Origin of the sequence: Streptomyces platensis (assembly GCF_008704855.1) — a bacterium.
Taxonomy (GTDB): Bacteria; Actinomycetota; Actinomycetes; order Streptomycetales; family Streptomycetaceae; genus Streptomyces; species Streptomyces platensis.
The window spans coordinates 7,154,766-7,210,836 of sequence record NZ_CP023691.1 but is presented as its reverse complement, the minus strand read 5'-3'; the positions used below and the strand labels follow the sequence as shown (position 1 = coordinate 7,210,836).

52 protein-coding genes (1 of these 52 running past the window's edge) are annotated in these 56,071 nt (G+C 72.0%); 25 read left to right on the top strand and 27 right to left on the bottom strand.

What is annotated here, in order from left to right; translation table 11 throughout:
- The first annotated feature begins 184 nt into the window (after window positions 1–184).
- The gene (locus tag CP981_RS31885) at window positions 185–1,000 is read left to right on the top strand and encodes a helix-turn-helix domain-containing protein (protein WP_085922631.1); all 816 of its coding nucleotides are present in this window, start codon (window positions 185–187) and stop codon (window positions 998–1,000) included.
- A 21-nt stretch (window positions 1,001–1,021) separates the two neighbouring features.
- On the opposite strand, the gene CP981_RS31880 is transcribed toward CP981_RS31885, so the two are convergent.
- The 3 genes from CP981_RS31880 to CP981_RS31870 all read right to left on the bottom strand — a co-directional run bounded on the left by CP981_RS31880 (window position 1,022) and on the right by CP981_RS31870 (window position 2,673).
- Window positions 1,022–1,435, bottom strand: a complete 414-nt coding sequence (locus CP981_RS31880) for a nuclear transport factor 2 family protein (RefSeq protein ID WP_085922632.1) — start codon at window positions 1,433–1,435, stop codon at window positions 1,022–1,024.
- Between the two features lie 160 nt (window positions 1,436–1,595).
- Entirely contained in the window at window positions 1,596–2,090 is a 495-nt protein-coding gene (locus CP981_RS31875) for a lamin tail domain-containing protein (protein WP_085922633.1), read from the bottom strand.
- Window positions 2,091–2,250: 160 nt separating this feature from the next.
- Window positions 2,251–2,673 (bottom strand): hypothetical protein, encoded by a 423-nt coding sequence (locus CP981_RS31870; protein ID WP_244329876.1) that lies wholly within the window; start codon window positions 2,671–2,673, stop codon window positions 2,251–2,253.
- A 570-nt stretch (window positions 2,674–3,243) separates the two neighbouring features.
- Here CP981_RS31870 and CP981_RS31865 point away from each other — a divergent pair.
- Both CP981_RS31865 and CP981_RS31860 read left to right on the top strand, forming a co-directional pair.
- Entirely contained in the window at window positions 3,244–3,708 is a 465-nt protein-coding gene (locus tag CP981_RS31865; protein WP_085922634.1) for an SseB family protein, read from the top strand.
- Between the two features lie 176 nt (window positions 3,709–3,884).
- Window positions 3,885–4,934: a fatty acid desaturase family protein gene (locus CP981_RS31860; RefSeq protein ID WP_085922635.1), complete on the top strand. Its 1,050-nt coding sequence runs from the start codon at window positions 3,885–3,887 to the stop codon at window positions 4,932–4,934.
- On the opposite strand, the gene CP981_RS31855 is transcribed toward CP981_RS31860, so the two are convergent.
- The gene (locus CP981_RS31855; protein WP_085922636.1) at window positions 4,864–6,276 is read right to left on the bottom strand and encodes an amino acid permease; all 1,413 of its coding nucleotides are present in this window, start codon (window positions 6,274–6,276) and stop codon (window positions 4,864–4,866) included. The genes CP981_RS31860 and CP981_RS31855 overlap by 71 nt on opposite strands.
- An 85-nt stretch (window positions 6,277–6,361) precedes the next feature.
- Window positions 6,362–8,494 carry a phage holin family protein gene (locus CP981_RS31850; protein ID WP_085922637.1) on the bottom strand — a complete coding sequence of 711 codons (2,133 nt, stop codon included), beginning with the start codon at window positions 8,492–8,494 and terminating at the stop codon, window positions 6,362–6,364.
- Between the two features lie 267 nt (window positions 8,495–8,761).
- Here CP981_RS31850 and CP981_RS31845 point away from each other — a divergent pair, with 267 nt between their 5' ends.
- Together CP981_RS31845 and CP981_RS31840 are read left to right on the top strand one after the other, a co-directional pair.
- Window positions 8,762–9,541 carry an MBL fold metallo-hydrolase gene (locus CP981_RS31845; RefSeq protein WP_085922638.1) on the top strand — a complete coding sequence of 260 codons (780 nt, stop codon included), beginning with the start codon at window positions 8,762–8,764 and terminating at the stop codon, window positions 9,539–9,541.
- Complete coding sequence (locus tag CP981_RS31840; RefSeq protein ID WP_085922639.1) at window positions 9,541–10,176, top strand: DedA family protein; 636 nt, start codon at window positions 9,541–9,543, stop codon at window positions 10,174–10,176. The genes CP981_RS31845 and CP981_RS31840 overlap by 1 nt, the downstream gene beginning before the upstream one ends.
- Before the next feature lie 55 nt (window positions 10,177–10,231).
- On the opposite strand, the gene CP981_RS31835 is transcribed toward CP981_RS31840, so the two are convergent.
- From CP981_RS31835 to CP981_RS31825, 3 genes are all read right to left on the bottom strand, one after another.
- Complete coding sequence (locus tag CP981_RS31835) at window positions 10,232–11,455, bottom strand: MBL fold metallo-hydrolase (protein ID WP_085922640.1); 1,224 nt, start codon at window positions 11,453–11,455, stop codon at window positions 10,232–10,234.
- 82 nt (window positions 11,456–11,537) lie between these two features.
- Complete coding sequence (locus tag CP981_RS31830) at window positions 11,538–12,752, bottom strand: aminotransferase class I/II-fold pyridoxal phosphate-dependent enzyme (RefSeq protein ID WP_085922777.1); 1,215 nt, start codon at window positions 12,750–12,752, stop codon at window positions 11,538–11,540.
- 127 nt (window positions 12,753–12,879) lie between these two features.
- Window positions 12,880–13,329, bottom strand: coding sequence for a GNAT family N-acetyltransferase (locus CP981_RS31825; protein WP_085922641.1), 450 nt, complete (start codon window positions 13,327–13,329; stop codon window positions 12,880–12,882).
- Between the two features lie 135 nt (window positions 13,330–13,464).
- Here CP981_RS31825 and CP981_RS31820 point away from each other — a divergent pair, with 135 nt between their 5' ends.
- From CP981_RS31820 to CP981_RS31810, 3 genes are all read left to right on the top strand, one after another.
- Entirely contained in the window at window positions 13,465–14,946 is a 1,482-nt protein-coding gene (locus CP981_RS31820) for a phosphatase PAP2 family protein (protein WP_085922642.1), read from the top strand.
- A 226-nt stretch (window positions 14,947–15,172) separates the two neighbouring features.
- A complete protein-coding gene (locus CP981_RS31815) occupies window positions 15,173–16,351 on the top strand; it encodes a CapA family protein (RefSeq protein ID WP_085922643.1) in 1,179 nt (392 codons plus the stop codon).
- Window positions 16,352–16,388: 37 nt separating this feature from the next.
- Window positions 16,389–16,748, top strand: coding sequence for a VOC family protein (locus CP981_RS31810; protein ID WP_085922644.1), 360 nt, complete (start codon window positions 16,389–16,391; stop codon window positions 16,746–16,748).
- Between the two features lie 211 nt (window positions 16,749–16,959).
- Here the strand turns inward: CP981_RS31810 and CP981_RS31805 are convergent, their stop codons facing one another.
- The 3 genes from CP981_RS31805 to CP981_RS31795 all read right to left on the bottom strand — a co-directional run bounded on the left by CP981_RS31805 (window position 16,960) and on the right by CP981_RS31795 (window position 21,108).
- Window positions 16,960–17,883, bottom strand: coding sequence for an NADP-dependent oxidoreductase (locus CP981_RS31805; RefSeq protein WP_085922645.1), 924 nt, complete (start codon window positions 17,881–17,883; stop codon window positions 16,960–16,962).
- Window positions 17,884–18,066: 183 nt separating this feature from the next.
- The gene (locus tag CP981_RS31800; protein WP_085922646.1) at window positions 18,067–20,094 is read right to left on the bottom strand and encodes a DUF5107 domain-containing protein; all 2,028 of its coding nucleotides are present in this window, start codon (window positions 20,092–20,094) and stop codon (window positions 18,067–18,069) included.
- A gap of 108 nt (window positions 20,095–20,202) precedes the next feature.
- Window positions 20,203–21,108 (bottom strand): arginase family protein, encoded by a 906-nt coding sequence (locus tag CP981_RS31795; RefSeq protein ID WP_085922647.1) that lies wholly within the window; start codon window positions 21,106–21,108, stop codon window positions 20,203–20,205.
- 109 nt (window positions 21,109–21,217) lie between these two features.
- Between CP981_RS31795 and CP981_RS31790 the strand changes: the two genes are divergently transcribed.
- Entirely contained in the window at window positions 21,218–21,553 is a 336-nt protein-coding gene (locus CP981_RS31790; protein WP_085922648.1) for a DUF6204 family protein, read from the top strand.
- Here CP981_RS31790 and CP981_RS31785 read toward each other — a convergent pair.
- From CP981_RS31785 to CP981_RS39610, 3 genes are all read right to left on the bottom strand, one after another.
- The gene (locus CP981_RS31785; protein ID WP_085922778.1) at window positions 21,550–21,969 is read right to left on the bottom strand and encodes a glyoxalase superfamily protein; all 420 of its coding nucleotides are present in this window, start codon (window positions 21,967–21,969) and stop codon (window positions 21,550–21,552) included. The genes CP981_RS31790 and CP981_RS31785 overlap by 4 nt on opposite strands.
- Window positions 21,970–21,982: 13 nt before the next feature.
- Window positions 21,983–22,555 carry a GNAT family N-acetyltransferase gene (locus CP981_RS37935; protein ID WP_085922779.1) on the bottom strand — a complete coding sequence of 191 codons (573 nt, stop codon included), beginning with the start codon at window positions 22,553–22,555 and terminating at the stop codon, window positions 21,983–21,985.
- Between the two features lie 176 nt (window positions 22,556–22,731).
- Window positions 22,732–22,962: a hypothetical protein gene (locus CP981_RS39610; protein ID WP_158092610.1), complete on the bottom strand. Its 231-nt coding sequence runs from the start codon at window positions 22,960–22,962 to the stop codon at window positions 22,732–22,734.
- A 155-nt stretch (window positions 22,963–23,117) separates the two neighbouring features.
- On the opposite strand from CP981_RS39610, the gene CP981_RS31775 reads away from it, so the two are divergent.
- Together CP981_RS31775 and CP981_RS31770 are read left to right on the top strand one after the other, a co-directional pair.
- Window positions 23,118–24,305, top strand: coding sequence for a cytochrome P450 (locus tag CP981_RS31775; RefSeq protein WP_085922649.1), 1,188 nt, complete (start codon window positions 23,118–23,120; stop codon window positions 24,303–24,305).
- Window positions 24,306–24,340: 35 nt separating this feature from the next.
- Window positions 24,341–24,535, top strand: coding sequence for a ferredoxin (locus CP981_RS31770; protein ID WP_085922650.1), 195 nt, complete (start codon window positions 24,341–24,343; stop codon window positions 24,533–24,535).
- A 115-nt stretch (window positions 24,536–24,650) separates the two neighbouring features.
- Here the strand turns inward: CP981_RS31770 and CP981_RS31765 are convergent, their stop codons facing one another.
- The 5 genes from CP981_RS31765 to CP981_RS31745 all read right to left on the bottom strand — a co-directional run bounded on the left by CP981_RS31765 (window position 24,651) and on the right by CP981_RS31745 (window position 31,852).
- Entirely contained in the window at window positions 24,651–26,465 is a 1,815-nt protein-coding gene (locus tag CP981_RS31765; RefSeq protein ID WP_085922780.1) for a CocE/NonD family hydrolase, read from the bottom strand.
- 208 nt (window positions 26,466–26,673) lie between these two features.
- Window positions 26,674–27,606 carry a S66 peptidase family protein gene (locus CP981_RS31760; RefSeq protein ID WP_085922651.1) on the bottom strand — a complete coding sequence of 311 codons (933 nt, stop codon included), beginning with the start codon at window positions 27,604–27,606 and terminating at the stop codon, window positions 26,674–26,676.
- Window positions 27,603–29,618 carry a dipeptidyl-peptidase 5 gene (locus CP981_RS31755; protein ID WP_085922652.1) on the bottom strand — a complete coding sequence of 672 codons (2,016 nt, stop codon included), beginning with the start codon at window positions 29,616–29,618 and terminating at the stop codon, window positions 27,603–27,605. Before CP981_RS31755 ends, CP981_RS31760 begins: the two co-directional genes overlap by 4 nt.
- Window positions 29,619–29,661: 43 nt before the next feature.
- A complete protein-coding gene (locus CP981_RS31750; RefSeq protein ID WP_085922653.1) occupies window positions 29,662–31,026 on the bottom strand; it encodes a M20/M25/M40 family metallo-hydrolase in 1,365 nt (454 codons plus the stop codon).
- Window positions 31,019–31,852: a M55 family metallopeptidase gene (locus CP981_RS31745; protein WP_085922654.1), complete on the bottom strand. Its 834-nt coding sequence runs from the start codon at window positions 31,850–31,852 to the stop codon at window positions 31,019–31,021. The genes CP981_RS31750 and CP981_RS31745 overlap by 8 nt, the downstream gene beginning before the upstream one ends.
- A gap of 460 nt (window positions 31,853–32,312) precedes the next feature.
- On the opposite strand from CP981_RS31745, the gene CP981_RS31740 reads away from it, so the two are divergent.
- The 3 genes from CP981_RS31740 (at window position 32,313) to CP981_RS31730 (ending at window position 35,563) form a co-directional block, all read left to right on the top strand.
- On the top strand, window positions 32,313–33,116 hold the full coding sequence (locus CP981_RS31740; protein ID WP_244329875.1) for a PucR family transcriptional regulator: 804 nt from the start codon (window positions 32,313–32,315) through the stop codon (window positions 33,114–33,116).
- A 242-nt stretch (window positions 33,117–33,358) separates the two neighbouring features.
- Window positions 33,359–34,234, top strand: a complete 876-nt coding sequence (locus CP981_RS31735; RefSeq protein WP_085922656.1) for a serine hydrolase — start codon at window positions 33,359–33,361, stop codon at window positions 34,232–34,234.
- A 399-nt stretch (window positions 34,235–34,633) separates the two neighbouring features.
- A complete protein-coding gene (locus CP981_RS31730; protein ID WP_085922657.1) occupies window positions 34,634–35,563 on the top strand; it encodes a class I SAM-dependent methyltransferase in 930 nt (309 codons plus the stop codon).
- Here CP981_RS31730 and CP981_RS31725 read toward each other — a convergent pair.
- The 3 genes from CP981_RS31725 to CP981_RS31715 all read right to left on the bottom strand — a co-directional run bounded on the left by CP981_RS31725 (window position 35,554) and on the right by CP981_RS31715 (window position 39,254).
- Window positions 35,554–35,781, bottom strand: a complete 228-nt coding sequence (locus CP981_RS31725; RefSeq protein WP_208853011.1) for a hypothetical protein — start codon at window positions 35,779–35,781, stop codon at window positions 35,554–35,556. The genes CP981_RS31730 and CP981_RS31725 overlap by 10 nt on opposite strands.
- A 50-nt stretch (window positions 35,782–35,831) precedes the next feature.
- On the bottom strand, window positions 35,832–38,558 hold the full coding sequence (locus CP981_RS31720) for an MFS transporter (protein ID WP_425282178.1): 2,727 nt from the start codon (window positions 38,556–38,558) through the stop codon (window positions 35,832–35,834).
- Window positions 38,559–38,810: 252 nt separating this feature from the next.
- Complete coding sequence (locus CP981_RS31715; RefSeq protein WP_085922658.1) at window positions 38,811–39,254, bottom strand: SRPBCC family protein; 444 nt, start codon at window positions 39,252–39,254, stop codon at window positions 38,811–38,813.
- Between the two features lie 157 nt (window positions 39,255–39,411).
- On the opposite strand from CP981_RS31715, the gene CP981_RS31710 reads away from it, so the two are divergent.
- Window positions 39,412–40,458 carry an Rv2578c family radical SAM protein gene (locus CP981_RS31710; RefSeq protein WP_085922659.1) on the top strand — a complete coding sequence of 349 codons (1,047 nt, stop codon included), beginning with the start codon at window positions 39,412–39,414 and terminating at the stop codon, window positions 40,456–40,458.
- A gap of 14 nt (window positions 40,459–40,472) precedes the next feature.
- Here the strand turns inward: CP981_RS31710 and CP981_RS31705 are convergent, their stop codons facing one another.
- Entirely contained in the window at window positions 40,473–40,832 is a 360-nt protein-coding gene (locus CP981_RS31705) for a MerR family transcriptional regulator (protein ID WP_085922660.1), read from the bottom strand.
- 95 nt (window positions 40,833–40,927) lie between these two features.
- Window positions 40,928–41,719, bottom strand: a complete 792-nt coding sequence (locus tag CP981_RS31700) for an SDR family NAD(P)-dependent oxidoreductase (protein WP_085922661.1) — start codon at window positions 41,717–41,719, stop codon at window positions 40,928–40,930.
- A 179-nt stretch (window positions 41,720–41,898) separates the two neighbouring features.
- Between CP981_RS31700 and CP981_RS31695 the strand changes: the two genes are divergently transcribed.
- Complete coding sequence (locus CP981_RS31695; protein WP_085922662.1) at window positions 41,899–42,447, top strand: GNAT family N-acetyltransferase; 549 nt, start codon at window positions 41,899–41,901, stop codon at window positions 42,445–42,447.
- On the opposite strand, the gene CP981_RS31690 is transcribed toward CP981_RS31695, so the two are convergent.
- Both CP981_RS31690 and CP981_RS31685 read right to left on the bottom strand, forming a co-directional pair.
- Window positions 42,444–42,908, bottom strand: coding sequence for a VOC family protein (locus CP981_RS31690; RefSeq protein ID WP_085922663.1), 465 nt, complete (start codon window positions 42,906–42,908; stop codon window positions 42,444–42,446). The genes CP981_RS31695 and CP981_RS31690 overlap by 4 nt on opposite strands.
- A 137-nt stretch (window positions 42,909–43,045) precedes the next feature.
- Window positions 43,046–43,732, bottom strand: a complete 687-nt coding sequence (locus CP981_RS31685; RefSeq protein ID WP_085922664.1) for a HEAT repeat domain-containing protein — start codon at window positions 43,730–43,732, stop codon at window positions 43,046–43,048.
- A gap of 387 nt (window positions 43,733–44,119) precedes the next feature.
- Between CP981_RS31685 and CP981_RS31680 the strand changes: the two genes are divergently transcribed.
- The 9 genes from CP981_RS31680 (at window position 44,120) to pssA (ending at window position 55,198) form a co-directional block, all read left to right on the top strand.
- The gene (locus CP981_RS31680) at window positions 44,120–45,943 is read left to right on the top strand and encodes a 3-hydroxyacyl-CoA dehydrogenase family protein (RefSeq protein ID WP_085922665.1); all 1,824 of its coding nucleotides are present in this window, start codon (window positions 44,120–44,122) and stop codon (window positions 45,941–45,943) included.
- Between the two features lie 139 nt (window positions 45,944–46,082).
- Window positions 46,083–46,883: a TetR family transcriptional regulator gene (locus CP981_RS31675; protein WP_190838242.1), complete on the top strand. Its 801-nt coding sequence runs from the start codon at window positions 46,083–46,085 to the stop codon at window positions 46,881–46,883.
- A gap of 554 nt (window positions 46,884–47,437) precedes the next feature.
- Window positions 47,438–48,775: a crotonyl-CoA carboxylase/reductase gene (gene ccrA / locus CP981_RS31670; protein ID WP_085922667.1), complete on the top strand. Its 1,338-nt coding sequence runs from the start codon at window positions 47,438–47,440 to the stop codon at window positions 48,773–48,775.
- Window positions 48,776–48,814: 39 nt separating this feature from the next.
- Entirely contained in the window at window positions 48,815–50,827 is a 2,013-nt protein-coding gene (locus CP981_RS31665; protein WP_085922668.1) for a protein meaA, read from the top strand.
- A complete protein-coding gene (locus CP981_RS31660) occupies window positions 50,824–51,795 on the top strand; it encodes an HpcH/HpaI aldolase/citrate lyase family protein (RefSeq protein ID WP_085922669.1) in 972 nt (323 codons plus the stop codon). Before CP981_RS31665 ends, CP981_RS31660 begins: the two co-directional genes overlap by 4 nt.
- A 5-nt stretch (window positions 51,796–51,800) precedes the next feature.
- A complete protein-coding gene (locus CP981_RS31655; RefSeq protein WP_085922670.1) occupies window positions 51,801–52,325 on the top strand; it encodes a MaoC family dehydratase in 525 nt (174 codons plus the stop codon).
- A gap of 2 nt (window positions 52,326–52,327) precedes the next feature.
- The gene (locus tag CP981_RS31650) at window positions 52,328–53,533 is read left to right on the top strand and encodes an acyl-CoA dehydrogenase family protein (protein ID WP_042161274.1); all 1,206 of its coding nucleotides are present in this window, start codon (window positions 52,328–52,330) and stop codon (window positions 53,531–53,533) included.
- Between the two features lie 170 nt (window positions 53,534–53,703).
- Window positions 53,704–54,351: a phosphatidylserine decarboxylase gene (locus CP981_RS31645; RefSeq protein ID WP_042161276.1), complete on the top strand. Its 648-nt coding sequence runs from the start codon at window positions 53,704–53,706 to the stop codon at window positions 54,349–54,351.
- A complete protein-coding gene (pssA, locus tag CP981_RS31640; protein WP_190145146.1) occupies window positions 54,338–55,198 on the top strand; it encodes a CDP-diacylglycerol--serine O-phosphatidyltransferase in 861 nt (286 codons plus the stop codon). Before CP981_RS31645 ends, pssA begins: the two co-directional genes overlap by 14 nt.
- Before the next feature lie 96 nt (window positions 55,199–55,294).
- On the opposite strand, the gene CP981_RS31635 is transcribed toward pssA, so the two are convergent.
- Window positions 55,295–56,071: the 3' portion of a glycerate kinase gene (locus tag CP981_RS31635; protein WP_085922672.1), read on the bottom strand. The gene runs 348 nt beyond the window's last position; 777 of the gene's 1,125 nt are visible here — the last part of the coding sequence; its start codon lies beyond the right edge, outside the window; the stop codon is at window positions 55,295–55,297.

The window sequence follows — 56,071 nt, the reverse complement described above, 5'->3', positions numbered from 1 at the left end:
ACCGCGCCGCTCCCAGCGTGTCACGCCGGGGCTTCTTTCGCCCGTATCGGCGGCGCGGCAGGCACCTCTCCCGTAGGGGTGGGGCCCGCCGCCATAAGGATGGTGTCCGCCGCCCTTGGATCCCCACCCTCCCGTAGGGGGCAGCCGCCGCACCGCCTCCCACCCCTCGGCTACCGTCCCTCCCATGACAACTGCTGCGGCGTCGTCGCCGGAGACGACCACGGGTGTGGGCGCGCTGTTGCGCGAATGGCGCGACCGGCGCCGGATCAGCCAGCTGGAACTGGCGCTGCGCGCCGACTCCTCCGCCCGCCACATCAGCTTCATCGAGACCGGCCGCTCCCGCCCCAGCCAGGAGATGGTGCTCCGGCTCGCCGAACATCTCGACGTCCCCGTACGGGAGCGCAACGCCCTGCTGATCGCGGCGGGCTACGCCCCGACCTTCCCGGAGACCCCGCTGGACGACCCGTCGATGACCGCCCTGCGCGCCGGCATGGAACGGCTGCTGACCGGCTACGAGCCGTTTCCCGCGCTGGTCGTCGACGGGACCTACCAGGTCCAGGCGGCGAACCGCGGGATCACCATGCTGCTGGCGGGCATCGCTCCGGCGCTGCTGGAGCCGCCGCTGAACGCCATGCGGATCACCCTGCACCCCGAGGGCCTGGCCCCGCGCATCCGCAACTTCCGGGAGTGGCGCGGCCATCTGCTCTCCCAGATGGAGCGGCAGTTGGCCCTGCTGCGCTCCGCTCCCCTGCGTGCGCTCTACGACGAGGTGAGCGCCTACCCCCTGCCACCCGGCGGCCGCGAATCGGCCACCGTCGGCGCACACGCCCCCTTCGCCCTCCCCATGCTGATCGAGCACGAGCACACCGTGCTGTCCTTCGTCTCCACCATCGCCACCTTCAACACCCCCATGGATGTGACGGTCTCCGAACTGGCCGTGGAAACCCTCCTGCCGGCCGATCCGGAGACAGCGGCCTTTCTGCGGGAAGCGGAGCTATAGGGGCCGGCGCCACCAACAGACTCACACGGCCGGCACCCGGTCCAGGAACCCGAGGACGGACCGGATCCGCCCGTCCTCCCCCAGCCGCACCACATCGAACCCGGCCACCGGCGCCGCCCCGTCCGCCACGCTGACCAGCTCCCACCCGAACCGCGCGATGTCGTGGTGCCCGTCCACCTCGCCCACCTGCCGGAACTCATAACCGGGGAACTGCGCATGGGCCCCGCCGATCACGGCCGCCAGCCCGTCCTGCCCCGCAACATCGGCCAGCGGATCGGTATACGTCACCTCCGCACCGAACGCCGCCTCGACGGCCTTGCCCAGCGCCCCCTCCTCCCGCGCATTCCACGCCTCGAAGTACCGCACAACAGCCGCCGCATACTGGTCCCCCACAACGGACGCCTGCTGCACAACCCGCTCCTGATGCTGCGTCATACCGAACTCCCCACTCCTCGCAGTACATACCGCCTGCTGCCTGAACGGCATCGTGGCCTGACACCGCTTCACGGGCCGGAGTGCGCCGGCCCGTGAACCGATGCCTTCACCTTGCCGGGTGGCGGGGGTGAGGGTCGATTACCTGCGAGGTAATGAGCGCTCAGCGGTGATAGCGGATGTAGCCGTCGCCGTCGGAGTCGGATCCGCTCTTCGTGTAGGAGTGGACATCCGAGCGGCTGCCGGAGGGCTTGTACAGGTAGATCGTGTCGCGGTCGTTGTTCCACAGGAAGTTGCAGTTGTCGCGGTAGACCACGTTGTACCGGTCGGAATCGGTGCCGTGGCCGCCCCGGAGCTTCACGTAGTCCCCGGGCTGAAGGTAGTGGCCGGCGGTGAAGGTGAAGCGGTTTCCGGTGGCGTCCTTGACGACGTACCCCTTGAGGTTGATGGTCGCCGACGAGTAGTTCTTGATCGTCAGGTACTCCTGGTGCGTGTTGCCCGAGGAGCATCTGTTGGAGTCCCGACCGGGCGCGTCGTACTGGACCCCCCGGATCTTCAACGCCGAGTGGTACTCAGCGGCTTGAGCCGGCGCGGCGGCAAGAAAGGACAGCGCGCCGGCCAGGGCGGCGGCAGCGGCGACAGCAGGACGCTTACGCAAGAGAGATCCCTCCACAGTCTGATGAACTCGTGTTGCATGTGGAGGACTTGCGAAGGGATGCGATGGTTGCACGCTGAACAACATCGATCGAACGCGACCGGAAGCGATCATTCAGGCCCCGCCCCGACCTGGACGGCGGGGCCCGAACCGACAGGAAGCGTCAGCCCTCAACACCGGGAAACGGGCGCGCAGGCCGGGGCCGAAGGGCGGACGTCAGCCCGACATACCCGGCCAGGGCCACTGCGGCGCGCGCCATGTAGTCGAGCCACAAGGCGGTGAGTTCGGCGGCGTCGGCCACTCCCACGACTCCCCACAAGAAGACGAGCGTGAGTGCGGCGGCCGCCGCCACTGCGACCGCATAGCTCACAAGCACTCCGCCTCTCCTCCCGAGCCAACTCCCCAGCAGCCCTGCCGGGATCTGCACCACCACATGGAAGGTCACACACCCGAACAGGGCACCCAGCAGAATCATGACCGGCGGCAGATCCGCCGTGGGATCGTCGGCCGGCGCCGCCCCGTAGGCATCCACCCACCCCGGCGTCACCAGGAAGGTGAGCACCAACAGGGCGCCGCTCAGATGCATCGCACCAAGGTGCACCGCCACTCGACGAAGCCACACCGTCGCACGTCTCGCCGTCATTAAGGCTGGGTAGTCGGACCCGGTACTCATGCAACCCCCATCTGCGCTTGGTCAGATCTCCTCATGCATCAGGGGTCAGTATGGGCGGGTCGTCTTTGATGAGGTCGTGCGGGATCCAGTGCGCACGCTGCCGACTGCGGGCGCCAGCGGTGTTGGGCGCGGCCGGACCGGCCGGTATCCGTGCAGGTCAGAGTGCATAGCTGCGGTAGCCGCAGGATCCGGTCCGAGGTCGAGGGGCCGCCGTTCCGGGGACCGTCGGGGGCGGGGTCGGGGAGGCCCGTCAGGCGGTCGGTGAGGGCGCTGTCTCTCCCTGTTACCGCTGCTCGCCTGCCGTCCCGTCGCCTCGCTGGTGGTGGACGTTGCGCAGAATGGGGGGCGGCATAGCCTGGGGGGTATTGCCGCGCTTGTCCCGGTCCCGTGCCGATGGGCGGCATCCGGCGGCGACTGCGGCAAATCCGGGTCCGCCCGTGCCGAGCGGGTGGTCGGTGAGCAACGCCGACGAGAGGACACGCCATGAGTACCCCGACACCCGACGAAAACGCGCCCCCGAGCGAGGCATCGTCCGCCGAGGGAGCGCGGTCCGCGACGGAGCCCGATACCCAGGCCGCCCTGGTCGAGCTCGCGAACAGTATGGCCCTGCTGCCGCAGGCGCCGCCGGTCGAGGGCGAGGAACCGCGTCCGGAGGGCGCTGTCTCGCTGCCGGTCATCGAGCAGGACGGCAATCGCTACATCCCCGTCTTCACCACCGAGGACGCGCTGGTGGCGGCCGGGGGAGATCCCGGCGCTGCGCTCAGCATCCCCGTCGTCGAGCTGGCCGCGAACTGGCCGGCGGACGATCTGTGGCTGGCGGTCAACCCGTCCACCGAGGAGGGCCTCGCCCTTCCCCCCGACCTGGTCCGGGCACTGCCCGTCTTCAGCCAGGCCGGTGCGGAGGGCGGTGGCACGGCCGGGGAGCCCGGTGGGGCCCCTGGCGGATAGCGCCGGCTCCAGGTGACACCCGCGCCACAACCAGCCAGGTGACACCCGCGCCACGCCCCGCCGGGTAACACCCCCGCCAAAGGCCAGCCACACCCCCTCAGGTGGCGCTAGCCCCCCGGCCGGGGCGGGGGTGGACCGGCTGTCGGGGTGGGGGCCGGGTCGGAAGACTCGGCGGTATGACGACGAGTGTGGAAATCGAGGGTGCCGCGGCCGGTCCGGCGGGGGGCTCGGGCAGTGACTTCGCGCGGCTGTCGCGGCGCATCGTGGCGGCGGGGCTGTTGGAGCGCCGGCCCGGTTACTACGTGGTGCGGCTCACGCTGGTGACGGCGGCGTTCGCCGGTGGGTGGGGGGCGTTCTTCGCGCTGGGGGACAGCTGGTGGCAGCTGGTGGTGGCCGCGTTCCTGGCTGTGGTGTTCGCGCAGGTCGCGCTGGTCACCCATGATGTGGCGCACCGGCAGGTGTTCCGGCGGCGCCGGCCGAGTGAGATCGGCGGTCTGCTGTTCGGCAACCTCGGGGTGGGGATGTCGTACGGCTGGTGGATGAACAAGCACACCCGGCATCACGCCAACCCCAATCACGAGGAGCTGGATCCGGATGTCGCGCCGGACATCCTGGTGTGGTCACGGGAGCAGGCGCGGGTCGCCAAGGGGCTGCCCCGTTTCATCGGGCGCTATCAGGCGCAGCTGTTCTTTCCCCTGCTGACGCTGGAGGGGTTCAACCTCCGGGTGTCGAGCATCCGGGCCCTGCGGTCACCGACCATGAAGCACTGGGGCAGCGAGGCGGGGCTGCTGCTGGCGCACATCGTGCTGTATCTCGGCGCGCTGTTCCTGGTGTTGGCACCCGGTAAGGCGCTCGCCTTTCTGCTCGTCCACCAGGCGCTGTTCGGCGTCTATCTGGGGTGCACCTTCGCGCCGAATCACAAGGGGATGCCGACGCTGACGGGCGGCGCCCGGCCGGACTTTCTGCGCCGTCAGGTGCTGACGTCGCGGAACATCCGGGGCGGGGCGCTGATCGACTTCCTGCTCGGTGGGCTCAACTACCAGATCGAGCATCATCTCTTCCCGAGCATGCCGACGCCGCATCTGCGTCGCGCACAGGTCATCGTGCGGGCGTACTGCGCCGAGATCGGTGTCCCGTACCACGAGACGGGGCTGGTCAGGTCGTATGCGGAGGCGCTGCGGCACTTGCGGCGGGTCGGGGAACCGCTTCGTGGTCCACGGGCGTAGGCGTCGCCGCCGCGGCCGTCGCCTCCTCCTGGCGGGCGGTACGGCGGGCCGCCATCCAGGCGTAGACGAGGATGCCGGCGAACAGGAAGAGCACGCCCTGGTAGATCGCGGCGTAGCCGGCGCCGGCGACGAGCCAGAAGGTGAAGCCGAAGGCGGTCAGGGCGAGGGTCAGATCGCGGGCGAAGCGGGCCGGACGGACCTTGTCGCGGCGGCCGCTGAGCAGGAAGTAGACCTGGGCGCCGGCGGCGAGGAGGTACGGGACGGTCGCCGAGAAGGTCGTGATCAGTACCAGGATCTCGAAGACGCCGCCGGAGCCGAGCAGGTAGTTGATCACCGTGAGGGCGCTGGCCAGCACCCCGGCCGCGACGACGCCGAAGGTCGGCACCCCGCGCCGCTTGGTCAGGAAGGGTGCGGGGAACAGCCCGTCCTTGGCCGCGGCGTACGGGGACTGGGCGCTCATCAGCGTCCAGCCGTTGAGCGCGCCGATGATCGAGACGACGGCGGCGATGGCGACGACCGTGCCGCCCCAGTGGCCGCCGAACATCGCGTTCACCGCGTCGGAGAACGGTGCCTGGGACTTCACCAGCTTGTCGTGGGCGACGGTGCCGAAGACGGCGACGGTGCCCAGGAGGTAGACCACGGCGGAGCCGATGGTGCCGAGGACGGTGGCCCGGCCGACGTTCCGCTCCGGGTCGCGGACCTCGCCCGCGCTCATCGCGGCGGACTCCACACCGACGTAGGAGTAGAGCAGGATCGCGGCGGCCGCGGACATCCCGCCGAGCGCGCTGCCGCTGCCCTCATGGAACGAGCCGAGGTTGGCCGGGTCGAAGAAGAACAGCCCGACGACGGCGATGAAGAGCAGCGGGATGAACTTCAGGACGGTGGAGACCGTCTGGACCAGGCCGACGTAGCGGGTGCCGGCGAAGTTGGCGACGGCCGGCAGCCAGAGCGCGCCGAGGGCGATCAGGAGGTCGGTGGTGTCGGAAGGGCGGCCCGGCAGGAGCACATGGACGTAGCCGACGATGGCGACCGCGAGCGCCGCGTTGCTGACCCAGGTCATGGTCCAGTACGACCAGGCGGAGAGGAATCCGGCGAAGTCGCCGAAGGCCTCGCGCGCGTAGACGTAGGGGCCGCCGGTGTCCGGGTGGCGCTCGGCGAGCCGGCCGAAGACCAGGGCGAGGGCGACGGCACCGATGGTCAGTACGCCGAAGGCGACGAGGCTGACGGTGCCGAACGGGGCCACCGATGCCGGCAGCAGAAAGATGCCGCCACCGATGATGTTGCCCATCACTAGGCAGGTGGCGGTTCCCAGACCGAAGCGGCGGGTGTGCCGGTCGTTCATGGCGTGGAGGGCCTCTCGTCGTGCGCTGTGCACCCGGGGTTACCGAGCGGAGTTCATCGTCGGCGATCGGTGGCGTCCGCCAAAATCAACGGGATTTGTCCTGTGCGGCGGGGTCCTGGGGTGAAAAACCTTCGGGGCGACGCGCCCCGTGCCGGAGTTCGTCCGCGGCGGGCCCGAGGGGCAGTTGGGGCCCCTCGGCCTCCCCCAGCCAGCGGCGCAGCACCCGGTGCACCTGTTCGGCGCCGGTCAGCGGCTCACCGTCCGGGGCCGGCGGGGTCAGCTCGGCGGGCCACAGCAGGAAGGGGTGGCTCTGGGCGCCGCCCAGCCCGCCGTGCGAGCCGATCTGCTCCTCGAAGGCGTGTACCGCGCCGGTCGCCGGGTCGCAGGCGGAGTTGACCATGAGGTCGGCGACATGCGGGAAGCGGTCGGTACGGCGTACCGCGTCGGCCGCGCCGTCGCCGAACGGTGCCAGCGGGTCGGCGCCGATGAGGTGTCCGGTGTCGAGATGGTGCTCGGCACCGGCCGGGCCGAGCACCACCGGGCCGTGCACCGCGGAGCGGACCAGCAGAAAGCCGATGCCGGGGTGGTTGGCGAGGGTGGCGAGCAGGGCGGGGTGCCGGCGGTCCAGTTCCTCGCGGGTGATCCGGCCGGGCACGTCGGGGAACGACACCAGACCGAGGTTTCCGGAGGCCAGCACGAGGGGGTGGGAGGAGCCCGGCCCGGCCGTCCGCGCCGGGCGCTGCCCCGCCGTCTCCTCGGGCCGGTGCAGTGCGGCCCGCGCCGCCGCCCTGGCCTCGGCTCCGCTCGGCGTACGTCCCGCGCGGCGCGGCACCGGCAGCCCGCATCCGGCGCGGACGAGATCGCCCAGGCTCAGCCCGTAGCGCTCCAGGAACGTCGGCCCGTGGCTCTGGCCGTGGTCGGAGAGCACCACGACGCGGTACGGGCGCGGTGCGTGCCGGGCGGCCCTGGCGATCAGGGCGAGGGCCCGGTCGAGGCTGCGCAGGACCTGGAGCGCGTCCCGGTGGGCGGGGCCGGAGTGGTGGGCCACCTCGTCGTAGGCGACGAGGTCGGCGTAGATGGCGGTGCGGCCGGCGAGCAGGTCGCCGATGACCGCGGCGACCACCACATCGCGCTCGACGACCGTGGCGAAGGCCCGGATGACGGGGTAGAGGCCGCCGCGCTTGACGCGCGGCCGTTCGCGGCGGAAGCGGGTGCGCAGCGACTGGACGATCTCGCGGACGACCTCGGCGGCGAAGGAGACGGCGGTACGGGTCGCGTTGGCCGGGTCGGAGAAGTAGGCGAAGTAGCCGGCCCGGGAGCGGTTGTCCTTGCCGCGCCGGGCCGCCACCGACATCACCAGGGCGACCTGGTCGGCGCCGCCGCTGAAGAGGTTGCCGCGGCTGGCGCCGTCGTAGGAGAGCAGCCCGCCGTCGCCGGTGCGCGCGATGGCACGGCGCTGGAGTGCGGCGGCGCTGCTGGGCCGGTTGCTGACGATGACGGTGCGGGTGTCCTTCTCGTACCAGCGGAAGGCGGGCAGATCCTCGTTGCTGCCGTGCAGGAGGGCGAGCTGGCTGGCGCCGGTCTGGCTGGACCAGTCGGTGCGCCAGGGGGTGAGGCGGTGGCTGTCGCCGGTCCAGCGGGCGAGAGTCGGCATCAGCGGCCGCTCGCCCCGGACGGCGTCGCGCAGCAGGTCGTGGCCGACGCCGTCGAGCTGGAGGAAGACCGTGCCGGGGGTGGCCGGGCCGGCGGCGGGGCGGGCCCGGCGGCCGCGGCGGCCGGCCAGCCGGACCAGCCGTCGGTGGTAGGCCTCGTCGTTGCGTACCGCGAGGAAGGCGGAGGTGGCCGAGGAGGCGGCGGACATCGCGGCCGCGACGATCACCGCGGTCTCCGGCGCCGCCTGGCCGCGCCCCTCCGGGATCAGATCGAGGGCGAGCAGCAGCAGGGAGCCGTTCAGGAAGAAGACCAGCAGTCCCAGAACGAGCGCCGGTACCAGCAGCAGGGCACGGACGAGAAGCGGCCACACCAGGGCGCTGAGCAGGCCGAACGCGCCGGCGCCCAGTGCGGCGGTGACGGCGGTGCGGGTGAGGCTGTCACCGCCCGGCGACTGGAGCCGGAAGTCGGGCAGCAGCCCGGCGAGCACGAGCAGGGTGAGGCTGGACACGAGCCAGACCGCGAGCACCCGGAACAGGGCACCGCTGAGCGCCTTCCACCCCGGCATCCGCACGCCGTGCCACCTCACCCTCCGGCCCGCCCCAGCACTACGGGCCTGCCGCCAGCATGGCACCAGGTGCGGGGGAGGGTCAGGGCCAGGGGTGCGCCCGGTCGGCCGCTCCCCTGTCGGCCGCATTCCGGGCCGGAGGGTGGAGGATCGAGAGGACTGCACACGGGAAGCAGTCGGGAACAGACGAGAAGCAGGGGAACCGCACACGGGAAGCGAGACGACCGCCCGCGGGACGGGCCGGTGCGTCGGGACGGGAGGTGCTCGGTGTCGGTGGAGGTCACCTGGTGGGGGCATGCCACTGTGACGGTCGAGGACTCCGGGGTGCGGGTGCTGACGGATCCGCTGTTCGTGCGGCGGCTGGCCCACCTGCGGCGCCGGCGGGGCGCGCTGCCGCCGGCCGAGGCCGCGCGGGCCGATGTCGTCCTGGTCTCGCATCTGCACGCCGACCATCTGCACCCCGCCTCGCTGGCCCGGCTCGCGCCGGGGACCCGGCTGGTGGTGCCGCGCGGGGCGACCGCCGCGGTGCCGGGGCTGCGGAGGGTGGCCGCGGCCCGGGCGCTGCGGGTCACCGAGCTGCGGGCGGGCGAGGAGTGCGCGGCCGGTGCGGTGACGGTCCGTGCGGTGTCCGCCGCGCACGACGGGCGGCGGCTGCCTTACGGACCGCGCCGGGTGCCGGCGCTCGGCTATGTCGTGCGGGGCGCGGCCCGGACGTACTTCGCGGGCGACACCGGGCTGTTCGAGGAGATGGCGGCGGAGGTCGGGCCGTGCGAGGTGGCGCTGCTGCCGGTGGGCGGCTGGGGCCCGTTCCTCGGGCACGGCCATCTCGACGCGCGGCGGGCGGCGCAGGCGGCGGCGCGGCTGGCACCGCGCTGCGCGGTCCCGGTGCACTACGGCACGTACTGGCCGATCGGGCTGGACGCCGTCCGGCCGCATGAATTCCATGCCCCGGGCCAGGAGTTCGAGCGGCAGCTGGCGCGGCTGGCGCCCGAGGTGACGGTGCACCGGCTCGGGCACGGCGAGTCGGTCCGGCCGAAGGTCGTGTGATGACGCTCGTCGGTGAGCTGGTGCGGAGCGTGCCGCCGGAGTCGACACAGCAGGTGGTCGGCTATCCGTCGCTGTTCCTGCTGGTGGTGCTCGGGTCGCTGGTGCCCGTGGTGCCGACGGGGGCGTTGGTCAGCTCGGCGGCGGTGGTCGCCTTCCATCACACGGCGCCGTTCGCGCTGCTGATGGTGTTCGCGGTGGCGTCGTGCGCGGCGTTCCTCGGCGATGTGGGGCTGTACGCGCTCGGGCGGCGCGGCAGCCACTCCCCGCTCGGTTCGCGCTGGCTGGCCCGGCTGCGCGGCCGCGCCTCGCCGGAGCGGCTGGCCCGGGCGCAGCACCGGCTGCGGGAGCACGGGGTGCTGGTGCTGGTGCTGTCCCGTCTGGTGCCCGCCGGGCGGATCCCGGTCATGCTGGCGTGTCTGCTCGCGGCGATGCCGCTGCGGAGGTTCATCCGTGGCGACCTTCCGGCGTGTCTGGCATGGGCGGCGACGTACCAGCTCATCGGGCTGCTGAGCGGTTCGCTGTTCCGCAGTGCGTGGCAGGGCGTGGCCATGGCGATCGCGCTGACCATGGTGCTCGGTGCGGCGCCGGCCGTCTGGCGGCGCATCCGGCCGCTCCGCGGCGAGGGCGGGTCGTAGGTCCCGTCGTCCACGGACCCGTCCGCGGCCCGCCCGTTCCGCTCGGCGGCGGCGCTCAGGGTGCGGCCAGCACCCGGGAGGCGCCGACGGGCAGGTCCCAGAGGTCCTCGCGGGGGCGGCCGGTGGCGGCCCAGGCGGCGCGGACGCGGTGCAGCGGTTCCAGGGGCGGCTCGCCGGAGAGCAGAAAGGTCGACCAGTGCATCGGGGCCAGCGCGCGGGCGCCCAGGTCATGACATGCCTTGACCGCCTCCTCCGGATCGGTGTGCACCGGCCGCAGCATCCAGCGCGGGTCGTAGGCGCCGATGGGCAGCAGCGCCAGATCGATGCCGGGGTAGCGGCGGCCGATCTCCTCGAACCAGTGGCCGTAGCCGGTGTCCCCCGCGAAGTGGATCCGCCGCCCGTCGGGCGCGGTCAGCAGCCAGCCGCCCCACAGGGAGCGGCAGGTGTCGGTCAGTGTCCGCTTGCTCCAGTGGTGGGCGGGGACGAAGTCGAAGCGTACGGGGCCGCCGGGGGCGGGCAGCTCGACCGCCTCCCACCAGTCGAGGTCGGTGACCTGGGTGAAGCCGCGCCGGCGGGCCCAGGGCGCCAGTCCGGCGGGCAGCAGCAGCGGGGTGTCCCGGGGCAGCCGCTTGAGGGTCGGGGCGTCGAGGTGGTCGTAGTGGTTGTGGCTGATGACGACGGCGTCGACCGGCGGCAGGTCCTCCCAGCGGACGCCCACGGGGGTGACCCGGGCGGGCGTGCCGAGGATCTTCCGGGACCAGACCGGGTCGGTCAGTACGGTCAGCCCGCCGGCGCGGATGATCCAGCTGGCGTGCCCGACCCAGGTGAGGGCGAGGGTGCTGGGGCCGGCGGCCGGCATCGGGCCCGGTGCGAAGGGGAGTTGCTGGATCTCGGGGAGTGTCTCGGGGGGCGGGCGGAGTTTGCCCTCCCGGGCGATCCGGGCCAGGGCACGGACGCCGGGCAGCGGCGCGGTCAGCCGGTCGGTGAAGTCGCGTGGCCAGGTGCGGGGTTCGCCCAGCGGGCGGGGTGGGGCGAGCGGGGGCGGGGTGGCGTGCGGGAGGACCGGCGCGTCCGCGGTGGCATGCCGGGGGACCGGCCCGTCCGCGGTGGTCTGACCGGTGGCCGGGCCCGCGGGGCGGGCCGCTCCCCCGGCCGCTCCTCGGGCGGCTCCCCCGGCCCCTCCCCCGCCCGTTCCGCCGCCGTCGCCGGGCGCGGCGGGCGGGAGTCGCTCGGTGTCGGAGGGCTGCTCGGCGAGGGAGCGCTCGGTCTGTTCGGTCATCGAGGGGCTCCTTTCGGTGGACGGAACCGGGGCGGAGTGGGGGCGAGGTGGCGGCGTGGGCGGGCGCCGGGCAGCGGTGCGGTCAGCCGTCCGCGGACGTCGTGAGTCCGGCCAGGGCGCGGGACAGCGCGGTCAACGCCTCGGTGATGTGCGGGAGTTCCAGCGGATCGGGGGCCGCCAGGGCACGCCGTCGCTGCTCACGGTCGGCGCCCAGCAGCGCCTCGGCACCGAGCCGTACCCGCAGGGCGCCCGGCGCGTCGCCGAAACGGTGTCCGCCGCGCGCCGCCCAGGGTGCCAACTTCCGCTCCAGCGCGTGCGATTCCACGATCCCGCGGGCCCCGAGGGGGCGGCGCAGTGGTTCGAAGTCGGCGTACAGATGGCTGCCGGAGTGCGGCGGACGGCAGACCGCGCCGGCCTCGGTGACGACGTGGTGGAGCGCCGCGGCGAGCGTGCCGTACACCCGGGCGACGGTGGCCGTCCGGGCGCGCACCTCCTCGGGCTCGCCGAGCGCATGGGTGACGGCGCCGGCCAGCGGCCCCGGCAGCGGTGTACGGGACGCGGCGAGCGCGTCCAGCACCGCGGCCCGGAGAGCTGCGCCCCGGTCGGTGCCGGGGAAGCGGGCCAGCGCGGCGGGCCAGGCGGCGGGCACCAGCGTGGCCCGCAGGTCGGTGAGCACCACGACCCCGTCGGGCAGCATCTCGGCGGGGCTGAGCAGCACGGTGTCATGCGGATCGTGCAGCAGATCGCGGCGGGTCTCATCGCTGATGACCCAGAGCCCTTCGTCCGCCGCCGCTTCACAGACCTCGTGGAGCTGTTCCGGCGCGGGGCAGGTGCCGGTCGGGTCGTCGGCGACCGACAGGACCAGTACGCGGGGTGTGTCGCCATCCATCCGGGCCCGGCGGACGGTCTCCAGCAGTGCGAACGGGTCGGGCACGCCGCCCGATTCCGCCGGTACGGGGGCATGGTGCACCGGCCGGCCGAGCAGCCGGGCGGGGGGTGCGTACGACGCGGAGCAGGGCCGCGGCAGCACCACCGCCCCGCCGGCCGCCGCGTACAGCGCGAGGAGCAGCGCCGGCGCGCCGGGGGCGGCGAGCACCCGGTCGGGGGTGGTGGCCAGGCCGCGGCGTTCCCAGTAGCCGCAGGCGGCGGTGCGCAGCGGGGCGGCGCCGCCCAGGGGTTCGGCTTCGGTGCGGTCGGCGGCCGCGGAGAGGTGTGCGGCGAGTTCCGGGAGGACCGGCAGGCCCACCGGCGGATCCGGGTCCGGCTCGTGCCGCGGATCCCGGGCGGTCCGCTGCATCCGTACCTCCACTCCACGACGGCGGGTCGATCATGGGCCCATCACATGAAGGGCGGCACCGTCCACCTTGGCAGATCACGGGGGTGGCGACGGGGGGCGACACGTCAGCGGAGGGTGGGACCGGTGCTCAATCCGCCGGGCGCAGCGGCGGCGCCGCGTAGCGATACACCGTCACCATCTCGCCGCCGCCCCAGTCCTGCCGTTCGGTGGCGCGGCGCCGCCAGCCCAGCCGCTCGTAGAGGGCGACGGCCGCGGTGTCGGTGGCCTTCACCTCCAGTACGGGCCGCAGGCCGCGGGCCGCCGCCTCCGCCCCGACGGCGCGCAGCAGCCGGCCGCCGAGGCCCGCACCGCGTGCGGCGGGTGCGACATAGAGCCGGCTGACCTCGGCGCCGCACAGCGCCGCATGACCGGCGATCGTGCCGTCCGTCTCGGCGACCCAGGCGGCGGTCAGCCCGTCGGGGGTCAGCCAGCGCACCGGGTCGTCCGGCCAGTGGTGCGGATAGCCGCTGTGGGTGTGCACCTCGGCCAGGACGGCCGCACAGGCGTCGAGGTCGCTGTCCTGGCGTCTCCTGATCATCCGGGCATGGAAGCACAGCCCGCCGGGGCCCGGCAGCCCGTGGGCCGCCCGGGTCGGACGCTCCGCGGCGCCGCGCGCGGGGCCCGCGCGGCGGGATCCTGCCTGTTCCAGGCGGTCTGGGGTACAAGGTGGCGCATGCGATCGCTACTGACCCATCTCGACCGGCGGACCTTCGACCTGATTGCGGCGCGCGAATGGCCGGGCGCGCAGCGGGTGCTGCCCCGGCTGACCCGGAGCGCCAATCACGGGCTGCTGTGGTTCGGCCTCGCGGCCGGTGCGGCCGCACTGGGAGGCCGGCCGATGCGCCGTGCCGCGCTGCGCGGAGTGGCCTCGCTGGCCGTGGCATCGGCCACGGTGAACACCCTCGGCAAGCGTTCCGTACGGCGGCAGCGCCCGCTGCTGGAAACGGTGCCGGTGATACGGCAGCTGCACCGCCAGCCCCTCACCTCCTCCTTCCCTTCCGGGCACGCGGCCTCCGCGGTGGCCTTCGCGACCGGAGTGGCCATGGAGAACAAGTGGTGGGGGCTGGCGCTGGCGCCGGTCGCCGCCTCGGTGGCGTTCTCCCGCGTCTATACGGGCGTGCACTATCCGGGTGATGTGCTGGCGGGGGCCGCGCTGGGGGCCGGTGCGGCGTTCGCGGTGCGCGGTTTCGCACCGACCCGCGCCCAGCTGGCGCCGCCCGCCCGGCCGCGCGCGGAGGCGCCCGCGCTGCCGGGCGGCCGCGGTCTGGTCGTGGTGGCGAACCAGGCCTCGGGACAGCGTTCCGGCCCCCGCCCGGACCGGGCCGAGGAGGTACACGGGGTGCTGCCGCAGGCCGAGGTGACGGTGTGCGGCGACCCGGACGGGCCGTCGCTGGACAAGGCCCTCGAAGATGCCGCGGAACGGGCCAGATCGCTGGGTGGTGCGCTGGGCGTGCTCGGCGGGGACGGCACCGTCAACGCCGCGGCAGCGGTCGCGGTACGGCACGGGCTGCCGCTCGCGGTGCTGCCCGGCGGCACGCTGAACCACTTCGCGTATGACCTGGGGATCGAGACCTATGCGGAGGCGGCCCGCGCCGTGGAGACCGGGGAGGCCGTCGCGGTGGACGCGGCGCGCTTCCGGGCCGGGCCGCATCTGGAGGGGCGGCAGTTCCTCAACACCTTCTCGATCGGCGCGTATCCGGAGCTGGTGCGGATCCGCGAGCGGTGGGCGGGCCGGATCGGCGCCTGGCCGGCCGGGGTGCTGGCGGCCTGGGAGGTACTGCGCACCGCCGAGCCGCTGACCCTGCGGATCAATGGCGAGCGGCGCGCCGTATGGCTGCTGTTCGTCGGCAACTGCCAGTACCGGGGGCTGGGATTCGCGCCGGTGCGGCGGCACGATCTGGCGGACGGGGTGCTCGATGTACGGGTGGTGCACGGCGGCCGGCTGGCCCGCACCCGACTGCTCCTCGCGGCCCTGTCGGGCACCCCGCGCAGCACCCCGGTGCTCGGTGAGGCGCGGCTGTCCCGGCTGCGGGTCAGCGATCTCCCGGAGGGCACCACGCTGGCCTTCGACGGTGAAGTGGCCCACGCACCGGGCGAGTTGACGCTGGACAAGCACAAGGAGGCGCTGACGGTCTATCGCCTGCTGCCCGAATGATGGGACCTCGCTCTCACTGATCGGGATGACGAGGCGCGGCCTGATCAGCGCGCCGGGGGGCGGCCGCAGGACGGTGCGGGCGGCCGCCGGGCGGCGACCGGGAGCACCGCCGGGCGCTGCCCGCTCAGCCCGACCGCAGGGACCACCGTCTCCCCCATCCCTCCGACGGCCCAGTCACACCCCCTCCCCGGCAGATAAATCCCATTAATCCCGATATGCATGGGGCGTGACCCCTCAACGACGCCTGACCGCGATAGCGGCGCTGACCCTCCTGGCGGTGGGCTGCGGAACCCAGCAGGCCACCGGCCCCGCCCGCTCCGCGCCGTCCGCCTCACCCGGCGGCGCCCGAGCCTCCGCCCCGGCCGGCTTCACCCTCCTGGCCACCGGCGATGTACTGCCGCACGGCGAGATAATCCGGCGGTCCGGCGACGACGCACACGGCGGCGGCCATGACTTCCGTGCCATGTTCGCCGGGGTGAAGCCGGTGGTCTCCGGCGCCGACCTGGCGATCTGCCATATGGAGACGATCTACGGCAGGGACGGCGGGCCGTTCACCGGCTACCCCAGCTTCAAGTCCCCGCCCCAGGTCGCCGCCGCCCTCAAGGACGCCGGTTACGACTCCTGCTCCACCGCCTCCAACCACACCCTCGATGACGGCGCGGACGGGGTGCACCGCACCCTCGGCGCCATGGACGCGGTCGGTCTGCGCCACGCCGGCTCGGCCCGCTCCGCCGCCGAGGCCTCCCGGGTCACGCTGCTGCGGGCCGGCCCCGCGAAGGTCGCCCAGCTCTCGTACACGTACGGCACCAACGGCATCCCCCTGCCCGGCAAGGCGCCCTGGACGGTCAATCTGATCGACCGCGAGAAGATCCTCACCGATGCCCGCGCCGCCCGCCGGGCCGGTGCGGACGTGGTGGTCGTCAGCATCCACTGGGGCACGGAGTGGCAGCAGCCGCCGGACGAGCAACAGCTCACCCTGGCCCGCGCGCTGACCGCCGCCCGCACCGGCGGACGGCCCGACATCGATCTGATCCTGGGCACCCACGCCCATGTCCCGCAGCCCTACGAGAAGGTCAATGGCACCTGGGTCGTCTACGGGATGGGCGACCAGCTCGCGGGCCATATGTTCAACCACAGCGACCAGCCGGACGGCCGCGGCAACCAGAGCTCGATGGCCCGCTTCACCTTCGCCGGTCCGACCACTCCCGGCGGGCGCTGGACGGTCCGCAAGGCGGAATTCCTCCCCCAACTCACCGATGTGAACGACGGCTTCCACGTCGTGAACCTCAACGCGGCGCTGGCCGACCGGCCCGGCCGCAGCGACTATGCACGGGCCCGGGACAGCATCCGGGAGATCGTGTTGTCGCGGGGCGCGGCGAAGAGCGGTCTGATGATGGCCAAGTGATCGCGTCCCGGCAGGTCCCCCAACTAGGGTGGCCCGTATGGACATTCTGGGGACCTCATTGCGGGTGTGCGTCGGTGATCTCGATTCCGCGATCGGCGTCTATGAACGCCTGACCGGCGCCGAGGCGATCCGCTTCCAGCGCGGCGGGGTGGCCGTCGCGGCCGTCGGATGCTTCTTCCTGATGAGCGGCCCCGAGGCGGAGTTGTCGGTGCTGCGGAAGATCACGGCAACCCTCGCCGTCAAGGACGTCGATGAAGCGGTGGCCGCCCTGAAGGCGGTCGGCGCCGACATCATCGCCGGCCCCCTGCCCACCCCGATCGGCCGCAACCTGGTCGCCCGCCACCCGGACGGTTCGGTCTTCGAGTACGTGGACCGGAGGCAGGACGGGGAAGGGTAGAGCGGGTCCGGCGTATCAGGCCGGACCGGCCTGAGGACCAAGCATCCCAGCCGTCCCGGAACGGGTCACTCGACGGTCACCGTGCAGCTCGGCGTTGATCACCGCACTTCGCCGTCGCCCCCACACCGCCAGGCGTGCCCCGCCGATCCGCCTCGATCCGCAGGACACGCCCCAGCGGCGCCGCACCACTCCGGCGGGGGCGGACCGGACTTCAGGACACGTCCAGCACGATCTTGCCGCGGGTGCGGCCCGTCATGCTCTCGCGGAAGGCCTCGGCCGCCTCGGACAGCGGGAAAGCGGACGCGACCGGCACGGTCAGCTTGCCGGCGTCCGCGAGGGTGCCGAGGGCGGTCAGGTCGGCGGTGTCCGGTCGGACCCACACCATGTGGCCGCCCTTCGCCTTGACCTCGCCGTCGGCGATCGAGGCCACCCGGCCACGGTCCTTGAGGAGCTCCTGCGAGACGTCCACGACGCCACCGCCGACGAAGTCCACGGCCGCGTCGATGCCTTCGGGGGCGAGCTCCCGGACCCGGGCGGCGAGGCCGTCACCGTATGTGACCGGCTCGGCGCCCAGGGACCGCAGGAACTCGTGGTTGCGCTCGCTGGCCGTGCCGATGACGCGGGCTCCCCGGGCGACCGCGATCTGGACGGCGAGCGAGCCGACACCACCCGCGGCCGCGTGCACCAGAACGGTCTCGCCGAACGTCACCCCGACCCGGTCGAGTGCCTGATAGGCCGTCAGTCCGGCGAGCGGGAGCCCGGCGGCCTGCCGCCAGTTGAGCGACGCCGGCTTGGGTGCCAGGGTCCGGACCGGTGCGGCGACCAGTTCGGCGAAGGTGCCGTGCTGCACCTCGTCCTTGCGGACATAGCCGATGACCTCGTCACCGACCGCGTACTCGGTGGCGTCCGCGCCGACCGCCTCGACCACGCCCGCCACGTCCCAGCCCGGGATGAGCGGGAAGTGCCCGTACATCATCGGGTCCAGATAACCGGCGAGGATCTTCCAGTCCACCGGATTGACCCCGGCCGCCTTCACCCGGATCAGGAAGGAGTCCGGGCCCACCTTCGGATCGGGCTGGTCGGTGTAGGTGAGGACTTCGGGGCCGCCGTAGCTGTTCGCGATGATTGCCTTCATGATTCGTGACAACGCGTGACGACCGGGGTTCATTCCGGGTCGCGTGGCCGGTCACCGAAATGGCGTACGAGGCGTGCGGGGCCGGGGCGGACCGGCTCGGCCCATGTGACGCAGCTGGGTGCGCAGCAGGAACGGGACACGTTCGCCGATCGCGCGCTTGCCGTACACGGGGCCGTTCATCCACTACACCGGCCGCATCCGGTACTCGTAGCGCTCCGGGAGCGGATGCGCGGACCGGGCCGCGGCGCGGACCTCCTCGGTGACCGGGCCGCCGCCCGCGACCAGTTGCTCGGCGATGGCGTACCAGGTGTCGCCGAGCACCTCGTCGCCCTCCCGCAGGCCGGCGATCTCGAAGCCGGCCTCGAAGACCTCCCGGGCCGCGGCCGGCTGCCCCTGGGCGAGCAGCACCTGTGCGGTCAGCAGCCGGTAGCGGCCGTCGGACGGGTCGGCCGGGCGCAGGCCCGCGAGCAGCTGCGCGGCCTCCTCGGTACGGCCGGCCACGAGCAGCGCCGGTACCGCCTCCCGGGCGAGCGCCGGCAGCACCACCCGCCAGGCCCGTGCGGCCGGGTCCGGTGCCGAGGCCGCCCGCGCCGCTTCGGCACAGGCCTGCGCATACCGGTCGGCGGCGCGGGCCGGCTCGCCCGCCGCGGACTCGGCGACCGCCAGGCAGTACAGCGGCAGACAGCCGGCGCCGTGTCCGAGGGCCCGCTCCCAGCTGCGGACGGCCTGGGCGCGGTCGCCGGCCTGCCACTGGGCGAGCCCCAGGTGGTAGTCGATGGACGGGCCGGGCGGTGCGGACTCCAGCAGATCGCGCCAGGCCGGCGCGGTCAGCACCGGTCCGGGTACCGGGCCGCCGGCCGGCAGGTCCCCGGTTCTCAGCAGCGTCAGCCATGGCTCCTGCTCGGCGCCCAGGGTGGCCGGACCGAAGGGCGTACCGGGCAGGTCCAGGCCCGTGCGGGCCACCTCCAGTGCGCCCCAGCCGGAGCCGGTGGCCAGCGACTCCTTCGGTTCCTGGTCGGCGTACGGCAGCCAGGCGGCGTAGGCGGCCTCGACATCCGCCCGGGGCAGGGCGGCCTCCAGCCGGGCGGCGACCTCGTCGCGGGCCACGCCCCAGTCCGGGCCGTGCACCGCCGCGGGGTCGGTGGCGAGCGGCCCGTACGCCTCCAGCCAGCTGAACTCGCCGCCGGCGTCCAGCGGCACATGCTCCAGCTGGGTACGGGCCAGCCCCGCCTGGATCTCGGCATAGCCGCCGCTGCCCGGTTCGGTGAGCCACTGCTGCCAGCGCCGCCCGGCCCGGCCGGCGCCCCACAGGAAGAGCTTGCGGCCGCGCAGGGTGTCGGTGGAGGTCTGCACCAGACCGCGGCCGTCGGCGTGGAGGGAGGTGACCCAGCGGCGGGTGCCGTCGGGCACGTCGTAGAAGTAGTCGGCGGGGTAGGTGCTGCGCAGCGGGTAACTGCGGTCGGTGCCGTCGGTGTCGGGGACCGGGACGCGGCGCAGGGTCCGTTCGTAGCCGAAGTGCCAGGCCGCGTCGGCGGGGGCCAGGACGCGGGTGCGTTCCCCTTCGGGCACCGCGGTGTTGGACCACCAGTAGACCGGCACGGTGTGGTGGTGCGGATTACGGATGCGCACGCCCACATGGAGGAAGTCGGAGTCCTCGGGCAGCCACAGGTCCACCTGGAAGGGCAGATCGCGCAGCCGCTCCCACTCCCACAGCCGCAGCATTTCCCCGCCGTCCGGCGCCGGGACCCGGGCGGCGTGCAGCGGGGCGCAGGACAGCGTGGTGTGTCCGGTGGCGCCGATGTTCCACTCGATACCGCCGGAGAACCAGGCGCCGTTGAGGGCGAAGGCCGCGGGCTGCAACACCGGGTTGCGGTAGAGGAGTTCCCGGTCGGTGGGCTTGTGGTGCAGGGAGTGGACCCGGCCGCCGAAGCCGGGCAGGACGGTGGCGCGCAGCCGGTCGTTCTCCAGGACCAGTGCGTCGAGGTCGGTGGGGCGGCGGGACCGGCCGTAGCCGTCGCGCATTGGGGCGGGCAGGATCGAGCGCAGCGGTGCACAGCCGATCTGCCGCGCCATGTCGGCGGGCAGTCCGGCGTCCTGGGGGACCTCGATGTGGTGCGCGTCCTGACCGGGCCGCAGCGCGGGGAGCGGGCTGTCCGGGCCGAGGGGGGCGGCGGGGAGGGTCAGGGTGGTGCGTCGCACACTCGTGGCCACGGCTGCCTCGCAATGCTGGACCGGGCCACCTCGGCTGCGGCGGCCTCCTGTTGACCATGGAACCGCGCGAGCGCCGCCCTGCACAGGGTCTCTTGGGGCCGGGCGAGGTCAGGGTTGCGCAAAGACACCCTCAAGGAGATCGGCGAGCAGCGCCGCGCCGGTCCCTTCCGGGTCGAGGTCCGGGTCGTAGATGGTGACGTCGATGCCGATGCAGCGCGGAGAGGCGGCCAACGGGGCCAGCAGCGCCCGGAGTTCACCGGTGAGCAGGCCGTCGGGGTCGGGGCTGTCGACGGCCGGCATGACGGACGGGTCGAGGACATCCGCGTCGAGATGGATCCAGAAGCCGTCGAGCGGGGGGTGCTGGAAGTGGGTGAGGACGTCGCGGGCCACGGCCTCCGGGCCGCGCCGCCGGATCTCACCGACCGGGGCGTGGCTGATGCCGAGGCCGGTCAACTCCTCCTGGTCCTCGTCCACATCGCGGATGCCGAGGACGCATACGTCCTCGTCGCGGACGTACGGCCGCAGCCCGTCGAGGTCCGTGAGGTCCGCCTGGCCCCGCCCGGTGATCTGCGCCAGGCCCTCCCCGGCCGCGGCCCCGACCGGGCCGGAGACCGCCGCGTTGCCCGGGTGCCGGAAGTCGCCGTGCCCGTCGAGGTAGGCGACGCCGTAGCGCCCCAGCCGGCGCAGCGCCAGCACCGCGCCGAGCAGGATGCTGCAGTCCCCGCCCAGCACCACCGGGAAGTCACCGCTGCTCACATGGCCCTCTATACGGGTCGCGAGCCGGCCCGTGTAGGCGGCGAGGGCGGCGGCGTTGAAGTCGCCGTCCCCCTCCTTCCAGTCCCCCAGGTCGTAGCGCGGCGGCACGACGACACCGCCCTCCAGCGCACCGAGCCGGCGCAGCAGTCCCTGTTCGCGCAGTGCGCCGGCGAGCTTGTAGCAGCCGGGAACGGTGCCGGGCGCGGGCGGTCGCAGTCCCAGGTTGGAGGGGGCATCGATCAGTACGGTTCGGCGCATGCCGTGATCATCACACGGCCCCCCGGAAAATTGGGAGGCCCGGCGGGATGCGGCGAAATAGCCTGGCACTTCGGCTCATTGACACAGGCAGAAACGGAAGACGGCCCCCATGGCGACCCAGCACACCTACCGAGTGATCGTCCGCGGCAAGTGGGACGGTCTGACGGCCGAGTCCCGGACGAAGCTGCTGGCCGAGGGGGACGCGCAGGGTCTGGACCGGTTCACGTTCACGCCGGAGGGCTCGCTGGCGTACGACGCCGCGCTGCACTCCTTCAGCTACCGCTTCGTCATCGTCTCGGATGCGGCGGACGGCGAGGAGATGGCCGCCGCGCTCGCCGAGGACAAGGCGGAGACCGCGCTGCGGGCCGCCGGGCTGGGCTACCGCGACCTGCGGTCCACGGCCACCGACATGGACACCATGAAGATCAACCGCAAGTCCCGCTAGGGCATGTCTTGACACGCCCTGGCCGGGGCCCCGTCGGACGGCTGCGCGGCGGCGCCCGGTTCGTTGAAGCGCAGCCGGTTCCCGAAGGGGTCGGTCAGCGTGAGTGAGGTCCCGATCTCGTCCTGCTCCAGACCGGGCCGCAGATACGGGTAGTTCTTCCCGGCGAGCTCGGCGTGCAGGGCGCGCACTCCGCTCAGCTCGGTGTAGATCGTGGAGCCGGGCGTCGCGTCGCCGTGGTGCTCCGACAGGTGCAGCACGAGGTCACCGCGCGAGACCTGCGTGTAGAGCGGCATACCGGGCGCGAAGCGGTGCTCCCAGTCGACCGTGCAGCCGAGGTAGTCGACATAGAACTCATGGGCCTTGGCGACGTCGAAGATCCGGAAGACCGGCACGGTGCGCCGGAAGTCGATGGTCATGCCGGACATCGCATCACACCCCACCGACATCGGCTCGTCCCGCCCGCCCGGAGACCATCTCGGCGGTGATCGCCCAGCGCTCGTGGTCGCGCCAGGCGCCGTCGATGAAGAGGAAGTCCGGGGAGAACCCCTCCAGCCGGAACCCGGCCCGCTTGACCAGGGCGGTCGACAGTTCGTTGGCCGGCTGGATGTTGACCTCCAGCCGGTGCAGCCCCAGCTCCGTGAAGGCGTGCTGGATCACCAGCCGCAGGCCCTCGCTCATCAGCCCGCGGCCGGCGGCGTGCGCAAAGGCGCCGTAGCCGATCGCGCCGCAGCGGAACGCGCCGTGCACGATGTTGTTGATCGTGAGGTAACCGGCGATCCGGCCGTCGGCCCGCTCACAGATCAAGAACCCCTCGCGCTGTGGCTCCTGGAGCCGCAGCAGATAGCTGTCGTACGCGGCGTCCGTGGTGGGCGGGAAGAGCCAGGGGCGGTGCAGCTCCGCGCTCTCCCGCGCCAGCGCGGTGAACTCTGCCCGGTCGGCGGCGGTGAAATGCCGGATGCCCACCCGCGGGCCGCGCGCGAGGTAGCGGTCGTTGCTCGTCATCGGCAGATCGTACGAAGGGTGGCAGCGGCAGGCCAGCCGGCCGGGCGGCGTGGCAGAGCCGGTCCGGCTGCCAGGAGCCCTCCCGCCACACCCGGCGACCACCAGGCCGGGGCGGCGGGCGGCCGGCGCCTCCGGGGTGAGGCCGAAGCGGTCGAGTGCGCCCGGCCGGCAGCCGGTCACCACGACATCCGCGCGGGTGAGCAGCGCTCTTCGCGGCGCTGGGCTTCTTCCCCGAGGGCGAGGCGCGGCACCGTGGCCTGCTGGCGTACACCGCCTGCCTCGGCCACACCCAGCTCGGGCACGCCGTCCCGCAGAGCCTGCCGGCCGAGGTGGCACGGGACCGCTATCTGGACGGCGTGATCGACACCCTCGTACGGCCGCGGTACGGAGGCGATGAAGCCGAACATGTCGCAATCTGAACGAGGTTGGCCGAACTGCGCGTAGACATGCCCGGTATCCGCGGCATGAGGTGAGATCGGCGCGGCGTACACGGTGCGCCACAGCGTTGCCATCTCACACACGAGCGACTCGAGCCACTTGAGACTCGTACGGGAGGAATTTCGTGACCGAAGCCATCCCCTACTTTCAGAACCGCACCTGTCCCTACCACCCGCCCGCCGCCTATCAGCCATTGCGCGAGGCCGGCCCGCTGAGCCATGTCACGTTCTACGACGGCCGGAAGGTGTGGGCGGTCACCGGCCACCCCGAGGCACGGGCGCTGCTGACCGACCAGCGGCTCTCCGCCGACCGGCAGAACCCGGCCTTCCCGGTCCCGTTCGAACGCTTCGCGGCCATCCGCCGGGTCCGGACACCGCTGATCGGGGTCGACGACCCGGAGCACAACACCCAGCGCCGGATGCTGATCCCCAGCTTCAGCCTCAAGCGGACCGCCGCACTGCGGCCGGAGATCCAGCGGATCGTCGACGGGCTGCTGGACCGGATGCTGGATCAGGGCCCGCCCGCCGAGCTGGTCTCCGCGTTCGCGCTGCCGGTCCCGTCGATGGTGATCTGCGCACTGCTCGGCGTCCCGTACGCCGACCACGAGTTCTTCGAGGAGGAGTCCCGCCGTATCCTGCGCGGCCGGTCGGCCGAGGAGGCGGAGGACGCCCGGCTGAAGCTGGAGGAGTACTTCACCGGGCTGATCGCCGCCAAGGAGAAGAAGCCGGGCGACGGGCTGCTGGACGAGCTGATCGAGGACCGGCTGCGGACCGGCGCGCTCACCCGCGACGAGCTGGTCCGGCTCGCCATGATCCTGCTGGTGGCCGGCCATGAGACCACCGCCAACATGATCTCGCTCGGCACCTTCACCCTGCTGGAGCACCCCGAGCAGCTGGCGCAGCTCAAGGCCGACGAGGGTCTGATGCCGGCTGCCGTCGAGGAGCTGCTGCGGTTCCTGTCCATCGCGGACGGTCTGTTGCGGGTGGCGACGGAGGACATCGAGATCGGCGGTCAGGTGATCCGGGCCGACGACGCGGTCCTGTTTCCCGCCTCACTGATCAACCGGGACGAGGCCGCCTATCCGGCACCGGACGAGCTGGACCTCGGCCGTTCGGCCCGCCATCACGTGGCGTTCGGCTTCGGGATCCACCAGTGCCTGGGGCAGAATCTGGCGCGCGCGGAGTTGGAGATCGCGCTGCGCTCACTGTTCAAAAGGATCCCGCAGCTGCGGCTCGCCGTGCCGGCCGCCGAGATTCCGTTCAAGGCCGGCGACACCCTGCAAGGCATGATCGAACTGCCGCTGGCCTGGTAGCAGCCAGGACGGCAGACCAGAGAAAGGGGTCCGGAATGCGGATCGCGATCGACACCGACCGCTGTATCGGCGCCGGCCAGTGCGCCCTGACCGCGCCGGGGGTCTTCACCCAGGACGACGACGGTTTCAGTGCGCTGCTGCCCGGCCGGGAGGACGGCGCGGGCGACCCGCTGGTGCGGGAAGCCGCCCGCGCCTGCCCCGTGCAGGCCATTGCGGTCACCGACGATTAGCAGCACCCCCGCGGACGACCCGGCTGACGCGCGCGGCCCCGGCTGACACCCGGCGCCCGGGGCGCGCCCGAGCCGTCCGCCCCTCCACTTGTCCCTACGGCATCCACCCCATCCGCTACCGCAACACCCCTTGGGTGACGGGCAGTTCGAGGACCCCGGTGTCCCCGGGCGTACTGGTGACCGTCACCGGCTTCACGCCGCGATTGCCGACATAGGCGTCGTCGCTCGCGGCGATCACGAAGCGCAGTCGGTGCCCCGGCTCGTAACGGTGCACGATGCCCGGCAGTTCCACGGTGAACCGCCGGGTCACATCGGGCACCCGGGCCGGGGCCACCAACCGGTGCACCAGCGTCTTCCTGCCGTCCGGCGCGACATCGTAGAGCTTGGCGAACAGCACCAGCTTGTCGGCCGCGTCCGCGGACCGCTGTGCCCGCCCGGCCTGCGGCGAGGTGACCTTCAGCGTCACCCTGGGCGCGCCCACCACATCCACCGGCCTGCCCGCCACCGGCTGCGACGTCCAGTCGAGGTAGGTGCCCCGGGCGTCGTACGGCGCCACGTCCGGCAGCCCCAGCAGCCCGGACAGCGAACTCTCCGAGTGGCTGGTGGCCATCCGCAGATTGCGGTACGTGCGGCTGCCGCGCGCCACCGCACCGCGCTGCGCGACGAGCTTGCCGTCCCCGGAGAGATACAGCCGCCGGGTGCCGCCGGCCGGGAAGGCGGGCGAGGTGGCGTAGGCGGACCCGGCGGTCACCCAGTCCCGGTGGTAGGCGAAGGCGGGCCCGGTGCCGGTTGCCGTCCGGTGCCGCAGGTAGTGGTCGAACCACGCCAGGACGCGCCGGCCGACGTAGCTGGTGTCCAAGTTGCCGTGGGCCAGGTTGAGTTCGCCCTGCACCGGCTTCTTCATCCCGCCGCTGTGGCCCCATGCCTGCCAGATCATCTTGACCGGGGTGCCCTGCGCGGCGAGGGTCCGGTAGGTCGCGGCGGCCTCGTTGAGGTTGAACAGGCTGTCGCGCTGGCCCTGCACGAGCAGCGTCGGCGCCTGCACCGACGGCAGATACGAGACCGGGGAGACGCTGCGCGCGTAGCGGAGCACGGCATCGGTCTTCTGCGCCGGGTACTTCCCGGAGTCCAGCAGCCGCTTGGTCTCGCAGGCCCGCGCGACGAAGTGCAGACAGCCGGAGCCGCCGGTGCGCGACGGGTCGAGCTGTGGATGCAGCAGTCCCTGCGCCTCGCCGATCAGGAAGAAGCCGTTCGTCCACTGCCACTTGTAGGCACCGGGCAGCGGGCCGGTGCCGCCGTGGGTGCGGCCGGCATTGTTCGGGTCCAGGGAGTAGGAGAGGTCGTTCCAGGTGATGAGCGGGACCAGTGCGTCGACCCGGTGGTCGACGGCGGCGGTGGCCAGCTGGATCGCGCCCCCGTAGGAGCCGCCGATCATGCCGACCCGCGGATCGCGCGCCCCGTCCTTGGCGACGTAGTCGAGACGCGTCCCGTTGTCGGCCGTACGGGCGCCGGCCAGCAGGTCGACCAGCCCGCTCGCCGCCCGGCCGTCGATCCCGGGGTCGTCGAGGGAGATCGGGCAGCCGGTCTTGCCGAAGCCGAGCCCGGAGTAGGCGAGCGCCACATAGCCGCGGGTGGCGAGGGCCTTGGCGAGGCCGTCGGTCGAGCCGTCCTTCTTGTTGCCGCCGAAGCCGTTGGTGGTCAGCACGGCGGGCGCCGGGTGGGCGGCGTCGACTCCGGCCGGGCGGTAGACATCCGCGTCCACGGTGCAGTGGCGTTCCCCGGCCTGGACGGTGACCTTCAGCGCGGTGACGCTGTACGGGTCGGCGGCGGCCACCGCGGGGGCGGTCAGGAAGAGCGGCGCGGCGAGGGCGGAGCCGGCCAGCAGGGCGAGGGACCTGCGGAGCGCGGGGCGGGACACGGCTCGGGACACGCTGGGCACGAGGACCTCCACACAGGTCGTACCAACCAGTCGGTAGCGGCGCGCTCATGCTGTGACACGGGTAGCGGCAAGTCAACGCTCCGGACCCGCGTCGTGGTTAGGACGTGCGTTCAGTGCCGTCTTCGGGCGCGAGGGGTGTGGAGACCTCATGAGGCCCTGGACGGTGGAGGGGTGACCGGACGTCAAGCAAGCCGTGCGCTCACACCGTTGCCGGTTCCTCGAAGGTCAGCGTGCCGGCCGTCGCGTCCAGCTCGGCGGGGACGCCCAGCGGCACGGTCAGCGCGGAATCGCCGTGTCCGAAGCCGAACTCCTCGGCCACCGGGACCCCGAGCCCGGCCAGCCGGTCCACCAGCACCTCCCGCACCTGCCCGTAGGGCCCGCAGCGGGCCCATGAGCCGAGGACGACTCCGGCGACCCCGTCCAGCCAGCCCGCCCGCAGGAGTTGGGTGAGCGCCCGGTCGATGCGGTACGGCGGTTCCCCGACGTCCTCCAGCAGGAGCAGCCCGCCCGCCGCACCCGGCCGGGCCCGCGGAGTGCCCAGCTCGGTGGCGAGCATCGCCAGACACCCGCCGAGGGTGATCCCGCGGGCCCGGCCCGGCACCAGGGGCCGGGCGGACGGCGACACCAGGGTGCGGACGGTCTCCGGCGCGAACAGCGTGCGCCGCAGATGTTCCCGGGTGGCGTCGTCCTTGAGGAAGGCCTCTCCCGCGACGGCCGGTCCGTGCAGTGTGGACACCCCGGCACGCACCGCGAACGCTTCGTGCAGCACCGTCACATCGCTGAAGCCGATCAGCGGTTTGGGGGCCGCGGCACGGAGCGCGTCCCAGTCCAGCAGGTCGACCATCCGCTGGGCGCCGTAACCACCGCGCGCCGCGAACACCGCCTTCACCGACGGATCGCACCACGCGTCCTGGAGATCGCGGGCCCGCTCCCCGTCGGAGGCGGCGAGATGGCCCAGGGTGGGATGGGTGCCGCGGGCATGGGGCGCGGCGACCGGGTCGAGGTCCCAGCCGCGGAGCACATCCAGCCCGCGATCCAGCCGCTCCGCCACCAGCGGGCCGCTGGGCGCCACCACCGCCACCCGGTCGCCGGGCCGCAGCCGCGGTGGCCGGACCGGCCGGTCCTCCGTCATCCGCGCAGCTCCAGCGCCGGGACATCGCCGCGGGTGATGCCGAAGGTCTGGGTGTAGAGGGAGAGTTCGGCCTCCACGGCACGGACGATGGTCTCCGCGCGGCGGAAGCCGTGGCCCTCGCCGGGGAACGGCAGATAGGCGTGCCGTATGCCGCGCCCGGCGACCGCCGCGAGGAACCGGTCGCACTGCGTGGGCGGGCAGATCACATCGTCCAGGCCCTGGAGCAGCAGGAACGGCGCGGTGATCCGGTCCGCGCGGTGCAGCGGCGAGCGCTCGCGGTAGCGGTCGGGCATCTCGGCGAGCGGTCCGACCAGCGAGTCCAGATACCGCGATTCAAAGTCATGGGTCTCGCCGGTGGCCCAGCCGGTCAGGTCCAGGATCGGATAGCTGATGGTGCCGCAGGCGTAGAGGTCGGTGGCGGTCAGGGAGGCGGCGGCGGTCCAGCCGCCGGCGCTGCCGCCGCGGATGGCGAGCCGGGCGCGGTCGGCGGTGCCCTCGTCGGCCAGTGCGCTGGCGACGGCGGCACAGTCCTCGACGTCCACCACTCCCCACTGGCCGCGCAGCCGCTCGCGGTACTCGCGGCCATAGCCCGTCGAGCCGCCGTAGTTGACCTCGGCGACGCCGATGCCGCGGGTGGTGAAGTAGGCGATCTCCAGGTCGAGCACCAGCGGGGCCCGGCCGGTGGGGCCGCCGTGCGCCCACACCACGAAGGGCGGCAGCTCCCCGTCGGGGGCGCGGTGGTCGGGGTTGTGCGGCGGGTAGATGTGGGCGTGGATGTCCCGTCCGCCGGGGCCGGTGAAGGTGCGGCTCTGCGGCCGGGGGTAGTAGGCCGGGTCCAGGACATCGGTGTGCCGGCAGGCCAGTACCCGGGCGCGTCCGGTGCAGGTGTCCAGCTCGACGATCTCATACGAGCTGTGCGGACCGGCGGCGATGCCGACGACGCGGCTGCCGTGCACGGCGAGGCTGGGCACCCATTCGGTCCACGGGCCCGCGGCGTCGACCAGTTCGCCGCTCACCGGGTCGAGGATGCCCAGGGAGGTGGCGCCCCGGCCGTGGATCACCGCGAGGGTGCCGTTGTCCAGGGGCAGGAACCAGCGCTGGCCGACGGTCCACAGCGGCCCGCCGAACTCCTCCTGCCGGGACGGGCACAGACCGCGGCGCGTCGCGTCGCCGCCGGGGTCGAGGCGCTGTAGCTCCCACCAGCCGCTGACGTCCGAGACGAACAGCAGTGAGCCATCGGCCGCCCACTCGATCTGGGCGACGGACTCACCGGCCGCACCGCCGTGCGGCGCGCCGGGGCCGAGGTCGCCGGCGAGCGGCCGGACGTCCTCGAACTCGCCCTTCCCGGTGACCTGGGCGACCATCGCCAGGGTGCCCTCCCAGGGCATACGGGGATGGTCCCAGGCCAGCCAGGCCACTTTCCGCCCGTCCGGGGAGATCCGCGGACCGGTCACGAAGCGATGCCGGTCGTCGGTCAACTCCCTTACGTACGCCCGGCGTTCGGCGGCGGAACCGTCGAGCGGCACGGCCGCGATCACCCGGCGCACATCGGTCGGCCGGTCGCCCGTGAACTCCTCCAGGACGCACCAGACCTCCCCGAGCTCGGGGCGCAGCACCGGGTCGGCCCAGCGCAGCCCGTCACCCGTGCCGGAGTGCGGGGTGAGCGGGCGCGGCACCTCGTCGCTGTCCGGCGCGTAGGCGTACAGCCGCTGGTCGGCGAAGTTGCTGAAGACGACCAGCGGTCCGCGCTCGGTGACGGCACCGGCCCAGGGCTGGCCGCCGTACTCCAGCACCCGGCTGCGGACGTTCCAGGGCGGGGGAAGCACCGACTCCTCGGTGCCGTCCGGCCGCCGGCGGACCAGCGCCCGCCGGCCGCCCTCGCCGGGCCGCGGCTCCGTCCACCAGACCTCGTCGCCGACGACCCCGACAAAGGCCGGCCGGCCGTCGTGCGCGGCGACCATCCGGGCATCTATCGGGGACGTCCAGCCGCCGTACGGAGCCGTGGTCACCATGCTTCGTTCCTCTCCACCACCGGTCGGGCAACGCGTCGGCCGGTCAGACCGCGCGCAGGAAATGATCGAGCACCCGGACGCCGAAATGCAGCCCCTCGACCGGCACGCATTCGTCCACCCCGTGGAAGAGCGCCTGGTAGTCGAAGCCCTCGGGCAGCTTCAGCGGGGAGAAGCCATAGCCGGCGATGCCCAGCCGGGAGAACTGCTTGGCGTCGGTTCCGCCGGACATGCAGTACGGCACGACCTGGCCGTCCGGGTCGAAGCGCTCGATCGCGGCCCGCATCGCGGCGAACGTCGGGGAGTCGACCGGGGCCTCCAGCGCGACCTCGCGATGGTGGTACTCCCAGCTCACCCCGGGCCCCGTGAGCGCGTCCATGGTCGTACGGAACTCCGCCTCGCCGCCGGGGAGCACCCGGCCGTCGACATGGGCGACGGCGGTCCCCGGGATCACATTGACCTTGTAACCGGCCGCCAGCATCGTCGGATTGGCACTGTTGCGAACGGTCGGCTCGACCAGTTCGGCGGCCCTGCCGAGCCTGCTCAGCAGCGCGTCGACGTCGAAGTCCGGCGCGTCGACATCGGTGTCGACGCCATACAGCGCGGCGAGTTCACGGAGCGCGGCCCGCACCGTCGGGGTGAGCCGGACCGGCCAGTCGTGCGCGCCGATCCGGGCCACGGCCGCGGCGAGCCGGCTGACGGCGTTGTCGTGGTTGACCTTCGAGCCGTGCCCGGCCCGCCCCCGGGCGGTCAGCTTCAGCCAGGCCGTCCCGCGCTCCCCCGCCGCGACCGGGTACAACTGCCGCCCGTTGCCGGCGTGGAAGGTGAAGGCCCCGGACTCGCTGATGCCTTCGGTGCAGCCGTCGAAGAGGCCGGGGTGCCGGTCGGCCAGGAAGCCGGAGCCGTCCTCGGCGCTGGCCTCTTCGTCGGCGGTGAAGGCGAGCACGATGTCCCGCCGCGGCCGCACCCCGCTGCGGGCCCACCGGCGGACCGTGGCGAGCACCATCGCGTCCATGTTCTTCATGTCGATGGCGCCGCGGCCCCAGACCACACCGTCGCGGATCTCCCCGGAGAAGGGGTGCACGGTCCAGTCGGCGGGCTCGGCGGGCACCACGTCGAGATGGCCGTGCACGAGCAGGGCATCGGCCGTGGGGTCGGTGCCCTCGATGCGGGCGACCACGTTCGTACGGCCCTTGCTGCGCTCCAGCAGCGTGGGCTCCAGTCCGGCCCCGGCCAGCCGCTCGGCGACGTACTCGGCGGCCGGGCGCTCCTGACAGGTGCCGTCACCGGCGTTGCTGGTGTCGATCCGGATCAGCTCGGAGGTGAACCGCACCACCTCGTCGAGCGCCTGCTGATCCACGCCGGATACCTGCCCGGTCCCGGGCTGCCCGGCGAAGTCCACCTCAGCCATATTGTTCCTCCACGGCAGACGACACGACGGTGGTCACCGCCTTGAAGCACCGGATGGCCTCGTACATGTTCTGACCGGTGTACGCGATGCGGCGCTCCCCGCATCGTTCCACGCCCGGCACGCAGGTGGCCGCGCCCACCAGGTGTTCGGCGTCGAATTCCAGCTCGAAGCGGAACGGCCCGCGCCGGGACGGTTCATGACGCACCGCCAGCGCCGCTCCCTTGTGGGCGGCGGCCCGGATCTCGGCCGCGGTACGGGCCGGCGGCCGGCACACCGCCGCATAGCGCGACACATAGTCCTTGACCGCCACCCCGGGCGCCTGCGGGGCATAGCCGAGGGCGTCCTGGCAGGTGCGGTCGTCGCCGGTGACCAGCACCACGGGGACCCCGTACTCGGCCACCACCAGGGAGTTCAGATAGCCCTCGCTCGCGCGGGTGCCGTCGACCCAGACGCCGGTGAGGGTGTTGGCGAGGTAGGTGTGCGCGAGGACGCCTTCGGTGCCCGCGCCGGTGTGGTAGCCGACGAAGGCGATCCCGTCGACGTCTCCGTGCTGCACCCCCTCGACCATGCTGAGCGATTTGTGCCGGCCGGTGAGCATCTGCGCGCGCTCGTCGAGCTGTTCCAGCAGCAGATTGCGCATCGTCCAGTGCGCCTCGTTGACCAGCACCTCGTCGGCGCCGCCGTCGAAGAATCCGGCGATCGCCGCATTCACGTCGGACGTGAACATGTGGCGGCAGCGCTCCCACTGGGGTGTTCCCGGCAGCACATCGGCCGGCCAGGTCACGCCCGTGGCGCCTTCCATGTCCGCGGAGATGAGGATCTTCACCTGCACCAGTCCCGTCGCAGCTAGGGGGCGGTACGCACGACACCCGATGTCGCCCGGTCCCCCAGTTTCGGTGATCCCGAACGGCTTGCCCAGCCTAACCAGGGCTCTCGGCCTGACGCCCCGTCCGGCACCTTCCAGGGCTGCCCTGTTGTGGCCAACAGCACGACTTCTTCATCTCAGCACCACGATTCCTTCCAAGCGGAAGCTGGGGGTACGCTCGTCCCCCACCGCATCTCGCACAGTTTCTGTCGCAAAGCGGAAGGACTTCCGACGGAATCCGTAAGGACTTCTGAACGAGTTCTGTCAGCTGCCGACGGCACATGCCAGGTGAGGTACAACAGGCCGGACCAGCTTCCCACGCAAGGAAACAGAGGCAAGAATGGTGAGCGAGGCACTCAATGGCGTCCGGTTACCGCAATGCGGTGACACCCGAGCCGACAGCGAAGGCCAACTCGCGATCTTGACCGAACTGATCGCGCAGTCTCTTTGCGATCGCAACCCGAGCTTCAAGGAAGTCATCGAGCGAGGCGGTCACCAGCAGGTGGCCCGGCTGATCGAGGACGTGTTGCGGTCCGGCCGTCCACTGCCCGAGAAGGTGCGCGCGGTCATGCTGCGCACCGACACCGATATCCATCTGGTGGCGTCCGCGCTGGGCGACTGCCTCGTCAGCGCACCGGGCGAACCGCCGGGTCTGCTGATCCCCGCGTCACTGGCCGACGGCAAGAGCGGCCGGGCCAGGCTGAAGGGCGTCCTGCGCCATCGCGCCGCGGTGGTCGGCCATGCGGTGCCGCCGGCGGAGGCCTCCTCCTCGGTACGCGCCGCGACCCGGCTGCTGGACCTGGCGTCCGCGCACGACGGCCCCGAGGCCGGAGTGGTGTTCGTCGACGACCACCTCTCCTCGCTCGTCCTCCTCCAGGACGAGTCGCTGACCCACACCCTGATCGCCCGCCGACTGCGCCCGCTCGCGGGACTCACGCCGGAGCGGTGCGAGCGCCTGGAGGCCACCCTGCTCGCCTGGCTCGGCGGCATGGGCGCTCCGGAGGTGGCCAAGGCGCTCAGCATCCACCCGCAGACGGTCCGCTACCGGATGCGCCAGCTGGAGAAGCTGTTCGGCGCCCGCCTCCGGGACCCGCGGACCCGCTTCGAGATCGAGATGGCCCTCCGCAGCCGCCAGCTGATGGCGGCCACCCGCCGGCGCCGGGCGGCCGCCACCCGCCGACCGCGCGCCGCCCCCAACCCCCGCAAGGCCCTGCCACGCCGCTAGCAGCATGCCCGGATTCGCCCGTGATTTTGGCGAATCTCACACTCGGAACCCACCCCACAAATACGGACAAACTACCCATCTCGCCCGGGGTGCCCCCACCCCCGCCACGTATCGTCGCCGAGACCCATGAAGCGGGACACCGGCCGGCCGCACGGCCGCGGTGACCCGGCAGCGCCGGTCGCACGAGGCCGGCCGCCCGACGGCACAGCCTCCGATACACAGCGGGACAGGACACCACCTCCATGCACGGATCACGCATATCGACCTGCGCACGCCGCGGGCTGGCCGCGGTCGTGGCTGCCGGATCGCTGCTCACGGTGCTCACCACGGCGACCCCGGCCGCGGCCGGCTCCGCCAGCACGCCGGTGGACGGCTCCAAGGTCGTGTGCACCTCGCAGCAGCCGGGCCTGGCGCCCGCACTGTCCCAGGACATCGCCGACGCCCTCCACGGGCGGGAGGGCGCCTCGGCGCTGGCGATCTACGACCGGCGCACCCGGACCCACTGCGAGTTCCAGGCCGGCGCCCACTTCGACTCGGCGAGTGTGGTGAAGGTCACGGTGCTCGCGGCCCTGCTGCGGCAGACCGAGGAGGCGCACCGCAAGCTGACCCCGCACGAGGTGCGGCTCACCACCGCCATGATCACCAAGTCGGACAACGACGCGACCACCGCGCTCTGGCGCCGGGTCCGCCCGGCCGGCGTCCAGCACTTCCTGTCCCTGGCCGGTATGCGGCACACCGTCCCCGGCCCGCACGGCGCCTGGGGTCTCACCCAGATCACCGCCGGTGACCAGCTCAAACTGATGGAGCTGCTCACCACGGACAACCGCGTGCTCACCGCCGCCTCCCGCGGCTACGCCCTCGACCTGATGCACCAGGTCGTCCCCGACCAGCGCTGGGGTGTCCCGGCCGGTGCCCCCGACGGCGCCTCCGTACACGTCAAGAACGGCTGGCTGCCGCGCAAGACCAACGGCTGGCGGGTGAACAGCGTCGGCACCTTCAACGGCCACGGGAACGACTACGGCATGGCCGTCCTCTCCACCGGCAGCCACACCATGGACGACGGTGTGACCACCGTCGAACGCGCCGCCCGGGTCATCCACCGCGATCTGACGCACTGACCTCCGGCCCGACGGGGTCGGGCGGGTGGCGGCGTACGCGGCCGCCGGGAAGCCGTGCGGCAGACGGCCGTTGGCACCGATCAGCGTGACGAAGGGATAGCCGGTCCAGTCCCCGTACCAGCGGTGAAGTCGGCAGCCATCGCGCCGCTGCCACCATGACACCCCCATCCCCCTTGTTTCCGCGGCGGATTCCCCGGGCAACCCGCGGCGGAGGTCCTACGCGCCGCCCGTGCAGGGGCTGTTGGTTGGACGGACGCGTTGCCGGCGAGGCGCGCCGTCCGCATCCGGCCGTGCTCGTACCGCTTCGCTGTCCGAGGGAGCGGTACGACTTTGCACTCCCCCGGGTGACCGGCACCCCGAACGGCCCCGTACGGGACGGGTCCGGGATATCAACGCCGCATGAGCGAGACCGTGCAGCCGCTGGTCCGGCAGGCGTACCCGCCGCCGGCTCACCAGCCCACACCGCACTCCGGGAGGAACTCAGTGCCAGGCCGCGTCAAGGCAGACCTGGAGGGCGTGCCCGAAACGGCGTTGTGGACGCTCCATCACCGCGCCGCCGAGGCCGCCCGCCCGGACACGGTGCTGCCCGATCCACGCGCCGTACAGCTCGTCACCGAGATCGAATTCCCCTTCCAGGAGCGGCTGGGCGCCGCCCGGCCCTGGCTGGCGCAAGCCGTCGCCCTGCGGGCCCTCGGATTCGACGGCGTGGTGCGCGCGTTTCTCGCCGACTGTCCGGACGGCACCGTGGTCGCTCTCGGCGAGGGCCTGGAGACCCAGTTCTGGCGGGTGGACAACGGCCGGGCCCAGTGGGTGACCGTCGACCTCGATGCCCCGTTGGCGCTGCGGCGGCGCCTGCTGCCCCACGGGGCGCGGCAGCGCCTGGTGGCCTGCGACGCCCGCGACAGCCAATGGATGGCGGGCATCGATCCCTCGCGCGGCGTCCTGGTGACCGCGCAGGGGCTGCTGATGTATCTCCAGCCCGCACAGGTGACCCGGCTGATCGCCGCCTGCGCCGATGCGTTCCCCGGCGGGATGATGCTGTTCGACACCGTCTCGCGGCGGTTCAGCGCCCGCACCCGCGCGAAGGGACCCGGTGGCCATCGGCTGCCCCCGATGCCCTGGGGCATGGACGCGGCCGACCGGAAGCAGCTGTGGCAGGCCCATCCGGCGATCAGCGAGGTGTCCGAGGTGCCGCTCCCCAGGGGCCGCGGCTTCCTCGGCCATCTCGCTCCCTGCGCCGCGGCCGTGCCCCTGCTCCGCACCGACCGCCCGCTGATCACCAAGCTGCGTTTCGGCACGGCCCCTGCCTCTCTTACGGGTCAGCCCTGACGGTGTTCGTGCACCCCGTCGAGAAAGGCGTGCACCCGTTCCGCGAGCCGCGCCGGGTACTCCCCGTTGATCGCGTGGGAGGCCTCCGGCCAGATCTCCACGGTGCTCTCGCGCAAGGTGCGGGCGCGGGCCGCGGCCTTCCCGGCGTCCTGCACGATGCTCTTCCCGGCGATCAGGGGACGGCATCCACACACCATCTCCCTTGGCGACAAGCGCATGTGACGCAGCGTCAGCAAATCGCGGTCCGGCGCCCACTGCCGGCGTCCGTTCAGTCCTCGTGCCCCAGTTGGAGGTCGCGTTCGGTGCGGCCGCCGCCGGCGACCTGGAGGACGGTGGCCACCGGCGGGTATCCGGCGGCGATGACGGTGTACTCGCCGGCCGACAGATCCACGAAGCGGAACAGCCCGTCCGGCCCGGTGGTCGCGGTGTCGACGACGTTGCCGGCGGCGTCCAGCAGGGTGACCCTGGCGTCCTCGACGGGGCGTCCGCCGCCGGCCCGTACGGTCCCGCGGAGCACCGCGCCACCGGCGAGTTCGATGTCCTGGCGGGTCTCCCGGGATGCCTGGACGGTCACCGGCAGCGCGGCGGGCCGGAACGCCGGGGCGCTGGACGCCAGGGTGTACTCACCGGCCACCAACTCCCCGATGACATAGCCGCCTTCGCGTCCGCTGCGGGTGGTGGCGACGACCTCGCCGCGTACATCGGTGAGGGTGACCATGGCATCGCGTACGGGGGTGCCGTCGGCGGTGGTGACGGTGCCCGCCAGCCGACCCGCGCCGCCGAGCACCACATCCAGCTCGACCGGCCGTTCGCCGACGGTGACGGTGACCGCCTGCGGCTGATGGCCGCCCGCCGCCGCGATCAGCACATAGGAGCCGGCGCCCGGTGTGCTCAGCGCGTACCGGCCGTCCTCTCCGGTGGCACCGCGGCCGATCTGCCGGCCGGCGACATCGATGAGGGTGAGCGCGGCGCGCGGCACGATGCTGCCGTCGTGGTGCTGGACGGTGCCGCAGACCGGGAGGCCGGCCATGGCGGTGGCGTGTCGGTTGGCGGCGTGTCCATGGGGGGTGCGTCCATTGGGGGTGTGTCCGCTGGCGGCGTGTCCGTTGGCGGCATAGCTGTGCGCGCGGGCATAAGAGGCGCCGGAGTCAGGAGAGTTGACGGCGGCCGGGTCCGGAGCGCTACGCGCCTGCGGTACGGCGGTGGGGTCGGCCGGGTCGCCGTACGACGTCTGCGGGGACGGAGTGGCCTGCGGAGCATGAGGGGCGTGGGACACCAGGGGTTTCTCTTTCAGGAAGAAGGCGAGCACAAGGCCCAGGACGAGCACCGGCACGAGGTAGACGAAGATCGTTGGCATGGCGTCCGCGTACGCGGCGAGAGAGCTGTCGCGCAGCGAGGCGGGCAGCGCACGCAGCAGTTGCGGGGTGATCGACTCCGGACCGGGCAGCTGCGCCGACGCCGGCCGGCCGTCGAGCCGGCGGGCCAGCCGGTCGGCGAGGAGGATGCCGAAGAGAGCCGCACCGACGCTGCCGCCGATCCGCCGGAAGCAGGTATGGGCGCCGGTCGCGGTGCCGGGGCCGGCGGCGCGTACGGAGTTCCGCACGGCGAGCACCAGCACCGGCAGGACACAGCCGATACCGAGGCCGAGGAGGCCCGTCCAGAGGCTGAAGTCCGCCCGCGCGGTGTCCTGTTGCATCCGCGCCAGCAGCCACATCCCCACCACGGCCATCGCGCACCCCAGGACCGGGAAGGCCCTGTAGTGGCCGGTCCTGCTGATGAGTTGGCCGGAGACGAGGGAGGCGATCACGATGCCGCCCAGCAGGGGCAGCATCAGCAGCCCGGACTCGGTGGCCGTGGCACCGTCGACGCTCTGGAGGAAGGTCGGCAGATAGCCGGCGGCGCCGAAGAGCGCGATGCCGACGGCGGCGCCGACCAGGCCGGTGACGGGGAAGACCGCATCGCGGAACAGCCGCAGCGGGATCAGCGGTGCGGCGGCGAAGTACTCGACCGCCAGGAACAGCAGGGCGGTGCCGAGCGCACCGGCGCCGAGGCCGAGGACGACCCGCGAGTCCCAGGCGTAGGTGGTACCGCCCCAACTGGCCAGCAGGACCAGGCAGATGGAGAACGCGGCGAGCAGCAGCGCCCCGGCGATGTCCGGCCGGCCGCGCCGCGCGGGCCGGGGCAGCTTCCGCGCACAGGCGATGACCAGGAACGCCGGCGCACCGAACGGGACATTGAGCGAGAAGCACCAGCGCCAGGAGGCATGGTCGATGCAGAAACCGCCGATCAGGGGGCCGACGACGGCGGCGAGACCGAAGGCGGCACCGATCAGGCCCATGGAGCGGCCGCGGGCCCGTGGCGGGACGACGTCGGCGACGATCGCCAGGACGCCGATGATCAGTCCGCCGCCACCCACGCCCTGGACGGCCCGGAAGGCGATCAGTTCGTCCAGGGTGCGGGACCAGCCGGCCAGCGCCGAGCCGGCGGTGAAGAGGAGCAGGGCGAAGAGGAAGGCGGGCTTCCGGCCGAAGTGGTCGCCGAGCTTGCCGTGGAGCGGCAGTCCGAGGGCCGAGGCGAGCAGGTAGGAGGTCACCACCCAGGACATCGCGCCCGGACCGGGCAGCTCACCGACGATCTCCGGGAGCGCGGTGGCGACGACGGTCTGACCGAGGGCCGCGAGCAGCAGCGCCGGCATCAGGCCGGCGAAGACCAGACGGGTGCGGCGGGAGCTGACCGGGACCGGCGCACGGGTGCCCGGCTCCACCGGCTCGGCGCTCGCGGCCGGAGCCGGGCCCGGCGCCGGGCTCAGCGCGGGAGCCGATTTCGAAGCCGAAGAAGCCGGGCTCGGAGCCGGAGCCGGCTTCGGAGCCGGACGTGAGGCCGGAGCCGGACCCGTATGCGAAGCCGGTTCGGGTGCCGGTGCCGGCCCCATGGCCGCACCGGATACGGGCGGATCGGTTCGCTCGACCCGCTCGCCCAGGGTGGTCCCGCCCACGTGCTGCTCCCCTCGTCACGCCTGTTGCCGCCCAAGTTCTCGCATTGGGCGACAACACGGTTCAAGCGCGGCAAAGGGGTACGGGCGGGGCGGGACCGGACGTCAAGTGCGGTGCCCGGGACGCCTATTGGGCTCCCATCAGGGCTTTCCGTACCGAAGTGCTCCGGCGGGCCGCACACTTCGGTTCAGCGGAAACCACCCGAACCGGTGAGTGTGACGGCATGCATGCCGGGTGACGGAAGTGATTGCGGCTCACTTCTCCACGTGGGCGGCGAGGTTGGCCAGCAGGGTGTCGTAGATCCGGCCGAGTCCCTTGGGGGCGAAGGTCCGCTCGAAGAAGCCGCCGATACCGCCGGCGCCCTGCCAGGTGGTGGTGACGACGACCTTGGCGCGCCGCTCACCGGCCGGGGTGACGACCCAGGTGGTCACCATCGAGGAGTTGCGGTCCTTCTCCACGAGCTGGCCGTCGGTCGGCTCGTCGACCTCCAGCAGACAGTCGCGCACCCGCTTGCTCGTGGCCTGGAGCTTCCAGTGGACGAGGGTGCCCTTGCCGTCGCCGCCCTCGCGGACCTCGTACTCGCTGAAGTGCTCGGGCAGCAGCTGCGGACGCGTGCCGGAGTAGTCGGCGAGCGCGTCGAACACGTCCTCCGGGTCCGCCGCGATCTCGCGCTGCGTGATGGCCTCGACCTGCCCCATGTGTGTCTTCCTCCAGTACTCGGCTGCCGGTCCTGCGATGCGCGGCCAAGCCAACCACCCCTCGGCGACGCGCCCAAATTCAGGGCCGCCGAGCCGCAAGGGAACATCTGTTCTATTATGGCGAACGGGGGCTCGGCAGGATCCAGAAGGAGGCCCGATGCGCTGGGACAATCTCGGCGAAAGCCCGTCCGCGCTGTTCGGCACGGATGTCGTCAGCCGGACGATCGACACCCCCGAGTTCCGCGGGATCACCTTCCACGAGGTGCGCGCCCGCTCGATCGTGAACCGTGTCCCGGGCGCCTCCCGGATGCCGTTCGAATGGACCGTGAACCCCTACCGCGGCTGTAGCCACGCCTGCGTCTACTGCTTCGCCCGCAAGACGCACAGCTACCTCGACCTGGACACCGGCCAGGACTTCGACTCGCAGATCGTGGTGAAGGTCAACGCCCCCGAGCTGCTGCGCCGCGAGCTGGCCGGGCGCCGCTGGCGCGGTGACCACATAGCCATGGGCACCAACGTCGACTGCTATCAGCGCGCCGAGGGCCGCTACCGTCTGATGCCCGGCATCATCGAGGCCCTGCGCGATCACGCCAACCCGTTCTCGATCCTCACCAAGGGCACGCTCATCCTGCGCGATCTGCCGCTGCTCCAGCAGGCCGCCGAGGTCACCGACGTCGGCATCTCGGTCTCCGTCGGCTTCCTGGACCGCGAGCTGTGGCGCACGGTCGAGCCCGGCACCCCCGCCCCGGACCGCCGGCTGGACGTGGTGCGCACGCTCACCGCGCACGGCATCCCGTGCGGTGTGCTGATGGCGCCGGTGATCCCGTTCCTCGGGGACGCGCCGGACCAGCTGCGGGCCACGGTCCGGGCCATCGCGGAGGCCGGCGCCGGGTCCGTCACCCCGCTGGTGCTGCATCTGCGGCCCGGCGCCCGCGAATGGTTCATGACGTGGCTGGGGCAGCATCACCCGCATCTGGTGCGGCGCTACACCACGATGTACGCGGACGGCGCCTACGCCCCCAAGTGGTACCAGCGCCGGATCACCCGCCAGGTGCATGAACTCGCCGCGGAGTACGGCATCGGGCCCGCCCGGCCCGGCGAGGCCCGCCGGATCCCGCCGCCGGACGCCGCTCCCGAAGCGGCCGGAAGCCCCGGCGACGAGGCCCACCACCCCGCGGAACCGACCCAGTTGACCCTGATATGACCCGGACGCAGCCCTCAGGCCGGGGTGCCCGGCACCGAATCCAGGGCCCGCGCCAGCCGGTCGCGGACCGCCGACTGCGCGGCGATCCGCTCCTCGATCACGGCGAGCCGCGCACGGGCGATCCGCAGCCCCTCGGGTGAGGGCGCGGCGGTGGTCATATCGCCGTCCAGGCAGGGCGAGAAGCAGTGGACGTCGGCGAGCGTGAGCCCGGCCGTCAGGAGGTGCTGGATATTGCGGACCCGTACGGCCGCGCGCTCGTCGTAGACGCGATAGCCGTTCGCCATCCGCTCCGAGACGATCAGCCCCTCGCACTCGTAGTTGCGCAGCGCGCGCGGCGACGCCCCCGTGATCTGCGCCAGCTCCCCGATCCGCACCGGCCCACCTCCCCGTCCGGCACCGTTTCTACCAGGGCGGGGCCGGGCGGCCCGGCCCCGCCCCGGTCCCGCCTCGCCGGTCGGCCGATCACCACTCAGCCGACCACCGCTCCCCCGTCGACCGGGAGGACCACCCCGGTCACGAACGACGCCTCCGGCGCGGCGAGCCGGGTGACGGCCCAGGCCACCTCCTCCGGACTGCCCACCCGCCCCATAGGCGTGTGCGCGATCTGCCACTCGCGTAGGGCCTCCCGCTGCTCCGGGGACCATCCCTGATGCCGGGCGATCGGGGTCTCGATCGCCCCGGGCGCGACCGCGACCACCCGTACACCGCGCGGCGCCAGCTCCACCGCCCAACTACGGGTGAGGAGTTCGAGGCCGGTCTTCGTCGCGGCGTAGACTCCGTTGCCCGGCCAGCCCCGCTGGCCGACCGAGGTGCTGATGTTGACCACCACCCCGCCGGTCCGTTCCAGATGAGGGACGGCCGCCTGGGTCAGCAGTACCGGCGCGACCAGGTTCGTCGCCAGCAGCGGATCCATCCCCTCCTTGGTGAAGCTGCCGAGCGCCCCGCTGCCCACCACCGCGGCATTGTTGACCAGCACATCCAGCCGGCCGAACGTCTCGACCGCGTGACGGACGAGCTCCTCGGGCACCCCGTCCGCGGTGATGTCGGCGGCGTACGGCACGATCTCGCCGCCCCCGGTGCCGGCCTCCGCCGCCGTCTCCGCCAGTGGCCCTGGCCGGCGCCCCACCGCCAGCACCCGCGCCCCTTCCGCCGCGAAGGCGTGAGCGGTGGCCCGCCCGATGCCGGTCCCCGCGCCGGTGACGATCACAGCCCTGCGGTGCGTTCCGGACCCGCGCGGCCCGGAGTTCTCTGCCTGTTCCATACCGCGAGTCTCGAACCCTGACCCCTGGGACAAGGTCAAGCGGCTCCCGCGCTCCCCTCCGCAGAATTCCCCTTGAGGGCCCCGTGGGGCCAGGCCCTAACCTCTCCCCCATGGACCGGACCGAGAGGACTTCCGAACGCGCCCCCACACAGCCGCCGCCCCCCGTACGGGTACGGGAAATGACCGAAGCCGATATCGAAGCGGTCTCGGCGGTGCGGGTCCACGGCTGGCAGACGGCCTACCGCGGGCTGATGCCCCAGGCGTATCTGGACGCGATGAGCGTGACGGCGGATGCCGAGCAGCGGCGCTCGTGGTTCGCGCGCCGGTCGCCGGAGGTCTCGGACCTGGTGGCCGAGCGGAACGGCGACGTCGTCGGCTGGGCATGCGTCGGCCCGGCCCGCGACCCCGATATCGCCCCAGGAGCCGCGGAGTTGCCCGCCCCCCGGCCGACCGCGGGCGAACTCCTCGCCCTCTACGTCACCCCCACCCTGATCGGCACCGGCATCGGCCACACCTTGCTGACCGCCGGTACCACCCGCGCACGTGCCCACGGCTTCCACACGCTCTACCTGTGGGTCGTACGCGGCAACACCCGCGCCCAGCGCTTCTACGAACGGGCCGGCTTCACCCCGGACGGCGCCGAGGAGTCCTACGACGTGGGCGGCAGCAGCGTCCCGGAACTGCGTTATCGGCGGTCGCTGGTGACGGGGGGCAGTACGCCGCCCTAGTGCACACAGAACTCATTCCCCTCCGGGTCCGTCATGATCACCCACTCGCCGCCCGGTTCCTTGACGTGGCGCTCCACCCGGGCGCCGAGGGCGCGGAGGCGTTCGACCTCGGTGTCCCGTTCGCCCGTGGGGCCGTGCAGGTCGAGGTGCAGGCGGTTCTTGGCCGTCTTCTTCTCCGCTTGCGGGACGCGGTTGAAGAGCAGCCGGCGCCCCAGGCCCGTGCCGGTCTCGGCGTCGTACGGGTCGTCGGGGTGGCGTACGGCCGCCGCGTCCCGCCAGGCGCGCCGGTCGTGGTGGTCGAGGAGGATCTCGGGCGGAATGGCGCCGAGGTCGAGGAGCTTGGCGATGAGGGTGCTGTGGTCCTCGACCTCGTAGTGGAGGGCGGCCGCCCAGAAGTCGGCCTGGGCGTGCGGGTCGTGGGCGTCGACGACGAGCTTCCAGTGCAAGGGCGCTGCGGTCATGGTCACCACTTATAGACCCCGGCACTGACAATCGGGGGCCGGCGCGGCTCGGCGTCCTTGTGTCGCGGGACGGGCCGGCCGGCTCACCCCGGCGCCCGGCTACGCCCCGCCCGCCACGCTTGTGCCCCGCCCGCCGCCTACGTCCCGTCCGCCGAGGCCCCCTCCACCTCGCCACCGCCCGAGGCCGCGCCCTCCGACGCCGTCCCGTCCCCCGCCGGGACCTCCTCATGCACCCCCAGCCGCGCCAGGGACGCCGCCGCGGCGGCCGCCAGACGGGGGTGGGCGACGGCGGCGGTGAGGGCGGGGACGGCGCGGCGGTCCCCGAGGGCACCGAGGCCCTCTACGCAGGCGAGTGCCACCCGCCAGTAGGGGTTGTGCGGGGTCAGCAGCCGTTCCAGGGTCGCGATCAGCGCGGGGACGGACTGCGGGGCGCGGAGTTCGGCGAGCAGCCGGACCGGGTGCAGTGCGTAGGCGGTGCGCAGCGGATTGGTGGCGAGCGCGGCCGCGGCGCGGGCGGTGCGGGGGTCGCCGAGCCGGCCCAGCGCATGCGCGGCGGTGGCGCAGCGCACCGGTTCGCGGTAGTTCAGTAACAGCACGAGCGTCTCGAAGGCCCGCTTGTCACCGGCGCAGCCGAGGACGAAGGCGGCGATCTCCCGGGCCCACAGCGGACGTTCGACGGCGACCAGCATCCGGGCCAGTTCCTCGCGTCCGGCCGGGGTGTTCTTGCGGGCCAGCCCGAGCAACCGCTCGTAGGCGACCAGATCCTGTGGGGAGCGGAGTTCGGCCCGCACCCGGTCGGTCAACTCGTGGAATTCCTCTTCCATTTGCCGTTCCCCTCCCGCCGGGCCGCCCCGGTTCCCGCGACGTGGCCCGCGCCACAGCCTAGTGACCCCTGCTACCCCTGGCGCTCTGGTTACTCACCGGTTAACCTGCTGGAACGAGCAGCACCACTGCTCGGGCGGCCTGGTGACGCAGCCGCCACAGAGTGAAGTCGGTTCGGCACAGCACGACACAGTACGGAGCACACGGCAAGGCCCCGGGACAGGGCTCTCGCCGCGGCTCCCGCACCGCCGGCGCTGCCATGGCGCTGCGGCTCCTCGCGGCTCTCCTGCCGCATTTCTGCCGCGGTGATCACAGGCCCCGCGTCCGCGGATAACCCTCAGTCGTCACTTCTCCCCTGCCTTCGGGGGAACACCCTCAGGAGTCTCGCGATGGGCCCTCAGTCCACCCCTGATCTCTCAACTCAAGCCACTTCGCCGTCCCTTTCCACCGTCGCCGTCGTCGGTCTGGGCACCATGGGCACCGGTATCGCCGAGGTGCTGACCCGGGCCGGCCGCGAGGTCATCGGTATCGACACCGACGAAGCCGCGGCCCGCCGTGCCGTCTCCGCCCTCGAATCCGCGACCGCCCGCGCCGTGCAGCGCGAGCGGCTCACGGAGCGCGAGCGCCAGGACGCCCTGGCCCGGTTCCGCACCTTCACCGATCTCCAGGCCGCCGCGGACGCCGATCTCGTCATCGAGGTGGTCCCCGAGGACTACGAGCTCAAGCGGCAGGTCTTCGCCGCACTGGACGCGGTGGTCCGGCCGGACACCATCCTGGCCACCGGCACCAACGCGCTGTCCGTGACCCGGCTGGCCGCGGATTCGGAGCGCCCCGAGCGGGTGCTCGGTGTGCACTTCTTCAACCCCGCACCGGCCATGAAGCTGGTCGAGGTGGTCTCCTCGGTGCTCACCGCGCCGACCGCGGTCACGGCCGTCACGGAGCTCGCCCGCGACCTGGGCAAGGATCCGATCGCGGTGGGTGACCGCCCCGGCTTCGTCGCGGACGGCCTGCTGTTCGGCTATCTGAACCAGGCCGCGGCGATGTACGAGTCCAAGTACGCCACCCGCGAGGACATCGACGCCGCCATGAAGCTCGGCTGCGGCCTGCCCATGGGCCCGCTGGCGCTGCTGGACCTGATCGGGGTGGACACCGCCCGTACGGTCCTGGAGGCGATGTACGCCGAGTCCCAGGACCGGCTGCACGCGCCTGCGCCGATCCTGGGCCAGCTGGCCGAGGCGGGGCTGACCGGCCGCAAGGCGGGCCGCGGCTTCTACTCGTACGACGCCCCGGGCAGCGCCACGGTCGTGCCGGACGCGGAGAGCCCGGCGGCCGCCGACGAGGGCGCCGGGGGGCGTCCGGTCTCCGGCGTCGGCGTGGCCGGTTCCGGGACGATGGCGAGCGGTATCGCCGAGGTCTTCGCCAAGGCGGGCTACCAGGTCGTGCTGGCGGCCCGCAGCCTGGAGAAGGCCGAGAAGGCGAAGGCCCGGATCACCAAGTCGCTGGGCCGCTCGGTGGACAAGGGCCGGATGACCGCCGAGGCCCGGGATGCCGCGCTGGCGGCGATCACCCCGGCCGGCTCGCTCGACGCGTTCGCCGACGTGGACCTCGCGGTCGAGGCGGTGGCCGAGGATCTGGCGGTCAAGCAGGAGCTGTTCAAGACGCTGGACAAGGTCTGCAAGCCGGGCGCCGTCCTGGCCACCACCACCTCGTCGCTGCCGGTCGTGGCCTGCGCCCGCGCCACCTCGCGCCCGCAGGACGTCATCGGGATGCACTTCTTCAACCCGGCGCCCGCCATGAAGCTGGTCGAGGTGGTCCGTACGGTCCTGACGGCCGACGATGTCCACACCACCGTGCGGGCGGTCTGCGCCAAGGTCCGCAAGCACCCCGTGGACTGCGGCGACCGCGCCGGATTCATCGTGAACGCGCTGCTGTTCCCGTACTTGAACAACGCGATCAAGATGGTCGACGAGCACTACGCGACGCTGGACGACATCGACGCCGCCATGAAGCTCGGCGGAGGCTACCCGATGGGCCCGTTCGAACTCCTCGACGTGGTCGGCCTGGACGTCTCCCTGGCCATCGAGAAGGTGCTGCACGCCGAGTTCCGGGACCCCGGGCTGGCCCCGTCGCCGCTGCTGGAGCACCTCGTCGCCGCCGGCTGCCTCGGCCGCAAGACCGGCCGCGGCTTCCGTGAGTACGCCGCCCGGCGCTGACGCGTGGCGGCACCCCCGCCCGGCGGGGGGAGGAGGGTGGGGTGGACTGCTGGAGCCCGACGGCGGTCCACCCCCGCTCACCGGGGCGGAGGTGGCACCTCATGCCGCAGGTCGCGTAAATATGCAGTACCGTCCCCACATGTCCCAGCCCGCTCGTACGCAGCCCTCCGACCCCGACACCGCCACCCCCGGTACCCGCCGAGCGGCCGCGCAACGGCTCAAGATGCGCCGTGAATTGTCGGCTGCGGCGATGGAGCTGTTCGCGACCAAGGGCTACGAGGCGACGACGGTCGATGAGATCGCGGCCGCTGCGGGCGTCGCCCGGCGCACCTTCTTCCGCCACTTCCGCTCGAAGGAAGAGGCGATCTTCCCCGACCACGACGACACCCTCGTCCGCGCGGAGGCCGTCCTGGACGCCGCCCCGCCGCACGAGAACCCGCTCGACACGGTCTGCCGCGGCATCAAGGAGGTCATGCGGATGTACGCGGCCTCCCCGGCCGTGTCGGTGGCCCGCTACCGCCTGACCCGTGAGGTCCCCACGCTGCGCGAGGCCGAGATCGCCTCGGTGGCCCGCTACGAGCGGCTGTTCACCCGCTACCTCCTGGGCCATTTCGACGAGGGCGCACACCGCGAGGGCGACGACGATCCGCTGCTCGCCGAGGTCGCGGCCTCCGCCGTGGTCACCGCGCACAACCATGTGCTGCGGCGCTGGCTGCGGGCCGACGCCCAGGGCGATGTCGAGGCCCAGCTCGACCATGCCTTCGAGATCGTCCGGGAGACCTTCGGCGCCGGTATCGGCGCGGGCCGCCCCGGCGGCGAGGAGAACCCGCCGGCGTCCGTCTCCCGGGAGGGCGAGGTGCTGGTCGCGGTGGCCCGTACGGACGCCCCGCTGGACGAGGTCATGCGCACCATCCGCAAGGCGATCAAAGAGCGCAAGTAACGGCCTTCCGGCCGGAGCAGGACCCGAGCGCGGCCCGGCGCCCATGAGCTGACCGGGCCGCGACCCGGATGGCGTAACGCCCCGGGTGCACACGCTCCGCACATTTTCCCTTTCTTTGCGTCACCTCCAGGCTTCCCATCGGCCGTCTTTTGCTCATGCGTGCCGACGAGATGACATCTGAGAGAAATTCTTGGCACTCAGTGTCTTGTCGCCTGGCACGCGGTGTCATACGTTGAGGGTGTCCGGGCGGCCGGCGTGCTGAGATCCCACGCGCGCCGGCTGTCCCACCAGCCCTATGTGGCTGTCCGCCCGGATGCCTGCGTCACAGGCACTCCCAGCTGCCGCTGGGCACCGCGCTCACCCAGCGCTGCCACGGCACCGCGGCCGACGACTCTGCGACCCCCGCAGAGGCGGCGGCAACGGCGCCACCCCGGCCGAACCGACGGCACCACCTCCGCACCACCCCCGACGTTCCCCCAACCGTTTCCCTCAACGGTTCCCCGAGCTCACCACCGCGGCCGAGCCGGGGAGGCCCCAACCGCCGGAGGCACCCCGTGAACGAAATCCTGGACGCAATCCTCGCGCCTGACACCACCAGCGCCGACTTCGCCGGCCTGACCATCCCCGAGTCCTACCGCGCGGTGACCGTGCACAAGGACGAGGCCGAGATGTTCGCCGGTCTCGAAAGCAAGGTGAAGGACCCCCGCAAGTCACTGCACGTCGACGAGGTGCCGGTGCCCGAGCTGGGCCCGGGCGAGGCGCTGGTGGCCGTCATGGCCTCCTCCGTGAACTACAACTCGGTGTGGACCTCGATCTTCGAGCCCGTGTCGACGTTCGGGTTCCTGGAGCGCTACGGCAGGCTCTCCCCGCTCACCAAGCGGCACGACCTGCCGTACCACGTCATCGGCTCCGACCTGGCGGGCGTGGTCCTGCGCACCGGCCCCGGTGTCAACGCCTGGGGCCCCGGTGACGAGGTCGTCGCGCACTGCCTCTCCGTCGAGCTGGAGTCCTCCGACGGCCACAACGACACCATGCTCGACCCCGAGCAGCGCATCTGGGGCTTCGAGACCAACTTCGGCGGCCTGGCCGAGATCGCGCTGGTCAAGTCCAACCAGCTGATGCCCAAGCCCCAGCACCTGAGCTGGGAAGAGGCGGCGTCGCCCGGTCTGGTCAACTCGACCGCCTACCGCCAGCTCGTCTCGCAGAACGGCGCGGCGATGAAGCAGGGCGACAACGTGCTGATCTGGGGCGCCAGCGGCGGACTCGGCTCGTACGCCACCCAGTTCGCGCTGGCCGGCGGCGCCAACCCGATCTGCGTGGTCTCCTCCGACCAGAAGGCGGAGATCTGCCGGAAGATGGGCGCCGAGGCGATCATCGACCGCAACGCCGAGGGCTACAAGTTCTGGAAGGACGAGCACACCCAGGACCCCAAGGAGTGGAAGCGCTTCGGCAAGCGCATCCGTGAGCTGACCGGCGGCGAGGACGTGGACATCGTCTTCGAGCACCCCGGCCGCGAGACCTTCGGCGCCTCGGTGTACGTGACGCGCAAGGGCGGCACCATCGTCACCTGCGCCTCCACCTCGGGCTACAACCACGAGTACGACAACCGCTACCTGTGGATGTCGCTGAAGCGGATCGTCGGCTCGCACTTCGCCAACTACCGCGAGGCGTGGGAGGCCAACCGCCTGATCGCCAAGGGCAAGATCCACCCGACCCTGTCCAAGACGTACACCCTCGAAGAGACCGGGCAGGCGGCGTACGACGTGCACCGCAACCTCCACCAGGGCAAGGTCGGCGTGCTGGCACTGGCCCCCGAGGAGGGCATGGGCGTGCGCGACGAAGAAATGCGCGCCAAGCACCTCGACGCCATCAACCGGTTCCGGAACGTCTGAGGCAACTCGGACTGCGGACCACGAAGATACGGGCCTGATATGACTGAGCGTCAGAAGGATCGTCCGTGGCTGATGCGGACGTACGCCGGCCACTCCACCGCCGAGGCGTCCAACGAGCTGTACCGTCGCAACCTCGCCAAGGGCCAGACCGGCCTGTCGGTCGCGTTCGACCTCCCGACGCAGACCGGTTACGACCCCGACCACGTCCTCGCCCGCGGCGAGGTCGGCCGGGTCGGGGTCCCCGTGTCCCACCTCGGTGACATGCGACGGCTGTTCCAGGACATCCCGCTGGACCAGATGAACACCTCGATGACCATCAACGCGACGGCCATGTGGCTGCTGGCGCTGTACGAGGTGGTCGCCGAGGAGCAGGGCGCCGACATCTCCAAGCTGTCGGGGACGACGCAGAACGACATCGTCAAGGAGTACCTCTCGCGCGGGACGCATGTCTTCCCGCCGGGACCCTCGCTCCGGCTGACCACCGACATGATCACGTACACGGTGGCGCACATCCCCAAGTGGAACCCGATCAACATCTGCAGCTACCACCTGCAGGAGGCGGGCGCCACGCCGGTCCAGGAGATCGCCTATGCGATGTCCACCGCGATCGCGGTACTGGACGCGGTGCGGGACTCCGGGCAGGTGCCGCCGGAGAAGTTCGGTGATGTCGTGGCCCGTATCTCGTTCTTCGTGAACGCCGGGGTCCGGTTCGTCGAGGAGATGTGCAAGATGCGCGCCTTCGGCCGCATCTGGGACAAGATCACCCGCGAGCGCTACGGCATCGAGAACGAGAAGCAGCGCCGGTTCCGCTACGGCGTGCAGGTCAACTCGCTCGGCCTGACCGAGGCGCAGCCGGAGAACAACGTCCAGCGGATCGTCCTGGAGATGCTGGCCGTCACGCTCTCCAAGGACGCCCGCGCCCGCGCGGTGCAACTCCCGGCCTGGAACGAGGCGTTGGGGCTGCCGCGCCCCTGGGACCAGCAGTGGTCGCTGCGTATCCAGCAGGTCCTGGCGCACGAGAGCGACCTGCTGGAGTACGAGGACATCTTCGCCGGCTCGCATGTCATCGAGGCCAAGGTGGAAGCCCTGGTCACCGACTGCCTCGCGGAGATCGAGCGGATCCAGGAGATGGGCGGCGCGATGGCCGCGGTGGAGTCCGGCTATCTCAAGTCGCAGCTGGTCTCCGCGCACGCCGAGCGGCGGGCCCGGATCGAGGCCGGCGAGGAGAAGATCGTCGGCGTCAACTGCTTCGAGGGCACCGAGCCCAACCCGCTCACCGCGGACCTCGACACGGCCATCATGACCGTCGACCCCGCCAACGAGGCACGGGTCGTCCAGGCGCTGCACGAGTGGCGGGACAACCGCGACGAAGGCCGCGCCCAAGACGCCCTGTCGGGTCTGAAGAAGACCGCGGCGGGCGACGGCAACCTCTTCGCGGCCACCCTGGAGTGCGCACGCGCCGGTGTGACGACCGGCGAGTGGGCCTGGGCGCTGCGGGACGTCTTCGGTGAGTTCCGGGCTCCTACGGGCGTCTCCAGCGCCCCGCTGGCGGTCGCTGCCGAGGCGGGCAGCCTGCTCGCCGAGGTCCGCGAGAAGGTCGCCAAGACCGCGGCCGAGCTCGGCAGCGGCAAGCTGCGGCTGCTGGTCGGCAAGCCCGGCCTGGACGGGCACAGCAACGGCGCCGAGCAGATCGCCGTACGGGCCCGGGACGCCGGCTTCGAGGTGATCTACCAGGGCATCCGGCTCACCCCGGAGCAGATCGTCTCGGCCGCGGTCGCCGAGGACGTGCACTGTGTGGGCCTGTCGATCCTGTCCGGCTCGCACGCCGAGCTGGTGCCGGACGTCCTGGCCCGGCTGCGCCGCACCGGCGTCGACGACATGCCGGTCATCGTCGGCGGCATCATCCCGTCCGCCGATGCGACCGCGCTGCGGGAAGCCGGAGTGGCGGCCGTCTTCACCCCCAAGGATTTCGGTATTACGGAGATCATCGGCCGTATCGTCGACGAGATCCGGAAAGCGAACCAGCTCGACCCTCTGGAGGTCCCCGCATGACCCAGGCGAACCGCCCGCCCGGCGGCCGGCCGCGCCGCTCCTGCCTCGCGGTCCCCGGCAGCAACCCGCGCTTCCTGGAGAAGGCCCAGGGCCTCCCCGCCGACCAGGTCTTCCTGGACCTGGAGGACGCCTGCGCCCCGCTCGCCAAGGAAGGCGCCCGGCACCACATCGTCGAGGCGCTGAACGAGGGTGACTGGACGGGCAAGACACGGGTCGTGCGGGTCAACGACTGGACCACGCACTGGACGTACCGGGACGTCATCACGGTCGTCGAGGGCGCGGGGCAGAACCTCGACTGCATCATGCTGCCGAAGGTGCAGGACGCCCAGCAGATCGTGGCGCTGGACCTGCTGCTGACCCAGATCGAGAAGACCATGGGCTTCGAGGTCGGCCGGATCGGCATCGAGGCGCAGATCGAGAACGCCAAGGGCCTGGTGAACGTCGACGCGATCGCCGGCGCCTCGCCGCGCCTGGAGACCATCATCTTCGGCCCGGCCGACTTCATGGCATCCATCAACATGAAGTCCCTGGTGGTCGGCGAGCAGCCGCCCGGCTATGGGGCGGATGCGTACCACTACATTCTGATGCGCATTCTGATGGCGGCACGCACCTACGATCTCCAGGCCATCGACGGTCCGTACCTTCAGATCAAGAATATTGACGGCTATCGCGAGGTCGCCGGCCGCGCCGCCGCCCTCGGTTTCGACGGGAAATGGGTGCTGCACCCGGGTCAGGTCGAGGCCGCCAACGAGGTGTTCTCCCCCTCCCAGGAGGACTACGACCACGCCGAGCTGATTCTGGACGCCTACGAATGGCACACCTCGGCGGCGGGCGGAGCCAAGGGTTCCGCGATGCTCGGCGATGAAATGATCGACGAGGCGAGCCGGAAGATGGCGCTGGTCATCGCCGGCAAGGGCCGGGCCGCCGGCATGATCCGCACATCCAAGTTCGAGGCCCCGGAGGCTTAAGCGCGATGCAGTTCGGCCGCACCTATGAAGAGTTCACCGTCGGCGATGTGTACAAGCACTGGCCGGGGAAAACCGTCACGGAATACGACGACCACCTCTTCTGTCTGCTCACCATGAATCATCACCCGCTGCACATGGACAGCAACTACGCCGAGCAGACCACCGACTTCGGGAAGAACGTCGTCGTCGGTAACTACATCTACTCCCTGCTGCTGGGCATGTCGGTGCCCGACGTCTCCGGAAAGGCCATCGCCAATCTGGAGATCGAGTCGCTGAAGCATGTGGCGCCCACCTTCCACGGCGACACCCTCTACGGCGAGACGACCGTGCTCGACAAGACCCCGTCCCGCTCCAAGTCGGACCGCGGCATCGTGCACGTCGAGACCAAGGGATACAAGCAGGACGGCACCCTGGTCTGCGTCTTCCGGCGCAAGGTCATGGTCCCCACGGCCACGTACATCAAGGAGCGCGGCGGCGAGCAGCCCGGCCGCCCGGAGCTTGTGGCCCCGCCGGCCAAGAAGGAGAAGTAGCCATGACCCGTCTCGCGCAGACCGAGGGCCTGACCGACATTCAGCGGGAAATCCTCTCCACCGTCCGCGATTTCGTGGACAAGGAGATCCTGCCGGTCGCCACCGAGCTGGAGCACCGCGACGAATACCCGTCGCAGATCGTCGAGGGCCTCAAGGAACTCGGCGTGTTCGGGCTGATGATCCCCGAGGAGTACGGCGGTCTGGGTGAGTCCCTTCTCACCTATGCGCTGACCGTCGAGGAGATCGCCCGCGGCTGGATGAGTGTCTCGGGCATCATCAACACGCACTTCATCGTGGCGTACATGCTCAAGCAGCACGGCACGCAGGAGCAGAAGGACTACTTCCTTCCGAAGATGGCGGCCGGTGAGATCCGGGGCGCCTTCTCGATGTCGGAGCCCGCACTGGGCTCGGATGTTTCGGCCATTTCTTCCAAGGGCGTGCGGGACGGTGACGATTACGTCCTGAACGGCCAGAAAATGTGGCTCACCAACGGTGGTTCCTCCACCCTCGTCGCGGTGCTCTGCCGTACGGACGAGGGCCACCCGGAGGGCACCGCGCCGCACAAGTCGATGACGACCTTCCTCGTGGAGAAGGAGGCCGGCTTCGGTGAGGTGCGCCCCGGCCTGACCATTCCGGGCAAGATCGACAAGATGGGCTACAAGGGCGTCGACACCACCGAGCTGATCATGGACGGGCTGCGGATCCCGGCCGATCGGGTGCTCGGCGGCGAGACCGGACGTGGCTTCTATCACATGATGGACGGCGTCGAGGTCGGCCGGGTCAATGTGGCCGCGCGCGGCTGCGGCGTCGCCCAGCGCGCCTTCGAGCTGGGTGTTTCGTACGCACAGCAGCGACACACCTTCGGCAAGCCGATCGCGCAGCACCAGGCCATCCAGTTCAAACTGGCGGAAATGGCGACAAAGGTCGAAGCCGCCCATGCCATGATGGTTAACGCCGCTCGCAAAAAGGACTCGGGCCAGCGAAACGACCTCGAAGCGGGTATGGCGAAGTACCTGGCCTCCGAGTACTGCAAGGAGGTGGTGGAAGACGCGTTCCGTATCCACGGTGGCTACGGCTTCTCGAAGGAGTACGAGATCGAGCGCCTCTACCGCGAGGCCCCCATGCTCCTGATCGGTGAAGGTACCGCCGAGATCCAGAAAATGATCATCGGGCGACGGCTACTGGAGGAGTACCGGATCCAGGGGTGAACATCCCGTTTGCGCCACTTTGGCCTAGACGAAGATCACACCCCGTCATCGTACTTCGGCCACGGATTGGCTCTGGCTCTTGGCCAGTTGCCGCTCGTAACCGATAGCATCCATGGAAAGCCGCCGTCCCCCGTATCCAAAAGCGGCACCCTCCGCTACGAAGGTCATCCATGCCCCACAGCCAATCCTCTGCACAACGCGGTCGCGTCCGCCTCGCGCGCGGAGCGTCGCCGTGGCTCCTGCCGACCGTTGCCACGGCAGCGGTCAGCCTCGCCCGGTCTCGCCGGTCGGGTCGCTGGGCCGCCGTTGCCGTGCCCACCACCGCACTGGCGGCGGGCATGCTGTGGTTCTTCCGCGACCCCGAGCGGGAGATCGCTCAGGGGCGGGTCATCTCTCCGGCCGACGGCGTGGTGCAGAGCATCATGCCGTGGAAGGACGGGCGTACCCGCGTCGCGATCTTCATGAGCCCGCTGAACGTTCACGTCAACCGTGCGCCGCTGGCCGGCACGGTGACCTCCGTGGAGCACATCCCCGGCGGATTCGTTCCGGCGTTCAACAAGGAGAGCGAGAACAACGAGCGGGTGGTCTGGCACTTCGACACCGAGCTCGGCGACATCGAGATGGTGCAGATCGCCGGCGCGGTGGCCCGCCGTATCGTCCCCTACGTGCCCCAGGGCACCAAGGTGGAACAGGGTGAACGGATCGGCCTGATCCGCTTCGGCTCGCGGGTCGACGTCTACCTCCCGGAGGGCGTCGAGGCCGCGGTCGAGGTCGGCCAGGCCACCACCGCGGGGGTGACTCGCCTTGACCGTGATTGATCCCGAAACACAAGCCGGCTGGGCGCCCGAGACCGATGAGGACGAGGACGACATGCCGCTGTCCACGCGGCTGTCAATAGCGGACACCCTCACCCTCGGCAATGCGATCTGCGGATTCATGGCCGTGTACTTCACGACCACCGGGGTCCTCATCCCGCATCTGACGGGCACCGAGGACGGCGGGATGGCCCGGCACAGTGCCGCGATGGCCGTGATCCTGATGCTGCTCGCGTCGATCTTCGACCTCTTCGACGGGCTGGTGGCACGCAAGCTGCGGGCCTCGGCGATGGGGGCCGAGCTCGACAACCTCTCCGACCTGATCAGCTTCGGTCTGGCGCCCGCGTACTTCGTCGTGACCTGGGGCATGGTCGCCCAGGACGCGCACCAGCGGGTGTCGGTCGTGGCGGCGGTGGTGGTGCTGCTGGCGGTGGTGCTCCGGCTTGCACGGTTCTCCTGCGTCACGCTGCGTGACGGGATCTTCCAGGGCATGCCGAGCCCGTTCGGCGCCCTGACCGTCGTCGCCATCGTGCTGCTGGAGCTGCCGTTCCTGCCGACGCTGCTGGCGATCATCGGGGTGGCCTGGCTGATGGTGAGCCGGGTCGAGTACCCCAAGCCGCGGGGCCGCCTCGCGGTGGCGATGCTCAGCTGGATCGTGCTCAGCATGGGCATGCTCGCCGCCTGGGCCCTGGACGCCCCCGGCGGTCAGCTGCTGCTCCAGACCGGCTGCGCGCTTCAGGTGGTCATGGGCGCGATGATCCCGCTGTTCGCGACGGCCCGGAGGGTCAACACCTTCCGCGACAACCGCCGTGAGTCGCGCGCGGAGTCCCGCGCCGCACAGCTCCCGTAACGGAACGCAGAACACGCCGCGGGCCCCGAGCGAATCATTCGCTCGGGGCCCGCGGCGTTCGTGGTGCGTGCGGCCCGCCGGGGGCCGCACCGGGCCTCAGACCAGGAAGTCCCGCGCCAGCCGCTCCGCCGCCCGCTCCAGCAGCGGGCCCGCCTCCGCCATACAGCGGGCCGGGTCCGGCTCCAGATCCGTCAGGGCGTAGGCCCGCCGGATACCGGCCGCGGCGAGCGCCTCCTGGGGCAGCTGGAGCCGGCCGCAGACCGCGACCACGTCCAGACCGGCCGCACGGGCAGCGGCGGCGACCCCGGCCGGCGCCTTGCCGTGCAGGGTCTGCGCGTCGAGCGAGCCCTCGCCGGTGATGACGAAGGTGGCCTGCGCCAGCGCGGGGGCGAAGCCCAGGACGTCCAGCATCACGTCGATGCCCGGCCGGAAGACCGCGTCCAGGCCGACCAGCGCGCCGAAGCCGATACCGCCCGCGGCGCCCGCGCCGGGCGCCAGTGCGTGTTCCGCGGCCTCGGGGCCCACCGCACGCGCCAGCACCTCGGCATAGTGCGCCAGGGCCGCGTCCAGGGTGGCCACGTCCTCCTCGCTCGCGCCCTTCTGCGGGCCGTAGACCGCCGGGGCGCCCTTCGGGCCCGTGAGCGGATTGTCGACGTCGCTGGCGAGCACGATCTCGGTCTTGGCCAGCCGGGGGTCCAGCCCCGACAGATCGGCGGTGGCCAGGTCGCGCAGCGGGCCGCCGCCGGGGGCGACCGGCTCGCCGTCCGCGTCCAGGAACCGCGCACCGAGCGCCGCGAGCATCCCCGCGCCGCCGTCGGTCGTGGCGCTGCCGCCGACGCCGAAGACGATCGAGGTCGCCCCCGCGTCGAGAGC

Coding starts and splice junctions, on each gene's coding strand:
- CP981_RS37935 (WP_085922779.1), bottom strand. CDS start 22,555: ATGACGAGCAACGACCGCTACCTCGCGCGCGGCCCGCGGGTGGGCATC.
- CP981_RS31650 (WP_042161274.1), top strand. CDS start 52,328: ATGACCCGTCTCGCGCAGACCGAGGGCCTGACCGACATTCAGCGGGAA.
- CP981_RS31655 (WP_085922670.1), top strand. CDS start 51,801: ATGCAGTTCGGCCGCACCTATGAAGAGTTCACCGTCGGCGATGTGTAC.
- CP981_RS31785 (WP_085922778.1), bottom strand. CDS start 21,969: ATGACCATCGACTTCCGGCGCACCGTGCCGGTCTTCCGGATCTTCGAC.
- CP981_RS31795 (WP_085922647.1), bottom strand. CDS start 21,108: ATGCGCCGAACCGTACTGATCGATGCCCCCTCCAACCTGGGACTGCGA.
- CP981_RS31750 (WP_085922653.1), bottom strand. CDS start 31,026: ATGGCTGAGGTGGACTTCGCCGGGCAGCCCGGGACCGGGCAGGTATCC.
- CP981_RS31885 (WP_085922631.1), top strand. CDS start 185: ATGACAACTGCTGCGGCGTCGTCGCCGGAGACGACCACGGGTGTGGGC.
- CP981_RS31790 (WP_085922648.1), top strand. CDS start 21,218: ATGGCGACCCAGCACACCTACCGAGTGATCGTCCGCGGCAAGTGGGAC.
- CP981_RS31840 (WP_085922639.1), top strand. CDS start 9,541: ATGACGCTCGTCGGTGAGCTGGTGCGGAGCGTGCCGCCGGAGTCGACA.
- CP981_RS31695 (WP_085922662.1), top strand. CDS start 41,899: ATGACCGAAGCCGATATCGAAGCGGTCTCGGCGGTGCGGGTCCACGGC.
- CP981_RS31755 (WP_085922652.1), bottom strand. CDS start 29,618: ATGGTGACCACGGCTCCGTACGGCGGCTGGACGTCCCCGATAGATGCC.
- CP981_RS31660 (WP_085922669.1), top strand. CDS start 50,824: ATGACCCAGGCGAACCGCCCGCCCGGCGGCCGGCCGCGCCGCTCCTGC.
- CP981_RS31880 (WP_085922632.1), bottom strand. CDS start 1,435: ATGACGCAGCATCAGGAGCGGGTTGTGCAGCAGGCGTCCGTTGTGGGG.
- CP981_RS31825 (WP_085922641.1), bottom strand. CDS start 13,329: ATGATCAGGAGACGCCAGGACAGCGACCTCGACGCCTGTGCGGCCGTC.
- CP981_RS31730 (WP_085922657.1), top strand. CDS start 34,634: ATGAGCGAGACCGTGCAGCCGCTGGTCCGGCAGGCGTACCCGCCGCCG.
- CP981_RS31710 (WP_085922659.1), top strand. CDS start 39,412: ATGCGCTGGGACAATCTCGGCGAAAGCCCGTCCGCGCTGTTCGGCACG.
- CP981_RS31690 (WP_085922663.1), bottom strand. CDS start 42,908: ATGACCGCAGCGCCCTTGCACTGGAAGCTCGTCGTCGACGCCCACGAC.
- CP981_RS31870 (WP_244329876.1), bottom strand. CDS start 2,673: ATGCATCTGAGCGGCGCCCTGTTGGTGCTCACCTTCCTGGTGACGCCG.
- CP981_RS31850 (WP_085922637.1), bottom strand. CDS start 8,494: ATGCCGGGGTGGAAGGCGCTCAGCGGTGCCCTGTTCCGGGTGCTCGCG.
- CP981_RS31675 (WP_190838242.1), top strand. CDS start 46,083: ATGTCCCAGCCCGCTCGTACGCAGCCCTCCGACCCCGACACCGCCACC.
- CP981_RS31665 (WP_085922668.1), top strand. CDS start 48,815: ATGACTGAGCGTCAGAAGGATCGTCCGTGGCTGATGCGGACGTACGCC.
- CP981_RS31835 (WP_085922640.1), bottom strand. CDS start 11,455: ATGACCGAACAGACCGAGCGCTCCCTCGCCGAGCAGCCCTCCGACACC.
- CP981_RS31810 (WP_085922644.1), top strand. CDS start 16,389: ATGGACATTCTGGGGACCTCATTGCGGGTGTGCGTCGGTGATCTCGAT.
- CP981_RS31770 (WP_085922650.1), top strand. CDS start 24,341: ATGCGGATCGCGATCGACACCGACCGCTGTATCGGCGCCGGCCAGTGC.
- CP981_RS31715 (WP_085922658.1), bottom strand. CDS start 39,254: ATGGGGCAGGTCGAGGCCATCACGCAGCGCGAGATCGCGGCGGACCCG.
- CP981_RS31865 (WP_085922634.1), top strand. CDS start 3,244: ATGAGTACCCCGACACCCGACGAAAACGCGCCCCCGAGCGAGGCATCG.
- CP981_RS31860 (WP_085922635.1), top strand. CDS start 3,885: ATGACGACGAGTGTGGAAATCGAGGGTGCCGCGGCCGGTCCGGCGGGG.
- CP981_RS39610 (WP_158092610.1), bottom strand. CDS start 22,962: ATGTTCGGCTTCATCGCCTCCGTACCGCGGCCGTACGAGGGTGTCGAT.
- CP981_RS31725 (WP_208853011.1), bottom strand. CDS start 35,781: ATGCGCTTGTCGCCAAGGGAGATGGTGTGTGGATGCCGTCCCCTGATC.
- CP981_RS31805 (WP_085922645.1), bottom strand. CDS start 17,883: ATGAAGGCAATCATCGCGAACAGCTACGGCGGCCCCGAAGTCCTCACC.
- CP981_RS31760 (WP_085922651.1), bottom strand. CDS start 27,606: ATGACGGAGGACCGGCCGGTCCGGCCACCGCGGCTGCGGCCCGGCGAC.
- CP981_RS31645 (WP_042161276.1), top strand. CDS start 53,704: ATGCCCCACAGCCAATCCTCTGCACAACGCGGTCGCGTCCGCCTCGCG.
- CP981_RS31700 (WP_085922661.1), bottom strand. CDS start 41,719: ATGGAACAGGCAGAGAACTCCGGGCCGCGCGGGTCCGGAACGCACCGC.
- CP981_RS31735 (WP_085922656.1), top strand. CDS start 33,359: ATGCACGGATCACGCATATCGACCTGCGCACGCCGCGGGCTGGCCGCG.
- CP981_RS31855 (WP_085922636.1), bottom strand. CDS start 6,276: ATGAACGACCGGCACACCCGCCGCTTCGGTCTGGGAACCGCCACCTGC.
- CP981_RS31680 (WP_085922665.1), top strand. CDS start 44,120: ATGGGCCCTCAGTCCACCCCTGATCTCTCAACTCAAGCCACTTCGCCG.
- CP981_RS31685 (WP_085922664.1), bottom strand. CDS start 43,732: ATGGAAGAGGAATTCCACGAGTTGACCGACCGGGTGCGGGCCGAACTC.
- CP981_RS31830 (WP_085922777.1), bottom strand. CDS start 12,752: ATGCAGCGGACCGCCCGGGATCCGCGGCACGAGCCGGACCCGGATCCG.
- CP981_RS31820 (WP_085922642.1), top strand. CDS start 13,465: ATGCGATCGCTACTGACCCATCTCGACCGGCGGACCTTCGACCTGATT.